At 52.8% G+C, this 57,671-nt stretch carries 47 protein-coding genes and 1 pseudogene (1 of these 48 running past the window's edge); 25 read left to right on the forward strand and 23 right to left on the reverse strand.

What is annotated here, in order from left to right:
- Positions 1-202: 202 nt before the first annotated feature.
- On the forward strand, positions 203-4,963 hold the full coding sequence (locus MLE19_RS04200) for a hypothetical protein (RefSeq protein WP_240716831.1): 4,761 nt from the start codon (positions 203-205) through the stop codon (positions 4,961-4,963).
- Positions 4,964-4,975: 12 nt separating this feature from the next.
- Here the strand turns inward: MLE19_RS04200 and MLE19_RS04205 are convergent, their stop codons facing one another.
- Both MLE19_RS04205 and MLE19_RS23000 read right to left on the reverse strand, forming a co-directional pair.
- Positions 4,976-5,857 (reverse strand): hypothetical protein, encoded by an 882-nt coding sequence (locus MLE19_RS04205; RefSeq protein WP_240716832.1) that lies wholly within the window; start codon positions 5,855-5,857, stop codon positions 4,976-4,978.
- Between the two features lie 1,316 nt (positions 5,858-7,173).
- Positions 7,174-7,296, reverse strand: a complete 123-nt coding sequence (locus MLE19_RS23000) for a hypothetical protein (RefSeq protein ID WP_276322328.1) — start codon at positions 7,294-7,296, stop codon at positions 7,174-7,176.
- A gap of 254 nt (positions 7,297-7,550) precedes the next feature.
- Between MLE19_RS23000 and MLE19_RS04210 the strand changes: the two genes are divergently transcribed.
- Positions 7,551-7,766, forward strand: coding sequence for an MbcA/ParS/Xre antitoxin family protein (locus tag MLE19_RS04210; protein ID WP_240716833.1), 216 nt, complete (start codon positions 7,551-7,553; stop codon positions 7,764-7,766).
- 74 nt (positions 7,767-7,840) lie between these two features.
- Positions 7,841-8,194, forward strand: coding sequence for a hypothetical protein (locus MLE19_RS04215; protein ID WP_240716834.1), 354 nt, complete (start codon positions 7,841-7,843; stop codon positions 8,192-8,194).
- A gap of 117 nt (positions 8,195-8,311) precedes the next feature.
- On the opposite strand, the gene iolB is transcribed toward MLE19_RS04215, so the two are convergent.
- The 5 genes from iolB to MLE19_RS04240 all read right to left on the reverse strand — a co-directional run bounded on the left by iolB (position 8,312) and on the right by MLE19_RS04240 (position 13,996).
- Positions 8,312-9,115 carry a 5-deoxy-glucuronate isomerase gene (gene iolB / locus MLE19_RS04220; RefSeq protein WP_240716835.1) on the reverse strand — a complete coding sequence of 268 codons (804 nt, stop codon included), beginning with the start codon at positions 9,113-9,115 and terminating at the stop codon, positions 8,312-8,314.
- Positions 9,116-9,173: 58 nt separating this feature from the next.
- Positions 9,174-10,202, reverse strand: coding sequence for an ABC transporter permease (locus tag MLE19_RS04225; protein ID WP_340163099.1), 1,029 nt, complete (start codon positions 10,200-10,202; stop codon positions 9,174-9,176).
- Positions 10,203-10,242: 40 nt separating this feature from the next.
- Positions 10,243-11,793, reverse strand: a complete 1,551-nt coding sequence (locus tag MLE19_RS04230) for a sugar ABC transporter ATP-binding protein (protein ID WP_240716836.1) — start codon at positions 11,791-11,793, stop codon at positions 10,243-10,245.
- A gap of 51 nt (positions 11,794-11,844) precedes the next feature.
- Positions 11,845-12,762, reverse strand: coding sequence for a sugar ABC transporter substrate-binding protein (locus MLE19_RS04235; protein ID WP_240716837.1), 918 nt, complete (start codon positions 12,760-12,762; stop codon positions 11,845-11,847).
- A 370-nt stretch (positions 12,763-13,132) separates the two neighbouring features.
- Positions 13,133-13,996, reverse strand: a complete 864-nt coding sequence (locus MLE19_RS04240) for a MurR/RpiR family transcriptional regulator (protein WP_240716838.1) — start codon at positions 13,994-13,996, stop codon at positions 13,133-13,135.
- Between the two features lie 396 nt (positions 13,997-14,392).
- Here MLE19_RS04240 and MLE19_RS04245 point away from each other — a divergent pair, with 396 nt between their 5' ends.
- The 7 genes from MLE19_RS04245 to MLE19_RS04275 all read left to right on the forward strand — a co-directional run bounded on the left by MLE19_RS04245 (position 14,393) and on the right by MLE19_RS04275 (position 23,791).
- On the forward strand, positions 14,393-15,217 hold the full coding sequence (locus tag MLE19_RS04245) for a TIM barrel protein (protein WP_240716839.1): 825 nt from the start codon (positions 14,393-14,395) through the stop codon (positions 15,215-15,217).
- Positions 15,218-15,270: 53 nt separating this feature from the next.
- Complete coding sequence (locus tag MLE19_RS04250; RefSeq protein ID WP_240716840.1) at positions 15,271-16,167, forward strand: sugar phosphate isomerase/epimerase family protein; 897 nt, start codon at positions 15,271-15,273, stop codon at positions 16,165-16,167.
- A 14-nt stretch (positions 16,168-16,181) separates the two neighbouring features.
- Positions 16,182-17,192, forward strand: a complete 1,011-nt coding sequence (locus MLE19_RS04255; RefSeq protein ID WP_240716841.1) for a Gfo/Idh/MocA family protein — start codon at positions 16,182-16,184, stop codon at positions 17,190-17,192.
- A 267-nt stretch (positions 17,193-17,459) separates the two neighbouring features.
- Entirely contained in the window at positions 17,460-19,379 is a 1,920-nt protein-coding gene (locus MLE19_RS04260) for a bifunctional 5-dehydro-2-deoxygluconokinase/5-dehydro-2-deoxyphosphogluconate aldolase (RefSeq protein ID WP_240716842.1), read from the forward strand.
- Between the two features lie 51 nt (positions 19,380-19,430).
- Positions 19,431-21,281: a 3D-(3,5/4)-trihydroxycyclohexane-1,2-dione acylhydrolase (decyclizing) gene (iolD, locus tag MLE19_RS04265; protein ID WP_240716843.1), complete on the forward strand. Its 1,851-nt coding sequence runs from the start codon at positions 19,431-19,433 to the stop codon at positions 21,279-21,281.
- Between the two features lie 82 nt (positions 21,282-21,363).
- Positions 21,364-22,263 (forward strand): myo-inosose-2 dehydratase, encoded by a 900-nt coding sequence (iolE, locus tag MLE19_RS04270; protein WP_240716844.1) that lies wholly within the window; start codon positions 21,364-21,366, stop codon positions 22,261-22,263.
- A gap of 25 nt (positions 22,264-22,288) precedes the next feature.
- Entirely contained in the window at positions 22,289-23,791 is a 1,503-nt protein-coding gene (locus MLE19_RS04275) for a CoA-acylating methylmalonate-semialdehyde dehydrogenase (protein ID WP_240716845.1), read from the forward strand.
- 67 nt (positions 23,792-23,858) lie between these two features.
- Here MLE19_RS04275 and MLE19_RS04280 read toward each other — a convergent pair whose 3' ends face one another.
- Positions 23,859-24,530 (reverse strand): FadR/GntR family transcriptional regulator, encoded by a 672-nt coding sequence (locus MLE19_RS04280; protein WP_240716846.1) that lies wholly within the window; start codon positions 24,528-24,530, stop codon positions 23,859-23,861.
- A 257-nt stretch (positions 24,531-24,787) separates the two neighbouring features.
- Between MLE19_RS04280 and MLE19_RS04285 the strand changes: the two genes are divergently transcribed.
- The 8 genes from MLE19_RS04285 to MLE19_RS04320 all read left to right on the forward strand — a co-directional run bounded on the left by MLE19_RS04285 (position 24,788) and on the right by MLE19_RS04320 (position 33,947).
- Entirely contained in the window at positions 24,788-25,657 is an 870-nt protein-coding gene (locus tag MLE19_RS04285) for a tripartite tricarboxylate transporter substrate binding protein (RefSeq protein ID WP_240716847.1), read from the forward strand.
- A 28-nt stretch (positions 25,658-25,685) separates the two neighbouring features.
- Positions 25,686-26,174 (forward strand): tripartite tricarboxylate transporter TctB family protein, encoded by a 489-nt coding sequence (locus MLE19_RS04290; RefSeq protein WP_240716848.1) that lies wholly within the window; start codon positions 25,686-25,688, stop codon positions 26,172-26,174.
- Between the two features lie 12 nt (positions 26,175-26,186).
- Positions 26,187-27,680: a tripartite tricarboxylate transporter permease gene (locus tag MLE19_RS04295; protein WP_240716849.1), complete on the forward strand. Its 1,494-nt coding sequence runs from the start codon at positions 26,187-26,189 to the stop codon at positions 27,678-27,680.
- 4 nt (positions 27,681-27,684) lie between these two features.
- Positions 27,685-28,449 (forward strand): HpcH/HpaI aldolase family protein, encoded by a 765-nt coding sequence (locus MLE19_RS04300; RefSeq protein WP_240716850.1) that lies wholly within the window; start codon positions 27,685-27,687, stop codon positions 28,447-28,449.
- 15 nt (positions 28,450-28,464) lie between these two features.
- Positions 28,465-30,195 (forward strand): L-arabinonate dehydratase, encoded by a 1,731-nt coding sequence (araD, locus tag MLE19_RS04305; RefSeq protein WP_240716851.1) that lies wholly within the window; start codon positions 28,465-28,467, stop codon positions 30,193-30,195.
- Positions 30,196-30,241: 46 nt separating this feature from the next.
- Complete coding sequence (locus MLE19_RS04310; RefSeq protein ID WP_240716852.1) at positions 30,242-31,444, forward strand: mandelate racemase/muconate lactonizing enzyme family protein; 1,203 nt, start codon at positions 30,242-30,244, stop codon at positions 31,442-31,444.
- A 39-nt stretch (positions 31,445-31,483) separates the two neighbouring features.
- The gene (locus MLE19_RS04315) at positions 31,484-32,986 is read left to right on the forward strand and encodes a CoA-acylating methylmalonate-semialdehyde dehydrogenase (RefSeq protein ID WP_240716853.1); all 1,503 of its coding nucleotides are present in this window, start codon (positions 31,484-31,486) and stop codon (positions 32,984-32,986) included.
- A gap of 781 nt (positions 32,987-33,767) precedes the next feature.
- Positions 33,768-33,947, forward strand: a complete 180-nt coding sequence (locus MLE19_RS04320) for a TIM barrel protein (RefSeq protein WP_240716854.1) — start codon at positions 33,768-33,770, stop codon at positions 33,945-33,947.
- A 653-nt stretch (positions 33,948-34,600) separates the two neighbouring features.
- Here MLE19_RS04320 and MLE19_RS04325 read toward each other — a convergent pair.
- The 12 genes from MLE19_RS04325 to MLE19_RS04380 form a co-directional block, all read right to left on the reverse strand.
- Positions 34,601-35,581, reverse strand: coding sequence for a transketolase family protein (locus MLE19_RS04325; RefSeq protein ID WP_240716855.1), 981 nt, complete (start codon positions 35,579-35,581; stop codon positions 34,601-34,603).
- Positions 35,578-36,444: a transketolase gene (locus MLE19_RS04330; protein ID WP_240716856.1), complete on the reverse strand. Its 867-nt coding sequence runs from the start codon at positions 36,442-36,444 to the stop codon at positions 35,578-35,580. Before MLE19_RS04330 ends, MLE19_RS04325 begins: the two co-directional genes overlap by 4 nt.
- 309 nt (positions 36,445-36,753) lie before the next feature.
- Positions 36,754-37,353, reverse strand: a complete 600-nt coding sequence (locus tag MLE19_RS04335; RefSeq protein ID WP_240716857.1) for a glutathione S-transferase family protein — start codon at positions 37,351-37,353, stop codon at positions 36,754-36,756.
- Positions 37,350-38,642 carry a TRAP transporter large permease gene (locus MLE19_RS04340; protein ID WP_240716858.1) on the reverse strand — a complete coding sequence of 431 codons (1,293 nt, stop codon included), beginning with the start codon at positions 38,640-38,642 and terminating at the stop codon, positions 37,350-37,352. Before MLE19_RS04340 ends, MLE19_RS04335 begins: the two co-directional genes overlap by 4 nt.
- 40 nt (positions 38,643-38,682) lie before the next feature.
- Positions 38,683-39,213, reverse strand: coding sequence for a TRAP transporter small permease (locus tag MLE19_RS04345; protein ID WP_240716859.1), 531 nt, complete (start codon positions 39,211-39,213; stop codon positions 38,683-38,685).
- A gap of 98 nt (positions 39,214-39,311) precedes the next feature.
- The gene (gene dctP, locus MLE19_RS04350; protein ID WP_240716860.1) at positions 39,312-40,310 is read right to left on the reverse strand and encodes a TRAP transporter substrate-binding protein DctP; all 999 of its coding nucleotides are present in this window, start codon (positions 40,308-40,310) and stop codon (positions 39,312-39,314) included.
- A gap of 139 nt (positions 40,311-40,449) precedes the next feature.
- Positions 40,450-41,130 (reverse strand): GntR family transcriptional regulator, encoded by a 681-nt coding sequence (locus MLE19_RS04355; RefSeq protein ID WP_240716861.1) that lies wholly within the window; start codon positions 41,128-41,130, stop codon positions 40,450-40,452.
- Between the two features lie 13 nt (positions 41,131-41,143).
- Positions 41,144-41,635 (reverse strand): VOC family protein, encoded by a 492-nt coding sequence (locus MLE19_RS04360; protein WP_240716862.1) that lies wholly within the window; start codon positions 41,633-41,635, stop codon positions 41,144-41,146.
- Positions 41,632-42,738, reverse strand: coding sequence for a mandelate racemase/muconate lactonizing enzyme family protein (locus tag MLE19_RS04365; protein ID WP_240716863.1), 1,107 nt, complete (start codon positions 42,736-42,738; stop codon positions 41,632-41,634). The genes MLE19_RS04360 and MLE19_RS04365 overlap by 4 nt, the downstream gene beginning before the upstream one ends.
- On the reverse strand, positions 42,738-43,544 hold the full coding sequence (locus MLE19_RS04370; RefSeq protein ID WP_240716864.1) for an SDR family NAD(P)-dependent oxidoreductase: 807 nt from the start codon (positions 43,542-43,544) through the stop codon (positions 42,738-42,740). Before MLE19_RS04370 ends, MLE19_RS04365 begins: the two co-directional genes overlap by 1 nt.
- A complete protein-coding gene (locus MLE19_RS04375; protein ID WP_276322330.1) occupies positions 43,545-44,615 on the reverse strand; it encodes a glycerol dehydrogenase in 1,071 nt (356 codons plus the stop codon).
- A 13-nt stretch (positions 44,616-44,628) separates the two neighbouring features.
- Positions 44,629-45,447, reverse strand: coding sequence for a shikimate dehydrogenase family protein (locus MLE19_RS04380; protein WP_240716866.1), 819 nt, complete (start codon positions 45,445-45,447; stop codon positions 44,629-44,631).
- A gap of 141 nt (positions 45,448-45,588) precedes the next feature.
- Between MLE19_RS04380 and MLE19_RS04385 the strand changes: the two genes are divergently transcribed.
- Together MLE19_RS04385 and MLE19_RS04390 are read left to right on the forward strand one after the other, a co-directional pair.
- Positions 45,589-46,563 (forward strand): L-idonate 5-dehydrogenase, encoded by a 975-nt coding sequence (locus MLE19_RS04385; RefSeq protein ID WP_240717193.1) that lies wholly within the window; start codon positions 45,589-45,591, stop codon positions 46,561-46,563.
- Between the two features lie 432 nt (positions 46,564-46,995).
- Positions 46,996-47,976, forward strand: a complete 981-nt coding sequence (locus MLE19_RS04390; RefSeq protein WP_240716867.1) for an IS30 family transposase — start codon at positions 46,996-46,998, stop codon at positions 47,974-47,976.
- A 753-nt stretch (positions 47,977-48,729) separates the two neighbouring features.
- On the opposite strand, the gene MLE19_RS04395 is transcribed toward MLE19_RS04390, so the two are convergent.
- Positions 48,730-49,779, reverse strand: coding sequence for a LacI family DNA-binding transcriptional regulator (locus MLE19_RS04395; protein WP_240716868.1), 1,050 nt, complete (start codon positions 49,777-49,779; stop codon positions 48,730-48,732).
- 76 nt (positions 49,780-49,855) lie between these two features.
- On the opposite strand from MLE19_RS04395, the gene iolE (MLE19_RS04400) reads away from it, so the two are divergent.
- The 5 genes from iolE (MLE19_RS04400) (at position 49,856) to MLE19_RS04420 (ending at position 56,025) form a co-directional block, all read left to right on the forward strand.
- Entirely contained in the window at positions 49,856-50,776 is a 921-nt protein-coding gene (gene iolE / locus MLE19_RS04400) for a myo-inosose-2 dehydratase (protein ID WP_240716869.1), read from the forward strand.
- Positions 50,777-50,808: 32 nt separating this feature from the next.
- On the forward strand, positions 50,809-51,972 hold the full coding sequence (locus MLE19_RS04405) for a Gfo/Idh/MocA family protein (RefSeq protein WP_240716870.1): 1,164 nt from the start codon (positions 50,809-50,811) through the stop codon (positions 51,970-51,972).
- 25 nt (positions 51,973-51,997) lie between these two features.
- Positions 51,998-53,155, forward strand: coding sequence for a Gfo/Idh/MocA family protein (locus tag MLE19_RS04410; protein WP_240716871.1), 1,158 nt, complete (start codon positions 51,998-52,000; stop codon positions 53,153-53,155).
- 26 nt (positions 53,156-53,181) lie between these two features.
- The gene (locus MLE19_RS04415) at positions 53,182-54,174 is read left to right on the forward strand and encodes a Gfo/Idh/MocA family protein (protein WP_240716872.1); all 993 of its coding nucleotides are present in this window, start codon (positions 53,182-53,184) and stop codon (positions 54,172-54,174) included.
- 135 nt (positions 54,175-54,309) lie between these two features.
- Complete coding sequence (locus tag MLE19_RS04420; protein WP_240716873.1) at positions 54,310-56,025, forward strand: purine-cytosine permease family protein; 1,716 nt, start codon at positions 54,310-54,312, stop codon at positions 56,023-56,025.
- A 263-nt stretch (positions 56,026-56,288) separates the two neighbouring features.
- On the opposite strand, the pseudogene MLE19_RS04425 reads toward MLE19_RS04420, so the two are convergent.
- Together MLE19_RS04425 and MLE19_RS04430 are read right to left on the reverse strand one after the other, a co-directional pair.
- A pseudogene (locus MLE19_RS04425) lies at positions 56,289-56,597 on the reverse strand (integrase core domain-containing protein); the annotation flags it as partial.
- A 16-nt stretch (positions 56,598-56,613) separates the two neighbouring features.
- Positions 56,614-57,671, reverse strand: the 3' portion of a protein-coding gene (locus tag MLE19_RS04430; RefSeq protein WP_240716874.1) for an IS110 family transposase. It continues 22 nt past the right edge of the window; only the last 1,058 of its 1,080 coding nucleotides appear in the window; its start codon lies off the right edge, out of view — the gene reads right to left on this strand; it ends in the stop codon at positions 56,614-56,616.

A 57,671-nucleotide genomic window follows, 5' to 3' on the forward strand; every position in this document is an offset into this window, starting at 1 on the left:
GCCCGCCGCAGAAGAGCCGGCTGATAACATTTGGCGTCGCGCTTTACGTCTTTGGTTGATTGCACAGGCGGCTTACCGGGTTGGTTCAGATAACTGTTTAGCCGACCGTAACATCAGTACAGCTGCGCGGTTTTTGATTGCAGATCGGTATCAAGCGCAATGGCAACTCGTCGACGGAATATTACGTCGAGCTCAACGCTACATGACGCTCGAAACGCTGACGTTTGAGCGTTTTACCGATGCACTGTCTTGGGCAGCGGAACAGTATAAGCAAAGTATTCCACCCGGAAAGAGCGAGAAGGCATTTCTCAATGCCGTTATCGATATTGCCAACGGTGAAAGGAAACCATTTCCCACTAGGCGCGGTGCGTCAGAACAGCCCGTTACTTCTTTCATTTTACCTCCATCAACCACACCTGGATCGACGTGGGTAACGGTTGACGAAGTCTCAGATGACCTCGCCGAGATTTTTCCGAGCGCACCAAGCACGGTAGATGACGATGAGGATGATGCGATCTATTTGTTGCCTGTCGATGCAACGGATACGCAGGCTCAGCAAGTATTGACGGGGCGAAGTTTTTATCAACAACAAGCGGAAACATCCCATTATCTGCCTTGGAGCTATACTAAGCTGTTACCACCTGAGCGCTTGGTTATAGAACATTGGGTATTACAGCAGTTTAAAAGTCCTGTTCAGCTAGAGCGATTAGGCGGTGCGTTAGTTTGGCTTGCGATTCGATTTTCGCGCTCGCTCAATCAGGTTCTCGCAGTTGCTGTTGATGACGAGGTAGGTGGAGAGTGGTCTCTCACGCCAGATTTTCAACGCGCAGCCCGGTTAGCGCCGCGCCGACGTAATGCGTGGTATCCCGACCAAGCTGCTAGGCCGTATGTGGCGGATTTTCATGAGACCCAATGCGTCGAGCTTATTCCAGAGGTGGTGCTGGTCCTAACGGGTATTACTCAGCAAATACCAACCCCTGAGTCGCTGGCAGATGTATGGCAATGCGTATCGCCAGGGCAAAAAATTGAGGCGTGGTTTAACGCACAGATGAGTACCGAGTGCCCACGCGTCACCAGCGCTAAATTGGCGGAAATGTGGGGCCAATCTGTTTTTGACGATTCGGGTAATCATCATTTCGCAAGGATGCTAACAGCCCATCCCAATAGCGCGTTACCCGGTGCTTGTAGCTACGCCAGTTGGGATATTTCTGCCATTGAGCAGGGGCTCGCGCTACCTTACAAACCTCAGGGTATTGAGAAGGTTGCAGTGACGAACCAGGGTAGCTTATTGGTACCCCTTGAGGCTCAACTTAATAGTGCTATTGAGAATGCGACCCGACAGCTTAAAGAGGCTTTTGATGGCAACGACCTGACACGCCTTCATAATCAGTGGACGAGCTACTGCGTGATGGCGCTATATGCTGCGACGGGTAGTCGTTATCTTAAAGATCCCTTTGAGAGCACTCGTTTTTTTAATCACGGCCTTCCTGCTGTCTTCATAAATGATAAGGCCGAAGGAAGCGGGGTGCGCAATGGTCGTATGGTGCCATTACCAGACAAGGCCATCGCGTTTGTCGACGCACACTTGGTTCACCTGCAACATCTGGCCGAGAGAGTGGCGAATACACACCCTGCGTTGTCGACACGAATTCACACATTATTAGAGCGTTCTGCGAATCCAAAGCAGCCCTTTTTCTTTTTACTGGATGAGTCTTTCAACTGGCACTCCATGTCAGCGTCGGATCTCCCGGGTGTGCCTCTATTTGATTGGCCTTTGCCATCTAACCTTTTTCGTCACCGTTTGGCTCAGCAGTTGCCCCTACTAGGCGTCGATAACGAAGTGGTGGATGGGTGGTTAGGGCATGCCGAAAAGAGTGTTGCAACCTATGGCGATACCTCGCCGCGAAGCTGGCTAGAGGATTGGAAGACATATCGCAAGGAGGTAAATGCGCTATTTGACCGATTATCGTTCGACGTGTTGATTCCACCAGCGTTATTGCCAAAAACCACGGTGCTAGCGTCGCAAGATACAACAATACGGCCACGGGAGTTTGGGCACCGCTTACGCGAAAAAAATCGTCGCATGGCAAAAAGGAGCGCCATAAGAGGGGCGATAAACGACATTGAACTCTATTTAAAAGGGCGCAAGATGTCAGCCCTTACGGCTGAAGAAATCAATCAGCTAGGCCGGAAAATGCTGTTACAACAAGGGAAAGTGCCTTATCCGTCAGCGGCATTGCGTTTTGGTGTGCTGGCACGCTTGCTCGAACGACACGAATCGCCGCATCGTCATGCGTTCCAACGCCGTTACATTCCTATGTTGCCGGAAAAAACGCTGATCCACGAAGGGGTGTCAGCGTCAGTTTCTTTAATGGCACAGCTAGAAAACTGGGCTAAGAGTATTCGCCCTTACGCTAACCGAATCCACTGTTCAAAACGCCAAGCGCTGGCTCTCGGTGCGCTGCTTTTATGTATTGAAAAGCGAATTAGCTATGTTCGCATGCTGAATGATGTGTGTTTGGGAGACAACTATCGGCTCTTATATCATCGTAAAACTTATTACCTTGAGTATAGCGAGCAGTTGGATGCCACAAACTGGCAAACTCCCGTACAGCGCCATGCAGTGTCCTATCATGTTGCGTCGCTATTAGCATTTGGACAAAGTCTAAAAACCAAAAGAGCGCTGGACGACTTTTGGGCGACTCCCCCAAAGGCACCACCACTACCAACTGCCTTTACGCGCTGCTTGAATAGCCAGGAGCCAATGACGCTCCAATGTGTCATTAATCATGCAGCCGACGTCGTCAACCAAGCCAATTTGCTGGCGCTGCCCGGTGTGGTTGCCAGTGCGCTAGCAGGTCGAATAGTGGCCACAAGCCTCCCAATGCAAGCTCATATTCGTATGGTGCAAGGTAAATCGCTGGTTTTTCCTGAGCCACAAGAGGTTACCGAAGCTGGGGCGGTTTCCTCCGTGATGCCGACACTGTTACGGACCAGTGGTGATAAACATGAACTGCAGCAACAAGCCTCGCTTATCTTTAAGGAAGTGAAACAAATTTTAGAAGGCTATACCAAGCCACAAGCGAAAATCACGGCCAAATCGCTTGAACGACTGATAATACAGCGCAATGGTGAGGTGAGCAGTGCTCTTATGTTGCTGGTCGTCTGGATTTCGACGGTTATACGGTTAGGCAAAGGCAAGGTAGGAAGACGCTTTAATCCTTTTGAGGGCAGTAGTATTCACCGCTATTGGGGGGCGCTCCGTAAGCTGTTTGAAGAGCTTGCGTATGATGTCGATCTGATGGCGCTAAGCCGGGAAGAGGTCACCGCTTTTTACGCAGGACTCATCGATTATCAAGAAACGCAATTAACTGATATGGGCTATTTTGGTCACCGTCTTCGTTCTTTTCATCGAGTAGCCGCAGCCCTGGGGGTTGAAGAACCGGATTGGGACGAGTTGCCGATTGCAGAGCAAGGGCGACACGTGCGGGCTGAAATATTGTCAGAACGAGAATACGGTGATGCGCTTAAGCGAATTGCGTCGTCACAGCGAGATCCCGATACCGCACTTTTACTCCAATTTGTGCTGTTATGTGCTTATCGTTTTGGTTTACGGCTGAATGAAGCCAGCGGATTACTACGACGGGACTGGTGTGAGGCGCATGGCTACTGTTGGGTACTGCTTCGAAATAACCGTTACCGAACGTTGAAAAGTGATGCGTCTCGCCGAGCAGTACCGCTTTTGTTTTCACTGGAAGCCGCGGAAAAACGAATTATCAAAGCAGTGCATGACCGCCACGACGCAATCTTTAAAGGCGATCCTTCAGCACCGCTTCTCGGTGAAAACCGCCATGGGAAAAAGGTGTTGTTTCTTAGTACATCCGCAACCAGCGCTACGGAGATAGATGTTTTACGCTATGTCAGTGGCAGTCAAACGCTTTCACTTCATCACGCACGGCATGCGTTTTATAATATAACCGCTGCAGCGTTATTGCAGCTAAACACGCCGGTGGCCACGGCATTAACGCAGCGTATAGATAGCGAGAAAATTCGTCCGATCGTACTGGGACAGCGCAATAACTGTTCGCGTCGGATTACGATGGCATTAGCTCGATTGTTGGGGCATCGTCAGCCCGTAACCGGGTTGCTGAACTACAATCACTTAGTCCTGGAATGGGCAGATACGCTGACTCCAGTCAAAGGGGTAAACGGCAGCATCCTGCAAGAAGCAATTAAAATTGAGGATTTTAAACGCTACACGCCTACATCATCTCAGCCTCAAAACAACGTTTTGTATAGTGAGCCAACGCCACATTTATTGATGAAAGCCCTGCGGTTAGGTGCGTTGCGACAAAATGTGCGACGCGCGAGCGAAGCGTTAGGACTATCACCAGAGCATGCCACTATTCTTGCTGACATCATTGACGTGGCGGAAAACAATATGCGCTTTAAAATTCGAGGTAAGGAGTTATGGGTGACGTCACGTGAGTACCCATTGGGCCTGTTGCGCAGTATCAGCGATACAGCATGGGATCGACTTATTGAGCAAGCAAAAGAAATTGATATCCAAAAGCTCTCTGCTACAACCGCATTAGATGTCGGGGAGATAGCCTGTCAGGTAGGGCGAAACCGCCACCTTTTGATGAGTAAACCAAGACATGTAGAAACTGTAGCACTCACCATCAAGGTATTTAATGTTGCATCCTCTAATTACATTGTTGTTGGTAAAAAAAGCGATAATGAATTAGAGCAATTATTGGTAAAATATGGGCTAAGAGAGCCAGGTGAAAGTGATATCCAATTAGATATGTTCGAAGTCGTGCAAGATAGCAGAGAAATGAAATACCAGCAGTATGCTGGGTTGCTGTTAACTAAAAATGAGAATGGAGTTGTAAGGAATCGTTATGAATTGGCAGTCGCTTATATAGTGACTGCCGTCTATATGTATATAATGCAAGTTTAGTAATGCTGGGTTTTAAGTAGCTTGTAGGTGAAAATTTTCGTATGAGTCATCGTCGCTCAGTATTATAAGCGTTGATAGAGAATATTCTTTTTGTTTTTTGGCTCCTTTGGATTTCTCCGAGCTCTTACCCGTGTAATATAATGTTTTACCATCCGCTTTTGCACGGGCTAACGTCATCAGGTGTTCTGTATGGTTAGATATTAGCGTAAAAGGTGTGCTCGATATTTTATTGTTTGTCTCTATGCTGTAAAGAGACACTGTGTTGTCGTGTTCATTATATCCTGCAGGAAGGGCGTGCCCCTCTATAAGCATAGTTTCAGGGGTTTTAATAGTTGGTGCGCAAAACTGGCCATTAACAAGGAGGCTTATATTAGATTGTTTTTTCTGATCTATTTCAGGTAAGACTGTAAAAGCATGCTTAATTGATTGGCCATTCTTTTTGTTGATAAAGTTTTCGGATTGTTTTTGTATAAACTCCTTGTCTTCTGGGGGCGTGTATTTAGTATAAGATGTGCTTAAAATATCTTTTTGGTTAATGACAGCGTGTGTGATTTCATAAGCAATGGCCGCAAGCTTACTTGTCAGGGCTTCATGTTCTTTATTGTCTTCAAGAAAAAGCATTCCAATATATTTATTAGGGTTATCTCCACTGGTATCAATAAAGAATTTTTTCTCAATGCAAATGTCAATAGGTGCCTTTATGTTTTCAAGATGTTTAGTTAAAATGTCTGCCAAGTGATAGGTGAAATCCTTAATTTCTGTGTTAGCCAAGTTCTCTGGAGTGCACTCGATACCGTTACTATATTGTAGCTTTATGGCATCTTCAATAGAAACCATTTTTATGATCAGGTTTTTGGGGTATTGAAAGTGGGCTTTCTTTTGTTCTTGCGACATACTATCTCTCACTAATAGAAATGGCGGTTTTCAAAAATTGCACATTACGGTTAATACCCATATTTCGCATAAGCTGTATACATCTACATGTAAAATTAACATCTAGTCAGTCCGTTAAAATGATAATAAAACACTGTTTTTGATCGCTTTTCTTTCTATAGTGGAGTTTCTATTTGTGAATAGGTTGGCCGTTTTGCCTTTAGGTTTCGGCGACTAAATTTTTGAGCGAGCTCGTGGTAAGCATCGAGCTACTTTAAATCAACAGTAGGCTTGTGCTTTTGTATAGGCTCAGGGGTTGTTAAGTACCTATGCAAAATAAATCAGGCATAAATACCGGTAAGCGATTGATTTTTATAACCTGCAATGCACGCAAAGTTATGCATAGACACTTAGTAGCGCCTTTATTGCGGCATAAAATTCATTTAGGCGTCGACAATTGAATAGTAAATCGTGCTAGGCGTAGCCACCTTGACGAATGTGATCTAGGTAGACCATTACATCGTGAGTTCTTCCCTGAGCAACCAATTGCTCAGCTGCCTGCCCGCCTAGGGCCGCTATAGGATATGTTTGATACCACGCCCAGGCGGCGGCTCGTGAGCCTGCCCACGGTTCGATCTGATCCAAGATAGCTTGATCATGTCGCTCGTGCTGTAGGCATATTTGCGTTTGTCGATCACGAAAGCGAGCCCAGACAAGACCAGCTCCGAACAAAAGTAAAGCAGCGAACAAAATGCTGAGCGGAAGGATAATAGCCATAGTATTAGGTGAGAAAGTTGGCATATGTAGGCTCATTTAGGATGGTTAGGTTACGCCTCATTATTTGTTTCTCTCAGGCGTGAAAACTGTGGTAGGCACCATCACACAGCTCAACAACCAACCGGTTGTGTCTCCGATTGCTTCAATTTAGCAGCTTAATCTGAGATTTTAGCCAACCTACTCCAAGCTGGCCATAGAGGGCTGCTTTGATACCATTGCCTCGGCCATTTGAGTCTGGGCCATATTCACCCATAGGAGAAGCTCTGGTAAATACCCCTCAAGCAGTATCTCGTCGGTTTTGATTAGAGCTATAGCGATTAGCTCTGATTTTTCGATGCCTGCTAGGACTTTTAGTTAGCAACCGATAAGCATCGACCTTCGGCAGAGGCTCCTTTGCGCCACTCATGAACGGTTGCTAACGAGATGCCTTCCTGTCTCGCAATATGATGGAACGTCGGGTTGAATGACCTCCGGGACACGCTCTATGAAGCTGATTTTCTCTAAAGAAATTTCTGAAGGCTTTTTATATACGTAAAAAGAGGTTTCGATGTGCGTGACAGCTACCAGTTGCCGTATTTTTTCGTGAGCCGTTCGATGAGCCTCTTTTCTTCCTCGCTCAGGTGCTCTTGGTACACATAGCGCCAGTTGCCCTTATAGAGCATCCAGGCGTCCTCATCTGACATAGGCCACTCGGGTGCCAACAGATCAAGCGTAGCTCGGGGTAATCGTCAGGAATAATGCAGTCGCTAATGATCTCTCCTCCTGAATTAGACTTTGTGTGTAGCCGATTTGCTCGCTTACAAATTGCGCAGCAAATTGATCTTACGCCTAGGTTAGCACCAGCTGTTCAATCAGGTTTTTCATATTATGCTGCTTTTTGCAATACTCAACGAGCGACAAAAAATTGAGTGGGCTGTATGCACAAGAGGAGAATGGGATGATGCAATGCACTGATGAACCAGCAAAGGACACCGCCTTCATCGTCTGGCGTGCAGCGATTGACTTGTTTGGGGGTGACCGAAGCGCAGCGGATGACTGGTTACATAAAGAGGCAATGGCGCTTGGTTGGAAACGCCCCATTGATGTTATGAAAGAGGATGCTCAACAGGTGCTGGACCTTATCACCCGGATCGAGTGGGGAGTTTATACATGACATTTATGTTTACTGAAAGAAACGCACTATAGTAAGCGTTGTAATGACGGTTCCTGCTGGAAGAGAGTATGCAAATGCCTGACAATTTGATGTGTAACATTTTTGCCTATCGGGCGTTTGACCTACGTGACCGCTTCCCACAGCCATTAGAGACCTTCCGTGATGCGTTGGAATATCTTCAAAGTGATGTTGCCTTTTTGCCTAGCATCACGGGTGAAATCGTAGCGTATCTGCGGGGCGGTAAAGCACTAACGATTCCTGATGATTTTTTTCTTCGCCGTATGGACAGTGATGTATCCCTGGTTCATCCAGAAGATAACGATGACGTCTGTGACGCAGTGGAAAAATGGCTCCAGGAAACCTTGAGTCAGCCACAAGCGTATACCGCTTCATCGGCTTATCCGAAACGGTTTGAGTTGATGAGCTGACGAGAGCTAGGTGTCTTTCCAGAAAATGCATAGTGAGTATCGTTTAAAACAGCCCCGCAGCGGCGGGGCAGAAGCGCATAGCATTAGTTAAACACTAGCGGGCGAATAGCCTTTCTACTAAGCATGCATCAGCCATTCATGGTCGGGATCGTTGTGGAATTTCCACACTCTATTAGGGCCTGCCATCACATTTAAGTAGTAGAGCGAGTAACCATGAGAGGCCCCTACAGGGTGGTAGCCCTTGGGAACCAACACACAGCAGCCGTTCTCCACCGCCATGGTTTCATCAAGGGTTCGGTCGTCGGTATAGACGCGCTGAAAGGCAAACCCCTGTTCAGGGTTGATGCGGTGGTAGTAGGTCTCTTCAAGGAGTGACTCGTTAGGTAAGTTATCCTCATCATGTTTGTGGGGCGGGTAGCTCGACCAGTTACCCGCAGGGGTAAACACTTCCACGACCAGCAGACTATCGGCGGGCTCAGTTTCAGGCAAAATATCATGAACATGGCGAACATTAGTGCCTTGGCCACGAGTGCTCTGTTTGACGTTGTCTGGAGCGATCAGTCTTGGGGAGTGATTACCATGCCCAGGGGCGGCGCACACCGCTAGCTCTAAGTCCGTTGTCGCTTCCACCGAGTAACTAACATGGTCAGGCAAGTAAACCGCATAGGGGGGAATCTGCTCAAAGATATCCATGCGCTTGCCGATGTCTTCAAAACGGTGCTCGCCGCAGTTCACATTGGCGCGACCAGTGAGCAGCACCAGGCAGACTTCCTGACCATCGCTGCTGGCCTCCAGGCGCTGGCCCTTGGCGAGTTTATGCACCCGAAAGCCAACGTGCGTCCAGCCAGCCGATTCAGGGGTAATGTCAATGACAGTGCCTTGGGCATCTGGGTCGGTAGGGCGTACCAGTAGAGATGTCATAGCTTCTCCAATTTCAAATAAATGCAATTTCAAATAAAGACTAGATAGCTACCCAGCTTTAGGCAGCTTTTAAACGACGGCGCTGACGATACTGATCCACGACTACCGCAGCGACGATAATGGCGCCTTTCACGATGTCCTGGTAGTAAGCGTCGACACCTAAAAAGGTGAAGCCACTAAGCATCACACCTAAAATGAGTGCGCCGATAACGGTGCCAGCAATACGCCCGACACCACCCGCTAGGCTGGTGCCGCCGATAACGGCTGCGGCAATGGCATCAAGCTCGTACATCAAGCCCATACCTGCTTGGCCTGTACCCGCACGAGCCGACGCCACTACACCGGCCAGACCCGCTAGCAGACCTGCAATGGCATAGACCATGATGAGGTGGCGACGCACATTGATACCGGAGACACGAGCAGCCTGGGGGTTGGCGCCAATGGCATAGGTATATTTGCCGTAGCGGGTGTACTTCAGTGCGATGTGGAAGAGCACGGCTACCGCCAGGAAGATAATCACCGGGTTGGCGCCGGATCCGATCCACGTGAATTGATCAGTTAACATACTGACTGGCTGACCATCGGTATAAGCGCGTGCCACGCCACGAGCACTGACCATCATGCCCAGTGTGGCAATAAACGGGGGAATGACGGCGAAAGCGATCAGGGCACCATTGATTAACCCCGCCAGGGCACCTACGATCAACCCAGCGGCCAGAGGAATGACCCAAGGCATGTTAGTCAGGGCTGGGTAAACGGCCCGTGCGTACTCGGATTGTTGCGCCAAACTTGCAGTGACCATTGCCGTAAGAGCAAGTACCGACCCCGATGACAGATCGATACCCCCGGTGATAATAACCTGGGTCACGCCGATGGCGATGATGCCAATGATCGACATCTGCAAAATCATGATCAACAAACGCTGGGGATTCATCAGGAAGGAGTCGCCGCGCACGATCCAGCCAAGGATCTCGAAAAGTATCGCGATGCCGACCAAAACGAGGAAAATGCTTACCTCGGTAGGAATCTTCTTCTTACGCTTCTTGACCACCTCCAGGTGGTCAGTAGGTTCCATTGTCTTGTTCATTGTTATTTACCTCATTGATACTCGTGGCTCGTGGACTTGATCAGTCTTCAATAACGGTCGGTTTCACCGGTGAGGATGCTAGTTGCATGATGTTGACTTGGTTGGCTTCGCTGCGGTCAAGAAAACCGGTGACTTTGCCTTCATGCATCACCATGATGCGGTCGCTCATGCCCAACACTTCGGGCAATTCAGAAGAGATCATGATCACGGCGACGCCTCGTTTGACGAGTTTGGTAATCAGTTTATGAATTTCGGCCTTGGCGCCTACGTCGATGCCGCGGGTAGGTTCATCTAGGATCAGAATGCGCGGATTGGTCATCAGCCAACGACCAATCAACACCTTCTGCTGGTTGCCACCCGAGAGGTTACCAATGCGCTCTTCCATGGAAGGGGTCTTGACGTTCAATTGCTCTTTCATCGAATCACACTCTTGATCAAGGCGATTCTGTTCAACGAACGTGGCGCGGGTGTAGCCATCACGTAGCACCGCCAGCTCCATGTTTTCGATGACCGAGAGGCCGAGGAATAAACCGGTTTCCTTGCGATCCTCAGTAAGCAGCGCTAGTCCGCGAAGCATGGCCTGATGGGGCGAGCTGATGATTTCTTTTTTGCCATCAATGGAAATGCTGCCCGAGGTGGGAGGTGTTACCCCAAACAGCGTTTCGGCTATATTGGTACGACCCGAGCCCACCAGGCCTGCGAAGCCGAGAATTTCGCCAGCACGCACCTCAAAGCTAATATTCTCGAATACACTGTCCAAGCAAAGGTTTTCCACCGATAGCACTACATCGCCGATCGGCACCTCTTCTTTGGGAAACATTTGAGTGACTTCACGACCGACCATCAGCTTAATAATTTCACTAGATGTTATGTCGCTGGCCGCGGCGGAGTGGATAAACTGGCCATCACGAAAAATCGAAATATCATCGGCTATCTCAAACACCTCATCCATCTTGTGTGTGATGTAGATGATTCCTTTGCCCTGGGCGCGCAGGTCGTTAATAATCCGGAACAGATGTTCCACCTCCCTGTCGGCCAGTGATGAAGTGGGCTCGTCCATGATCAACACCTCGGAGTCAAAGGAGACAGCTTTAGCAATCTCAATCATCTGACGACCGGCTACTGTGAGCTTTCGAACCTCCATTTCAGGATCCATGTCGATACCCAGCCGTTCGAATAGCGCCTCGGTCATCTTGAACATTCGTCCATGATCGACCATGCCAAAGACATTGAGCGGTTCACGACGGATCCAGATATTCTCGGCGATACTCATGAAGGGCATCAGGTTGAGCTCCTGATGGATCATCGCGATACCAGCTTGAAGGGCATCCAGCGGGCCATGTAACTCCAGCGGCAAGCCATTAAGACGAACCTCTCCCTGGTCAGGGATATAGACGCCAGCGATGATCTTCATCAGCGTGGATTTTCCAGCACCGTTCTCGCCCATCAAGGCATGAACCGTGCCGGGTCTGACCCGCAGTTGAACGTTATCGAGAGCCACCACACCGGGGAAGGCTTTGCGAACATCGGCGACTTCGAGAATAAACTCGGCAGTGTTAGGGGCTAGGGCTCCAGCAGTCATTGTTGCCATGCTATATCCTCCTGAGACGCTAAGACGGGCCCGCCACTGGCGGGCCTTATCTCATTGATTGGCAAGAAACTCTTCAAGAGTCTCGGGAGTAATCAACTGAAAAGGTACTAAAGTGATATTCTCGACTTCCCTGCCTTCTGCCAGATCAATCGCCGCCTTCACGGCTCCGCCGCCTTGACCAACAGGATCTTGGAAGACCGTCACGGCCATTTCGCCGTTTTGCATGGATTCAATAGCATCGCGTGTGGCATCAATGCCGCCGACAAAAATGTCGTCGGGGGAAATTCCCAGCTGGCGCATGGCATTGAGAGCGCCGATAGCCATCTCATCGTTGTTAGCGGCGATGGCATTGATCTCTTGACCCCCCACCACCCAGTTGGTCATCAGGTCAATGGCCTTAGTACGCTGGTAGTCGGCGGGTTGTTCCGCGACGATCTCGATGCCGGGATACTCGGCAGCGATTTCCTTGACCCCTTCGGTGCGTTGGTGTGTCGCTCCTGAGGAAAGCTCGCCCAGCATGATGGCAACGTTACCTTCACCACCGAGTTTCTCGGCCAGCGCCCGCATTTGCATCTCACCAGAGACCTTCTGGTCAGAACCGACAAAAACCACGCCGTCCTTATTTAAGTCGTTACCTTCAGGTTCGCGATTTACATAGACTAAAGGGATTTCCTGCAATACAGCCTCTCCTGTCATGCGTGATGTTGCTGCTGTATCCACGGGGTTAATTATGATGGCATCCACTCCTTGGGCAGCAAGGCTTTGTACTTGGCTAAGCTGTCGGCCAATATCACCTTGAGCATCTAAAAACTGGATATCGTAACCCTGGGTTTGTGCCTCTGCCTCCATAGCTTGGCGCATGGAGGTTAGAAAATTGTCGTCAAACCAGGCAACGGAGACGCCGATAGACTGTGCCATGGCAGATGTACAGGTGGCGGCTAGAGCGGCGCCGAGTAGAAGGCGTTTCATAGGTATTCTCCTGAGTAATTGTTGTGGTTGTTATCACCATCTCGGATACGGCTATGAGTGTGCATATATCCTATGTATGGAATTTAGATTCTATTCACGGCAAAAGCAAAATTTTAATTCCATACTTTGGTATAAATGGAATATTTGTTTCCTTTTTTGGCATCTTTTGATTAGTAGTTACTTAAAAAAATCTTATGTTTTTGCTAAGGAGAGTGACTGGGTTCTAAAGCGCTTCATGTTTCGCTGCGTAGTCGTAGTGAAAAATGCCAAGGAGGGGAGAGTTGCGAGTGACTGATAGGCCGGCGGCATCTTAAATCAGACACTCTTAAAACGGGAGAAAGGTGGCGCTCGGTATTCACAACGCCAGCGATTAAGGCTGGTCAGGCTGGCTGAGGCTTTTTTTCAAATCCAGCGCTTTGTCCTGACGAACGCCGAGCGAAATAGCAAGTGTCTGAGTAAGGCAGAGCGAAGCAGTTAGTCCTCGAAAACTCTTTACTTCTGCTTCGTGCACTATCAGAGCTACGTCAGACAAGCGTACTAATGGGCTGAGGCTTGAGTCTGTCAAAACCACCAAGGGGATGCCTCTTCGGTGAGCCTCTTCAGCGACATCACGGGATTCCTGAGCGTAAGGGGCGAAGCTGATAATTAGTAGAGCATCATGAGTACCCACTGCCTTTACCTGCTCGCTGTACATACCGCCAAGACCATTCATAAGAAAGGCGGGTTTCTCTATATGGTGAAGGGCATAGGTCATATAGCTAGCTACCACAAAGCTGCGGCGTGCGCCCATTACATGGACGGCATTAGCCTTTTCAAAAATATCCAACGCACTCTCCAAGTGATCTGGAATAATCCGATCAGGAAGCTGTTGAAGAGCTTCTTGGTTGGCACTGGCAAATTCCCATAGTAGTTGAGTGCTGTCCGGTGTTTCACCGGTTGCAGTGCGTACTGCACGGATGCGTTCGTTGTAATTGGGTAATTCATCAAACAGGCGGGCGCGGAAAAGCTGCTGCATCTCCGAGAACCCTGAAAATCCAAAGCTATTAGAAAATCGAATTAGCGTTGATGGCGTAACGCCAGCTTGTTGGGCTAGCTGAGCGACGGTCGCGAAAGCAACTTCTTGAGGATGATCCAAAAGAAACCGTGCTGTCTGCTGCAAGCGGCGGCTCAGAGAGGGGTAATTAGCGGTGATCCGCTCTTCTAGTGTTGTAAAACTCTGTGGCACTTGGCTCATATGGGTTGCCCTGCTGGTCACATTTAATGTTGTCATCGTATATGTGATCCATAGCGTAGTTAAATGGGAATATAAATTCTATATATGCTTTTCGTTAGCACCAAGTAAATCATCACAAGTACATGTGTGAGAATTTTTTGAGCTTAGCGGTACTGCTTTGGTCGAAGGTGCGACCTAAGATTAGCGTAATGAAAACAATAAATTATTGATTTCATTACTAACGACTTGAGTTGATGCCAAACAACAAAAGAATCGAATATTCTGTACGTTGCTTGTATGGAATGTATATTCTATCCTCGTTTTAATGTTGGACATCATTGCTTGGCTAGCCCCAGCAGCTGAGCTCGTTTTTGTCCTATTTAAGAAAAACAACCAAGCCCACTATTGGAGACCTTCATGGCACAAAACTCTATTAAATTCGCGCTGAATCATATGGTTAACCCACGCTGGACACCTCAGCAGCTAATCGAAGCCGCCGCTGAAATGGGCGTAGGTGCAGTAGAACTGCGCAACGACGTGGGCGGCAACAGTATCGTTGATCTTGATTCTGCAAGCAGTGCTGGTCAGCGAGCACGAGAATTAGGCATTGAGGTTTTGAGCATTAATGCGCTTTACCCCTTCAACGTTTGGAACGAAGAGCGTGAGGATCAGGCAGAGACGCTAGCTCAGTGGGTTCATGCAGCGGGCGGACGAGGGTTAGTACTCTGCCCGCTAGTAGATGCCGAGAACATAGCCAGTGACGAAGAGCGCAAGGCTGGCTTGGAGCAAGCGCTAACGGCGTTGGATAAAGTATTGGGTCGTTATGACTTACAGGGGTTTGTTGAGCCCCTCGGATTCCCCATCTCCTCGTTGCGGACTAAAGGCGAAGCGATAGAGGCCATTGAGGCACTTAACCTGTCATCGCGTTTTTCACTAGTACACGACACTTTCCATCATCAAGGCGCCAGTGAGTCTGATGTTTTTGCTGATATGACTGGGTTGGTACATATCTCTGGACTTGAAGATCCCGATGTCACCTTTGAAGACATGTTAGATGAGCATCGCCTACTAGTAAGCACTCAAGATCGTCTCGATAACGTAGGGCAACTTAAGCGTTTGTTAAGTAGTGGCTACAACGGGTATGTCTCTTTTGAGCCTTTTGCCGCATCGGTACATCAACAGAAAGATCCAGTTGTAGCGCTCCGAGACAGTATGACATTTATTCAGCATCAGCTGGGCTAGCGCTGACCCTGTTATCGCGCTGCAAGCGCAATAATAAAGACAAGGAGAATTTGATGAAAATCGCTCTCGATCCGCATATGCATCGGCATCTTTCGCTGCCAGAAACGTGTCGGCTAACCAAAGAGCTCGGTTACGATTACATCGAGCTGTCGCCCCGCCCCGATTTCATGGTGTGGTGGACTCGGCCACGTGCTTATCCTGATGCTATCAGGTCATTTAAAAAAGCCATGAAAGAGCATGATGTTGGCCTTGCTACTATGCAGCCGATGTATCGATGGTCCAGCCCCTATCGCGACGAATGGGAAATGGCCATGGATAACTGGAAAAGGATTATCGAAGTGGCGGTAGAGCTTGATAATCCGCTGCTGATTTCCGAGTTTGGGCGCGGTGGTTCAGTGGAGCGTTCTCAGGCAGACCGAGCAGGAATCCATACGCCGGAAGCGTGTGAAAACGCCTTTTGGCGCTCAATGGATGTATTGGTACCCATTCTGGAGCGTGAAGGGCTAACGCTAAGTATCGAGCCGCACCCCGAGGATTGGGTTGAAACCATGGCGCCTGCGGCTGAGATCATCAAGACCATTAACTCGCCTGCCATTAAAAGCTCCTATATTGCCCCTCACAGCTTTTTCTACGGTGACGACCTAGCGACCACCATTCGCGCCACCAAAGGTGAGTTGGTTCATGCCCGCGTGGCCGATACGTTTAACCACAAAGCCTCTTCAGAACTGCGCTATATCGTTAATCCCCCCGGCTCCACTGCCCGTGTCCATCAGCACCTTGATATGGGGGAAGGGGAAATAGATTGGGACGTGTTCTTCAAGACGCTGCATGAAATAGGTTTTGATGGCGTGCTTTCCAGCTGTGTCTTTGGCTGGGAAGAGCGGGCGGAAGCCTCCAATCGGTTTATGCGCGGCGAGATTCAGCGCTACGTCGACAAGTACTGGAAATAACAAGGAAAACAACTATGTCCGTTAATATTGGAATCATCGGCACCGGAATGATCGGTGAGGAACACGCTCGTCGTATTACCGAGCAGCTGACAGGTGGTGTGATTGCGGCAGTCACTGACGTGAACCTCGATCAGGCCCGCGATGTGGTCAAGCGCTTGGGCATTGATGCGCAGGTGTTTGAGGACGGCCAATCACTGATTGCCGCTGATAATGTCGATGCGGTGATGGTGACGTCGTGGGGCCCGACCCATGAAGAATATGTGTTGGCGGCGATCAAGGCCGGCAAGCCCGTCTTTTGCGAAAAGCCCCTGGCGACCACGGCCGAAGGCTGCCGCCACATCATTGATGCCGAAATACAGGCTGGCAAGCGGCTCGTCCAGGTTGGCTTTATGCGTCGCTACGACAGTGGCTACCAGATGATGAAAGCGGCGATTGATGGCAATCGACTGGGAGAGCCGTTAATCGTACATGCGGCCCACCGCAACCCGGAAGTGCCTGAGCGCTACGTTACCCCCATGGCGATTCACGACACGCTGATCCATGAGCTGGACACGTTCCGCTGGCTGTTGGACGACGACTACAAAAGCGCGCAGGTACTGTTTCCACGCAAGACACGCCATGCCCACAGCAAAGTGGAAGACCCGCAGATCGTGCTGCTTGAGACAGTGAAAGGCGTGCGTATTGATGTTGAAGTGTTTGTGAACTGTCAGTACGGCTATGACATTCAGTGTGAGGTCGTCGGCGAGGAAGGCATCGCTCGCTTGCCAGAGCCTCAGTCGTTGCAATTCCGCCAATCCGGCCAGCGTTCCAACGAGATATTGATGGATTGGAAAAAACGTTTCGGTGAGGCATTCGATGTCGAGCTTCAAGCGTTTATCGATGGCGTGGCGGCTGGCAACCTTGGCGGTCCTTCATCCTGGGACGGCTATGCGGCGGCTATTACGGGCGATGTGTGTGTCAAGGCGCAGGAGAGCGGGGCTATTGAGCCTATCGAGATGCCCAAACGGCCGGCTTTTTACGGATAACCACCAAGTGGCTCCTTTAGACGGCTCCGGTGCTTGGCACGGAGCCGTTTTTGTATGCGTTGGCGTATTGGGTGTGATGTTCAACCAAAGCACTATGCAAAACGTATTGGATCAATAGTTTCATATCTTGATATTTTGGAATATAAATTCTATATTAAATAAAACGCCAACGAACAACAACGCCCATTCCTGAAAAGCCACAGCAACACGATTTCTCTTTGTGAGTAACGCTGGGTGAAGGACTGGCTACGTGTAGGAAGTGATGCGATGAAAGATAACAAAACACTTGACCTAATCTGCCTCGGGCGAGCGGCCGTTGACCTCTACGGCAAACAAGTGGGTAGCCGTTTGGAAGATATGAGCAGCTTTGCCAAGTACCTGGGGGGGTCGTCGGGCAATATCGCCTATGGCACCGCTCGCCTGGGACTTAAAACGGCGATGCTGACGCGCGTGGGGGACGAGCACATGGGCCGCTTCGTGCGCGAAGAGTTGGCCAGAGCCGGTGTCGACACCAGCCACGTCGTAACCGATAAAGAGCGGCTGACGGGGATGGTGGTACTGGGCATTAAAGACCGCGATACGTTTCCGCTGATCTTTTATCGGAATGACTGTGCCGACATGGCCGTTGATAGCGGTGATTTCGATCCTGCCTTTATTGCCTCCAGCAACGCGCTGCTGATTACCGGTACGCACTTCTCGACAGAGCAAACCTACAAGACCAGTAAAACAGCGATTGAATACGCCAAAGCTGCTGGCACCAAAGTCATTCTGGATATCGACTATCGCCCGGTACTGTGGGGTTTAACTACGCTGGGAGATGGTGAAACCCGGTTCGTTTCTGATGAAGGCGTTAGCCGCCATTTACAGACGATTCTGCCTGACCTTGATCTGGTTGTAGGCACTGAGGAAGAAGTGCATATCGCTGGCAACAGCACCGATACCCTTACCGCACTGAAGCGTATTCGCGAACTCACAGATGCCACCATCGTGCTCAAGCTGGGGGCTCAGGGCTGTACGGTGCTTGACGGTGATATCCCCGGTAGTGAAGAAGACTTCGTGGTGCATACCGGGGTGCGCGTCGATGTGCTGAATGTATTGGGGGCTGGCGATGCCTTTATGAGCGGCTTCTTGCGAGGCTGGCTGCGTAATGAAACTCATAAACGCAGCTGCGCTTATGCCAACGCTTGTGGTGCTCTTGTGGTCTCCCGTCACGGCTGCGCGCCAGCGATTCCCAGTGCTGAAGAGCTTGACGATTACCTCTCCAGAGCGGAGTCCATCGCCCGTCCAGACCTGGATGCCCGGCTTAATTACCTGCACCGCGTGACCACTCAGCGCAACCCACAGCAGTGGGATGATCTCTGCATCATGGCGTTTGATCACCGCAAACAGCTCTTTGATATGGCCCGTGAAGAAGGGGCTGATGTCGCCAGGATTCCCTACCTGAAGCAGCTGCTTGTAAAAGCGACAGAGCGTGGTAGTGAGCAATTGGGTAGTAGTCGCGTGGGGGTATTGATTGACGATACCTACGGCCAGGATGCGCTTAACGATGTCACCGGGCGAGGCTGGTGGATCGCCCGGCCGGTGGAACTGCCTAGCTCCCGGCCCATCGAACTGGAAGGCGGGCGCAGTATCGGCTCACGCCTTCAGCAATGGCCGAAGGAACATATCGTCAAGTGCCTTGTTTTCTACCACCCGGAAGATCAAGTGACCCTGCGGCAAGCCCAGGAAAGGCAAGTGATGGAGCTTTATCACGCCTGTGCCGAGTCGGGCAATGAATTATTGCTGGAAATTATCCCGCCGCGTGACCTGGCTGCCGATGACGATATGTTCATCAATGCGATGCAGCGTTTTTACAATCTGGGCGTGCAGCCCGATTGGTGGAAACTTCCGCCGCAGTCGCCAGACGGCTGGCAGCGTATTGGCAGGTTACTCCAAGCCCGTGCGCCTCACTGCCGCGGTGTTGTGATGCTGGGCTTGGATGCGCCGTTGGATGAGCTTAAAAAAGGGTTAATGGATAGTGCCGGCGTCGATGTGTGTAAAGGCTTTGCCGTTGGTCGCACCATCTTTGGTGAGCCAAGCCGCCGCTGGCTACGTGGCGATTATGACGATGAGCAGCTCATTGAAGCGGTGCTGGCCAATTATATGACCCTGGTTGATGCCTGGCAGATGCGCCAGCGCGAAGCCTAGCGTCCATTTTATGACAAGTGCATTCCAGTTTATGACAAGAGTGACAAGGCTATGAACACGATTCGACTCACCATGGCGCAAGCGGTCGTGCGCTATATGCTGGCCCAGAAAGTAGACATTGATGGCGAGATTAAACCGCTCTTTCCGGGAGTTTGGGCCATTTTTGGTCACGGCAACGTCGCCGGGCTAGGCGAGGCGCTGTATCAGGCGCGTGAGCAACTGCCCACCTACCGCGCGCACAATGAGCAGGGCATGGCCCACGCCGCCATTGCTTATACCAAAACACTCAATCGTCAGCAGGTAATGGCCTGCACCGCCTCGGCGGGCCCAGGCGCGACGAACATGGTGACGGCTGCCGCAGTAGCGCATGTTAACCGCCTGCCGGTGCTATTCCTGCCTGGGGATACGTTTGCCACGCGCATGCCTGACCCTGTCCTTCAGCAGGTGGAAAACTTCCACGATCACACACTGACCTCTAATGATTGCTTCAAACCGGTCAGTCGGTTTTTTGACCGCATTACGCGTCCCGAGCAACTGCTCACCTCGCTGCCCCAGGCGGTGCGGGTGCTAACGGATCCGGTCGAGTGTGGGCCGGTCACGCTGGCGTTGCCACAAGATATCCAGACGTTCGCCTTTGATTATCCCGAACACTTCTTTGCCGAGAAGGTGCACCGGCAGCGTCGCCAGTCAGCAGATCGCCATGAGTTGGAAAGTGCGGTTCAGCTTATCCGTCAGGCCAAAAAGCCGCTGGTGGTGGCGGGCGGCGGCGTGCACTACTCAGGGGCTTTACCCGCCCTTGATGCGTGGGTTTCCCGCTACCAGCTACCTGTCGGCGAGACCCAGGCGGGCAAAGGGGCACTACCATGGGATCACACCCAGAACGTAGGCACGATTGGCGTCACCGGCGGCGCGGCTGCCAACGCCTTGGCGGCCGAGGCGGATCTGATTATTGCCGTTGGCACCCGGCTGGGGGATTTCGCCTCCGGTTCCCGCGCCATGATTAATCCAAATGCCAAATTGCTGAGCATCAACGTGGCTTCTTTTGATGCAGTGAAGCACAAGGGGCAGGCGCTGGTCGGTGATGCCAAGCTAACTCTTGAAGAACTAACCGACGCGCTTGATGGCTGGCAGCCGGACGGTGGGTGGATTGAGCAAGCTGAAGCACTGCGAGCTGACTGGAATGAGACCGTCGACAAGGTAACTGCTGACCGCGGTACCCATTTACCCTGTGATGCGGAAGTGGTAGGCGCCGTTAATCGAGCCGCTGGTGAGCGTGACATTGTGGTTTGCGCCGCGGGCGGCTTGCCGGGCGAGCTACAAAAACTCTGGCGTACCCGTTTTGATCGCGGCTATCACATGGAGTACGGCTACTCCTGCATGGGGTACGAGTTAGCCGGAGGTGTTGGCGTCAAGATGGCCAAGCCCGATTCCGAGGTGTTTGTCATGGTGGGGGATGGCTCCTACCTGATGCTCAACTCAGAAATTGCCACTTCGGTGATGCTGGGTCACAAGATTATCGCCGTGGTGCTCGACAATCGCGGTTACGGCTGTATTCACCGTTTGCAGCAGTTCTGCGGCGGCCCCGGCTTTAACAACATGCTGGATGACTGCTTAACCGTGGAGGAAGGTGCTCCCAAAACTGATTTTGCCGCTCATGCGGCGGCTCTGGGCGCACAAAGCGAGCAAGTCGGTAATATTCAGGCGTTAGAGCAAGCACTCAAACGCGCCAAGGCCGCAGACCGAAGCTACGTGATTGCGATTGATACCGACGGACTGACCGATACCCAAGATGGTGGTGCCTGGTGGGATGTCGCCGTACCTGAAGTTTCCGAGCGTTCTGAAGTGCGAACGGCCCGCGAACGTTATGAGGCCTACAAAGCCCGGCAATTCCAGAATCTTTAAGGCTTAAGCTTTTAATTATTGTGAATAACGTCTCACTTTTAATAACGACTCAATTGAAATAACAACAGTAACGGAGACCGCCATGAGCGTAAGACTCGGTATTAACCCGCTTACCTGGACCAACGACGATATGCCAGCGCTGGGCGGTGATACGCCGCTGGAAACCTGCCTATCCGAGGGTAAACAGGCGGGCTTCGCAGGCTTCGAGATAGGCAACAAGTTCCCCCGAGATCCCGACGTGCTAGGGCCGATTTTGGACAAACAGGGACTCTCGCTGGTGTCGGGGTGGTACAGCAGTGAACTACTTACCCGCAGCGCCGAGGAAGAGATTGAGGCGCTCAAACCTCACCTCAATTTACTCAAATCCCTGGGCGCCACGGTCATGGTGTTCTGCGAAGTGACCCACTGCGTGCACGGCCAGCGGGAAACGCCGCTCTCGCACTCGCCGCGCATGAGTGAAGAGGGCTGGAAGACGTTTATGCCACGCCTCAATCAGGTCGCTGATTACTGTTTGGAGCAGGGGGTGCAAATTGCCTACCACTACCACCTCGGCACAGTGATTGAAACGCCTGACGAGATTGACCGACTGATGGCCGAAGCTGCCCCGTCGGTTGGGCTGCTGCTGGATACTGGGCATCTCGTGGCGGCGGGTGGCGACCCGGTGGGATTACAGAAAAAGTATGCAGATCGAATTGTCCATGTGCACTGCAAAGATATTCGCAAAGAAGTGCTGGCGGATGTGCGTAATCGGGATCTCAGCTTTCTCGACGGCGTGCTGAACGGCATGTTCACCGTACCGGGGGACGGTTATATCGATTACACCACCTTATTCGAAGGGCTTAGGAAGAGTGACTATTCAGGCTGGGTGGTGGTGGAAGCAGAACAAGACCCCGCAGTGGCGCACCCACTAACCTACGCCTGCTTAGGACATGACAATTTACGCCGCTTCTTAGCGGAAGCCCGTTTGCCCGTGGACGCGTAACCCGAATACCAAAAGGAAGGCATCTATGAGTATCTTAGGTAATTTTATCAATGGCCAAGCCGTTGCCAGCCAAAGCGGCCGTACCGCACCTGTCTATAACCCGGCAACCGGTGAGCAGAGCCTGCAAGTGGCGCTCTCTTCCGCCGATGAAACGCGGGAAGCCGTGCGCGTAGCGGATAAAGCCTTTGCCACCTGGTCAAAAGTATCGCCGCTGAAGCGTTCCCGCATTCTATTTAAGTTTAAGGCACTCGTGGAAGAGCACACCGATGAGCTGGCGCGGATCATTTCCAGCGAGCACGGTAAGGTGTTCTCCGATGCTAAAGGCGAAGTGACCCGCGGCTTAGAAGTGGTTGAGTTTGCCTGCGGTATTCCGCATCTGCAGAAGGGCGAACACTCCATGAACGTGGGGACCGGTGTCGATAGCTACTCCATGATGCAGTCGCTGGGGGTGTGCGCGGGTATTTCGCCGTTCAACTTCCCGGCCATGGTGCCCATGTGGATGTTCCCTATCGCGCTGGCCTGTGGCAACACTTTTGTCATGAAGCCGTCCGAGAAGGATCCTTCCACGCCAATGCGCCTAGCTGAGTTGCTGAAAGAAGCGGGTCTACCGGATGGCGTCTTCAACGTCGTCAATGGCGATAAAGAAGCGGTGGATGTACTGCTCACCGATGAACGCGTTCAGGCGGTAAGCTTTGTGGGCTCCACACCCATTGCTGAGTACATCTACGCCACCGCGTCAGCGCATGGCAAGCGTGTCCAGGCACTCGGTGGGGCCAAGAACCATATGGTCATTATGCCCGATGCGGATCTTGATCAGGCAGTGGGTGCGCTGATGGGGGCCGCGTACGGCTCGGCGGGCGAGCGCTGCATGGCGATTTCGGTTGCGGTGCCTGTGGGTGAAGAAACGGCTAATCGACTACGCGAGAAGCTTGAGGCGGAACTAGCGAACCTGCGGGTCGGCCCAGGTTTAGTGGATGGCCCTGATAATGATATGGGGCCGCTGATCACCCGCGAGCACCGTGAAAAAGTGGCAGGCTATATCCAAACAGGCGTGGATGAAGGTGCAGAGCTGGTGGTGGATGGCCGCAAAACGGCGGTGGACGGCGCCGGTGATGGTTTCTTTATTGGCGGCACGCTGTTTGATCACGTCACGCCCGGTATGCGCATTCACTCTGAAGAAATCTTCGGCCCGGTGCTGGCGATTACTCGCGCGGCAAGTTTCGACGAAGCAGTCAGTATGGTTAACGCGCATGAATACGGCAACGGCACGGCAATCTTTACCCGGGATGGGGACGCCGCTCGTCAATACTGTGAGCAGATCCAGGTCGGCATGGTCGGCGTTAACGTCCCGATCCCAGTGCCTATGGCGTTTCACAGCTTTGGCGGCTGGAAGCGCTCGCTGTTCGGCCCGCTGCACATGCACGGCCCGGATGGCGTACGTTTCTACACGCGCATGAAGACCATCACCCAGCGTTGGCCCAACGGCATCCGTGAAGAGACCAACCACTTCACCATGCCGACGCTTTAAGTTTCTCCTCGTCATCGAGCCGAGGTACCTGTCGGTACCTCGGCTCGATGGCAACCCTTCTCCGCCATCAATCTTCGTAACCCATGAAGCGCTCTCGACCGCGCTTCAAGTGGTTACGCATCAGTTTTTCGGCTCGGCTTGCATCCCCTTTATGTATTGCCTCGACGATCTCGATATGCTCGGAAACCACCTGGCTTGCCGTAGTATGGATGGGAATGTCACGGAGGAATCGTCCGATCTCGAAGCCGGTTTGGATCTGCGGTTTCAAGAGCTCAAGGGTCATCGGGAAGTAGGGGTTACGCGTCGCTTCCGCGATGGCCAGGTGAAAGGCGAACTCTCTTTCAAACGCTTCCTGTTCGTTGATCGAACTGGCCTTCATCGCTTGGGCGGCTTCGTCGATGCGTGCCATACGCTCCTCATCGTTTACACGGGCGGCTTCTGCCGCTGCTGCGCATTCAATGACTTCCCTGAAGCGGAAACAGTCGGAAACGCCCTTGATGCTGCGAGAGCTTCCGAAGATATTCGATGCTGTCTTGTCGAGCGGCTGAAAGTAGTGCCCGGAGCCCCTTTTGGAGGTGATCAGTCCTTCGTGTCGCAGCGTAGTCAGCGCCTGGCGAACGATCGGACGTGAAACACCGATCTCCTTGGCAAGCTGCAGTTCTGAAGGGAGCTTACCACCGCTACGCCACTGCGGTTCACTCAGAAAGCGTCTCAGTTGTTGGGTGGCGAAGTCCTTCATAGACGTAGTCATTATTCATTCCTGTAAAAATTAGTAATTATTAGATAGGTATATTTGTATATTTGTAGGTAAATCAAGCAGTAATATTATAGAACCAAAGTATATTATTACTATTTTTTACTAATTGCTATTATGTCAGTGTTGGTTGATACGATCCTTCCTCAAACAATAAAGGTACTGACGTGCGATACAACAACCTTAATCTAATAATGAGTGCTTCCGCTTTGTTCTTGTGCACCGTGGCCTCGAGTACCGCGATGGCGCAGAGTCTTTCCGATCGTACGATCAAGATTGTCGTACCCTATTCCGCCGGTGGTGGTAACGATAGCTTCGCCCGAGCACTGCAAAAGCCCCTCGAGGAGATTCTGGACACCAGCGTGACCATTCAGAATATCGCCGGTGGCGGTGGCGTAGTCGGTTATACCCAACTGCTGGCCGCGCGGCCCGATGGGTTTACTGTCACCATTCCTAATAACGCCATCTTCACGCTGCAGGGCATGGGCAATGCCACTTTCGAATACGATGACTTCGACTATATCGCCCGCGTTACGGCGGAGCCCTACGTGCTGACGTCCAACCCGAACCTGGGGTGGGAAGGGCTCGATGACGTCGCGGTCGCCGATGGTCCTGTCAAAATTGGTTTTCCTGGCGTTGGTTCCTCGGCGCACATCATGGCGGTCGCCATCGTTGAGAGTCTAGGGGTCGAGGCGCAGATGGTGCCTTATGGCGGCGACGCCGATGCGCTGGCTGCCGCGATGGGCGGACATATCGATGCGGTGGTCTCGGCGCCCATCGCCGTCGCCTCCGCCGTCGAGAGTGGCCAGCTGGCCGGGCTTGGCACTACCGGTGAGAGCGCTCTGCTTGATGGCGTGCGTACCTTCGCCGACCAGGGATTCGATGTCACCACCCTGCAGTGGCGGGGTGTCGCAGCACCTTCCGGGCTTGATGACGACATCCGCCAGCAGTGGGTCGATGCGCTGCAGGCAGCATTGGACGACCCGGATTTTCAGCAGGTGATGACCAATCTAGGTGCCGATGTAGCTCCGCTTTACGGCGATGAGCTTGACGCCTTCGTTGAGCGCACCGCCGCTGACATGGTGCCGCTGGCACAACGACTGCGTCAGTAATTATCGGCTACGCTCGCGAGAGGACGACATGACTCACCTGTTCAGACTGCTTTTCGATGCTTTGCTGGCGCTCTTTCTTGGCACCATGCTCTTTCAGGCTAACCAGCTGCCTGTCGGCGGCGGCGTGGGAATCTCACCCGCGTTCTTTCCACGCCTGGCGCTGGTGTTCGGGCTTGTGCTCACACTGATCGTGCTGATTCGCGACGTGATGCTCTTTCTGCGCCAGCGAAAGGCATCTACGCCACACATTAGTTACAAGGCTGTGGCGTACTTCATCCTGTTGATGGCGATGACGACGGGCTATGTCGTCTTCAGCGAGGCAATGGGCTTCATCGTCGTAACCACGCTGTTTCTGTTCGTCACTGTCGCTGGCTACAAGGCCATGCTGGTCGGCGAAGGTGAGAGTCGCTCGGTCTGGAGCGCTGGGAGCCTTCTCTCCTCGCTGCTCTTCGCTGGCGGCTTCTCCATTGTCGCCTACGTGGTGTTCAGCTACGTCTTCAAGGTCACTCTCCCTTAACGGATATAGATCATGTCAGATATCGTTGCGTCTCTGGGCATCTTGGTCGATATCAAGGTGCTCCTCGGTATTGCCTTTGGAACCTTTCTCGGCCTGGTCATGGGTGCCCTGCCGGGGCTGACTGCGACCATGGCGATTGCTCTATTGATTCCGCTAACTTTCGGCTTTCCACCGGAGGTTGGTATTGGCATGTTGCTGGGGGCTTTCTGTGGGGCGGTGGCGGGGGGCGCGGTGCCCGCCATTCTGCTCAACGTTCCCGGCACGCCCTCTTCGGTGGCCTCCACGCTTGATGGTTTTCCCATGACGCGACGGGGCGAGGCCGGGCGCGCGCTTGGCCTGGCCATCGCGTCTTCCTTCGTGGGAGGCATGTTGGGGGCACTGCTCTTGATTCTCTTCGCTCCGCCGATCGCGACCTTCGCGCTGCGCTTCGGGCCTGCGGAGTTCTTTTCTCTTGCCATTCTAGGGCTGGTGGTTATCGCGGCCGTCTCCACGAAGTCGATTCTAAAGGGATTGATCGCGGGAGGGCTCGGCATCTTCCTATCCACGGTGGGGTCGGATCCCATCACGGGCGTGCTGCGCTTCACGATGGGCGAGCCTTCGCTGATCACTGGAGTGAATTTGCTGCCGGCCTTGATCGGTCTGTTCGCCATCTCCCAAGTATTTCAAGACGTCTTCGAGCGCATTTACAAGAAGAAGGAACCGCTCAAGAAGCAAGCACTGACCTCGGCCAGGCCGCCTTGGGGAGCGCTCAGGCGTGCTTGGAAAGTGATCGCTTCGAGCACGCTGATCGGCACACTAGTGGGGGCCATTCCAGGGGCGGGTGGCAGCGTCGCATCGTTTCTCTCCTACGATCAGGCACGGCGGATGTCGAAGACGCCGGAGAAGTTCGGAACCGGCCACGACGAGGGGCTCATTGCCACCGAAAGTTCAAACAACGCAATGGCTAGCGGCGCACTGATTCCGATGCTGACGCTTGGCGTTCCAGGTGAAGTTGCTACTGCCGTACTAATGGGTGGGCTGACGATTCAGGGTATTCGGCCCGGCCCAATGCTCTTCGAGCAAAGTGGCGCGTTGATCTACTCGATCTTCATCGCATTCTTGCTCGCCAATATCTTCATGTTCTTGATCCAGCTGTTCGGCATCAAGCTTTTCGTTCAAATCCTTCGGGTGAAGGAAGCTTACCTGATGCCCTCAATCCTGGTGCTGTCGTTGCTGGGTGTTTACGCGGCGACCGGTAATACCTTCGATATGTACCTGGCGTTGGCCTTCGGAGCACTCGGTTTCCTGCTGAACGTCTTCGGCTTCGGCACCGCTCCGGTGATCCTCGGCCTAATCCTTGGCGGCATCGCCGAATCCAACCTGCGGCGGGGCATGACGGTGTTTAACGGCGACTGGACTCGTTTCTTTACCCAACCCATCAGCCTAGCCCTGCTCGCAGCAACAGTGCTTTTGCTGTTCTTCCTGTTTCGCAAGAAGAGTCCCCAGTCCTACGGTAGTGGAGAATAGAAAGATGCAAAATTCCTTCAAGCAAGGTCTGCGCACGCGTCGCTCTCAGTCCGGGCTCTGGATGAGCCTGGGCTCCGAGAGCTCGGTGGAAATCGCCTCGCTATGTGGCGCTGATTGGCTGCTCATCGATATGGAGCACTCTCCTAACGAGGTCATGACGGTAATGAGCCAGCTGCGCGCTGCCGTCGATGCGACCCGATGTGTCGTCCGTCCTCCCTGCAGCGACCCAGTGGTCACCAAGCGCCTGCTGGACATCGGCGCGCGCAACCTCATGTTCCCGATGATCGAGACAGCGGAGCAGGCTCGGGAAGTAGTGTCGTGGACGCGCTACCCGCCCCACGGCATACGCGGCATCTCCGGCGTCGTGCGGGCCAACGGCTATGGCACCAACGGTCGCTACCTCGACACTTATACTGACGAGCTCACTATCATAGTACAGGTCGAATCCCCCGAGGCTATCCGCAATATCCCCGAGATCGCTGCCGTCGAAGGAATCGACTCCATCTTCATTGGCCCTGGCGATCTGATGGCCTCGATCGGCAAGGCCGGCGTCAAGGAGGACGCCGAACACACCCGATTGATCAACGAAGGTTTGAAAAGCATTCACGAGGCCGGCATCGCGGCGGGCATTCTTGGTTATGGTCAGGCAAAGGCTAGCGAGTATTTTGCTGCGGGTTTCGACTACGTTGCGGTGGGCGCGGATACCTGGATGCTGGTCACAGGATTCAAGGCATTGCTGGGTGCAATCGAGCATTCCCGCGCGGAGTAGGATCAGGAGGAAGGCATGGCTATTTCCTATGACGAGCTGCGCTCGGCGCGCTGGTTTGCCCCCGATACGTTGAAGGGATTTGGGCACCGTTCACGGCTGCGACAGATGGGCTATGACCCCGAGGACTGGGAAGGTAAACCGGTCATTGCGATTCTAAATACATGGTCGGATATCAACCCCTGTCACGCCCATTTCAAAGACCGCGTGGCCTGGGTCAAGAAGGGCATTCTCCAGGCCGGAGGCTTTCCGATCGAGCTGCCAGCACTTTCGCTCTCGGAGAACTTTGTCAAACCCTCGACGATGCTTTACCGCAATCTGCTCGCCATGGAGACAGAAGAGCTTTTGCGCTCGCATCCAGTAGATGGAGCCGTACTTCTGGGGGGGTGTGACAAGACTACGCCGGGCCTCACCATGGGTGCGATCTCCATGGGGCTGCCCTTCGTTTACCTGCCCGCCGGACCGATGCTTCGCGGCAACTATCGCGGCGAGACCCTGGGCTCCGGCGCTGATGCCTGGAAGTACTGGGATGACCGGCGCGCGGGGCTGATCGGCATCCAGGAGTGGCAGGAGGTGGAGTCCGGCATCGCACGCTCCTACGGCCACTGCATGACGATGGGGACTGCTTCGACAATGACGGCCATCGCTGATGTGCTGGGGATGACGCTGCCCGGGGCTTCTTCGATCCCCGCTGCGGACGCCAACCATATCAGGATGGCCAGTGCTGTGGGTCGGCTCTCCGTCGAGATGGTCTGGGAGGGGCGCCGACCTGAGACGTTTTTGACCCGCGCTGCGTTCATGAATGCAGCCATCGCTTCCATGGCTCTTGGCTGCTCCACCAACGCGGTGATCCATCTGATTGCGATGGCCCGACGAGCGGGCGTGAATCTTGCTCTCGACGATCTTGATGCGTTGAGTCGCGAGGTGCCGGTACTGGCCAACATTCGTCCGGTAGGCGAGCGCTACCTGATGGAGGACTTCTACTACGCCGGTGGGCTGAAGGGATTGTTGAAGCAACTTGCCAGTCGGCTCGATCTGGCGGCGGGCAACGTAACGGGACATACGCTCGGTGAGGCCCTGGCAGATGCCGAGGTCTATCACGAGGATGTTATTCGGCCGCTTGATCGCCCGGTCTATCGCGAAGGGTCGCTGGCCGTACTCAAGGGTAACCTCGCGCCTAGTGGGGCGATCATCAAGCCAGCTTCCTGTGATGCGCGGTTTCTTCACCATACCGGCCCCGCGCTGGTGTTCGATGACTATCCGTCAATGCTCGAGGCGATCAATGACGAACAGCTAGATGTTACACCCGACCACGTACTGGTGCTGCGAAATGCCGGTCCCCAGGGCGGGCCGGGAATGCCTGAGTGGGGCATGCTGCCGGTGCCGAAGAAGCTCATCAATGAAGGCTGCCGAGATATCCTGCGCATCTCGGATGCTCGAATGTCGGGGACTTCCTACGGCGCCTGTGTGCTGCATGTCTCACCCGAAGCTCATGTTATGGGGCCACTGGCTCTGCTCAAGAGCAATGATCTGGTCAAGCTCGACCTGACCGCCCGACGCCTGGACATGCTCGTCGACGATGAAACGCTGGAAAGGCGCTGGGCTGCGCTTAAGCCCCCTGCGCCGAAATATGGCCGTGGTTATACCTGGATGTACCTGAAACACATCAAGCAGGCCCATGAGGGTTGTGACTTTGACTTTCTGGAAAGTGATTTCGGGGGCACCACGCCGGAGCCGGACATCTACTGATTCCACTCGACCACATTGACCAACAACAAGCTGAAGTGAGCGTTACATGGCCCTGATAAAAAGTGTGAAGACGATAAGAGTCAAGCAGTACCCGAACCTTATATGGGTACAGCTCGAGACTGATGACGGTCTGATAGGCCTGGGGGAGAGTTTCCGGGGTGCCTCCGCAATTGAGGCCACTATTCACGACGAGATGTCTAGCTCGTTGATCGGCAAGGACGCGCGCCATATTCAAGCGCTTTCGAATCATCTGTCCAAGCCCTACCTTGGGTTCAACGCCTCGGGAGTCGAAACCCGTGCGGCCAGCGCGATCGACATCGCCCTATGGGATCTGGCAGGCAAACGAAGCGGCGTGCCCGTCTTTGAAGCACTGGGTGGTGCCTCCCGGCTAGGTGTCGATGTCTACAACACCTGCGCGGGCTACAACTTCAACTCAAGCGCCGTGGGCAACAAACGCCGCGACATCGGTAAAGACGACGTAGCCAGCGGAGCTTACGATGATCAGATCGCTTTCATGCGAGACGCTGGAGAACTAGCCATAAGCCTGCTCGACGAAGGCTACAAGGCGATGAAAATCTGGCCTTTCGACGTCTTTGCCAATAAAAATCGTCACCGCATTTCTCGTGAGGATCTCAAGTCAGGTCTTGCGCCCTTCGAAAAAGTGAGAAAAGCGGTAGGCGACAAGATCGACATCATGTGCGAGCTGCACAGTCTCTGGGGTGGGCAGGCGGCGGAAAGCATCTGCCGCGGACTTGAGGATTTTGGCGTGGCCTGGGTGGAGGATCCACTACACAAGATGGACGATAACTATGAGCTTTCGATGCTGCGAAGCCGAGTTGACGTACCCATCTGCGGCAGCGAGACGCTTGCGGGTGTCTCCTCCTACAAGGATATGCTCAGTGCTGGAGCCGTCGACTTCGTGATGGTAGACGTCGCCTGGTGCGGCGGCCTGAGCGAAGCAAGAAAGATCGCGGCACTCGCCGAGGCATTCAACAAGCCGCTCGCTCCACATGACTGCACCGGCCCCGTTACGTTGGTGGCTGGAATGCACTTGGCGCTCCACGCGCCGACCGCTATCTATCAGGAGGTGGTCAGGGCCAGCATGGCGACATGGTACCGAGATTTGATCGACGGCCTGCCCGAGGTCAAGCAAGGCATGCTGCATGCCGGAAGCGAGCCGGGGCTCGGTATTACTCTGTCGGAAGGGCTCCTTCAGCGTGACGACCTCATCGTGCGTGAGAGCGTTTAACGTCTTTTCAAATTAGCTAACGTCACAAGGAGACAAATCGTGAACACATTGGGTAATTACATTAACGGCCAGACCGTTGCCAGCCAAAGTGGCCGTACGGCACCGGTTTACAACCCGGCCACTGGTGAGCAGTCGCTAAACGTTGCGCTCTCGTCGGCCGCCGAAACAACCGACGCGGTACGTATCGCCGACGAAGCTTTTCCTGCCTGGGCCAAAATGACCCCGCTGAAGCGCTCGCGCATTCTGTTCAAGTTTAAAGCACTGGTGGAAGAGCACACCGATGAGCTGGCGCGGATTATTTCCAGCGAGCACGGCAAGGTGTTCTCGGATGCCAAGGGCGAAGTCACCCGTGGGCTTGAAGTGGTCGAGTTTGCCTGCGGCATTCCGCACCTGCAAAAGGGCGAGCACTCCATGAACGTGGGCACCGGGGTGGACAGCTACTCCATGATGCAGCCGCTGGGCGTGTGCGCGGGTATCTCGCCGTTCAACTTCCCGGCGATGGTGCCGATGTGGATGTTCCCCATCGCGCTTGCCTGCGGCAACACCTTTGTCATGAAACCGTCGGAGAAGGATCCCTCCACGCCGATGCGCTTAGCCGAGTTGCTGAAAGAGGCGGGCTTACCGGATGGCGTCTTCAACGTCGTCAATGGCGATAAAGAGTCAGTGGATGTACTGCTGACCGATGAGCGTGTTCAAGCCGTCAGCTTTGTGGGCTCTACCCCGATCGCCGAGTACATCTATGCCACGGCATCAAAGCATGGCAAGCGTGTTCAGGCGCTAGGCGGTGCCAAGAATCACATGGTGATCATGCCGGATGCCGATCTTGATCAAGCCGTTAGTGCTCTGATGGGCGCCGCTTACGGCTCCGCCGGCGAGCGCTGCATGGCCATTTCGGTGGCGGTGCCCGTAGGTGAGGAGACCGCCCAGAAGCTGCGCGAGAAGCTTGAGACTGAACTCGCGAACTTGCGCGTCGGGCCTGGCCTGGTCGATGGCCTCGATAACGATATGGGCCCGCTGATCACTCGTGATCACCTGGAAAAGGTAAAAGGTTATATCCAAACCGGTGTCGATGAAGGCGCTGAGCTAGTGGTGGATGGTCGCCAAGCAGCGATTGAGGGCGCAGGTGACGGCTTCTTTATTGGCGGTACGCTGTTTGACCACGTTAGCCCCGGAATGCGTATTCATGCTGAAGAGATCTTTGGCCCTGTGCTGGCTATCAGCCGCGCGGCGAGCTTCGACGAAGCGGTCAGCATGGTTAATGCTCACGAGTACGGCAACGGCACGGCGATCTTTACCCGTGATGGCGATGCTGCCCGTCAGTACTGCGAGCAGATTCAGGTAGGCATGGTAGGTGTCAATGTCCCCATCCCGGTACCCATGGCGTTTCATAGCTTCGGCGGCTGGAAGCGCTCGCTGTTTGGCCCGCTGCACATGCACGGCCCGGACGGCGTACGCTTCAATACGCGCATGAAGACGATCACCCAGCGCTGGCCTAACGGCATCCGTGAAGAGACCAATCACTTCACCATGCCGACACTTTAAATCTTAACGACTGCTGGTTCACGCCGTGCCCCTAGGGGCACGGCGTTTTTTTTGGCTGGTCGTTGAGCATGGAGTTCATGCATGGCCAAGGTGCAGTAAAAACAGGGGGTGGCTTCTGGGTTATACGCAAGGAACTCAGACGACATGATTTAAAATCGCAAGAATATGTATAAATTATGATTAATTACCAATATTTCTATTCTGAGTAGTTGTTTTAAAATTTAATAAAGTATCTATCATAAAATTGAAAAATAGCAAGAAAGCGACAATGGGCTGTTTTAATAATTGCTTTAATAACCGTTGAGTCAGAACCGTTAGGTATAAAAATAATCCTGTAGGAGGCACTAAATGAGCATGCAAATCGCTAGCGCGCCGTTTTGTTGGGGGGCGACGATGTGAATAACCCCAATTTGCCACCCTGGCAGAAAGTGCTGGATGAGGCCGCACAGGCGGGTTATCAGGGGGGAACTCGGGCCTTACGGCAACTTGCCGTTAGCGCAAGGACGTCTTAGCGAAAAGCTTCAATAGTGTGGCTTGAAGGTCGTCGCGGGTACCATTTTTGATGACCTGATTGACCCCGCTAACCGGGAGAATCTTATTCGTCAGGCCCATGAAATCTGTCGTTTCTTAAAACAGTTGCCCGACCCCCCCAGTCAACCAGGCCAAAATTACCCTACACCCTACCTGGTATTGATTGACCATGTTCACGATGAGCGCAGCCTATACGCGGGGCACTATGAAAAAGCGCCGCGTCTGAGCGATGTGCAGTGGGGGCACCCTTATGGAGCATATTCGTACCATTGCTGAGCTAGCTAGCCGCGAATATGGGATCCGCGCCGTCATTCATCCCCATGCGGGAGGGTATATCGAGTTTGAGGACGAGATATTGCAATTGATGGCAGACATCTCTTATGACACCGCTGGACTGTGCCTGGATACTGGCCATCTTTACTACTACTAATCGGGCATGGACACCGTCAGCTGGATTCGCGACCATGCAGCGACTGCTGCTCAACAATGGACACTGGCCGAAGCTGAAAACAACCCTGCTTCAACAAAAATTTTACTTCAAGCCTTATCTACGAATGGCGTCAGAAGGCATTCTTTATCAAGTATGCCTGACTATGTGGCTCGGCCTTTGTCAGCGGGAACGGTCTATATGCTCCTCAATGCTTGGTCGGCAGCAGGCAAGTTAACGGCTACCTTTGAAGCTTTGGAGGGACGAGCCCTATGACGAATGACTCTGCATTGTTAGCATCTGTATCAAAGCACATCAGCACAAGATAGGCGCGGCCAGTGACGACACTGAGGCCGACGGTAAAAGCCGCACGGGTAATCAATACCAGCACAATTTATTTACGGACTCTTTATTGGCTTCAGACTAATGCGAAGCGAGGTGAATGCTGTCCGAGTTATCTTCCAGCTAAGCTCTAGTAATGATAAAGGCTATGACAGCGGCATTACTCACCAGCCACCTCCTGCGGCAGCACGAATAGCCCGTATCGATGTTGAATCAATCATCCGGGGCCGACAGCTATTTATCAGCCTCGTGGAAGAGAAAGGGCAGCTATATTTTATTCTATGCTGCCCATGCACTTTACATTTACTTTCTGCCTACAGTAATGCCTCAGCAATCTCACGCACACCAAGACCGTCCAGCTTATAATGCTGGTAAAGCCGTTGTGGAGGTGAGATCAGAGCGTATTCGTCCATAATTCCATGCCGCTTTAACCTTGCCTTACCGGGATTCTCTGCCATTATCTCGGCCACGGCGGAACCTAGTCCTCCAAGAATGTTGTGTTCTTCTACCGTAAGAATAATACGCGAATGATTTACAGCTTCTAGCACCGCTGCCTCATCCAGAGGCTTTATCGTATGCATGTCTATCAAGCCAGCTGAATAGCCTATTTTATTCAGCTCTGCGACCGCCTCCTTGGCACCGTGAACAGCCATGCCACAGGCGATAATCGTAATGTCGCTACCCATGCCATGGACTTTTGCTTTTCCCAGTTGGAACTGCTCGTTTTCACTATAAACAGCCGGTTCGTGTCCTCGCCCGATTCGGAAATATATCGGTTCGGGATAGTTAGCCGATTCGAGAAGGAGTTGGCGGAACTGAGCCCCGTCTGCGGGAGAAACCACCGTAAGGTCGGCAATAGCTCGCATAGTCGAAATATCTTCAGTTGCGTGATGCGATGTGCCATAAAATCCCATCGAGATACCTGTATGATGGCCAATCAGGCGTACAGGCTGCGCGCAATAAGCCACGTCCATGCGTATCTGTTCACAGGTAAGAAGCCCCAAGAAAGAAGCAAAAGTTGCGACATAAGGAATCATTCCAGTCGTCGCCATACCCGCAGCAGCCGAGACCATATTCTGTTCTGATATCCCGAACTGCACAAAACGATCAGGATAGGCGTTGGCAAATTTCACCAAACCGTTCGAATGCTGGAGATCAGCCGTGCCTGCCGCAATTGGATAGCCTTGATCTGCCAATTCGATCAATGTGTCTGCCATTACCGACAGGCTGGGGGTACGCTCATTCAGGTCACGGTACTGCCAGCTTTCTGGTGTCAGGTTTGTTTTGGTATTCACTGCGGATCTCCGCTAATACGTGTATTTAGGATGGTCTGGCGGGCCTTTTCGCTATCTTCGGGCGACAAATATCCAAGATGCCAACCCGGCTCTGTCTCCATGTAGTCAATACCTTTGCCTTTAACAGTCTTGGCAATAATACAACAGGGTTTTTCTCGCATCTTATCTGCCTTGACACGACGCAATATTGAGGTCAAAGCCACGATGTCGTGACCGTCTACCTCGTGCACTTCCCAGCCAAAGGCGCGCCATTTCTCGTCTAGAGGTTCAATCGCCATGATGTCATCAACCTTTCCATCTAATTGATACCCATTGCGATCCACGATCGCGATGACATTGGAGAGTTTGTGATTAGCTGCAGAAATCGCCGCTTCCCAGACCTGACCTTCTTGCATCTCGCCATCACCCAACATAACGAAGACATCGAAATTCTGCTCCTGCATTCGCCCGCCCATAGCAATGCCGACTCCGTTGGACAGGGCATGCCCTATTGAGCCCGAGCTGAAATCCACACCCGGAACCTTTCGCATGTCTGGGTGATCCCCTAAAGGGCTGCCAAGGCGCGTATAGCTGTCCAGCCAATCCTTGGGGAAATATCCCAGATCAGCCAAAACTGGGAACAGCCCAACGGCCGCATGGCCCTTTCCCATTAGGAAGCGATCTCTCAACGGCCATTTCGGATCATCTGAAATGCTCATTACGTCATAGTACAGGGCCGAAAATATCTCGGCACAAGAGAAGACCGATGAATAGTGTCCCACTTTAGCGATCTCGATCAAACGGATGGTTTCCAGCCGAACAAACTGTGCTCGTTCTTCCAGGCTTTGGGCCTCTTGCAATGAAATATCTGTTATATCCGACACAACGTTCCTCTCCATTTTCAATTAATGACTCTCTACTGAACTGTGTTGCTATGAGACATGCTATTCAAAGGTTAATTACGCGTCAATAATAATGCATGATATATGATGCATTGTTTTTAGCGGTAGTTAACCTACCTAATATCAGCCAGGAAAGACTACACAATCTGTTCTATTGTCTTTATCACGCAGCGTCTCCACCTATACATTTTAGAAACAAGCATGGTAGCTAGGAAGATCGACAGCTCAAGGTGTATACGCTTGATGCAAGTAAATGACTTAATAAGAAATTAGGCCACCTACTTGTCTTATTTATTTAGGCTGGGTGTCCTGAAAGGCCGGTCGCTTATTCAGTGCCTCGGCAAAGGCAGCAAGGGCGGGGAAGTCGGTACGCCAAGTTAGCTGCGGATATCGAAAGTCTAAATAGGCGAGGGCACAGCCAGTAGCGATGTCTCCGATGTCAGGTTCTTCCGCATCCCCCACCTCATGAGACATTACTTCCAAGCAACGGGCGACTTTACCCATTTGGCTTTCAACCCAGTCAGACCAGCGCCGAGGTTCAGGCCGCAATGTCGTCTCGTAGCGCGCCAGCAAGGCCGCTTCAATTAAACCATCGGCCAACGCCTCACGGCGTAAGGCACGCCATAAAGCCAGTTCTGTTGGGTATAGCTCCGTCCCCTCGCCTAGGTAGCGGCAGATCACCGGACTATCGAACAACACCTCCCCCGTAGGAATGCGCAAGGCGGGAATCTTTGCCAAGGGGTTGACTCGAACAAGATCCTCGGGCGGAGCGATGGGGCTTGCAAAGACAGAAATTAAATCAAGCGACCAACCGACCTCACGAGCAACAATACGAGCCTTACGCACGAAAGGAGACATAGATGCATAGTAAAGCTTGCAGTTATTAGTCACAGAAGCACCTTTGGGAGAAGCAATGAAATGGCGGGAATTAGCGTCAACAAAAGAAGTGCAATGATCAGCGCCAAGAGAAATGGCCAAGCTTGGCGAACGTATTCCTCTATCCGGACTTTAGCGATCGAAATGGTGATGAACATCATGGTGCCAACTGGCGGGGTAAAGCCCGCTATAGTCAAGTTGACGGCCATAACAATGCCGAAGTGTGCCGGGTCAATACCCATCTCGTTGGCAACCGGTAGCAATAGTGGGGTCATAAGAATGATGGCCGAGCCACCTTCGAAGAACATGCCAATAAACAGTAATAAAAGATTGACGACGAGAAGGAAGATAATAGGGTTATGAATCGAATCCAGTAGCATATTTGAGAAGGCTGCTGGTATCCCTTCCCAAGTCAAGTAGGCTGCGAAAGCATTGGCTGCACAAATGATGAACATAACGCCAGCCGTCACAAGCACTGATTCTTTTATAATAGGTACTAGGTCTTTCCATCTCAGTTCACGATAAACAAATGTACCTACAAACACGGCATAGACTACTGCAATAGCGCCTGCCTCAGTTGGAGTAAAGACACCAAAACGTAGCCCCATAATGATACCGAGCGGCAGTAAAAGCGCTCCAATGCTACGTACAAGCTGCACGCCTATTTCCCGCAAACTAGCTCGGCTGTCGCGTGATGCGGCATAGCCCTTAAATCGAGATACAATCGACACAGTTAGCATTAGGATGACGGTCAGCATCAACCCCGGCAAAAGACCTGCCATGAACATGCGGGCAACTGACACATCAGCCACTAGTGCGTAAAGTATCAGAATGATGCCAGGTGGAATAATCGGTGTTATACAGGCCGAAGCAGCAGTCACCACGGTGGAAAACGCGCGATTATAACCGAGGCGCTCCATCTGGGGGACTATCATCTTGGTCTGCATAGCGGCATCGGCATTGGCCGAGCCGGATACCCCACCCATCATCGCTGACAGCAACACATTTACCTGCGCCATACCGCCCCGCATATGACCAATCAACAGCTCTGCCAACTTCATTAACCTGGTCGTAATGCCCGCATAGTTAAAAACGACGCCAGCACAGGTGAAGAATGGGATTGCCAGGTAGGGAAAACTTTCCATTGAGGCAATCATCGTCTGGATCATCATTTCTTGTGGCATGAAATTGTTGACGAAACCAAAATAGACAGCTGTCGAGATTAGTAGCGCCAAAGCAATTGGCACACGCAGTATAAACAATACGAATAGAAGGATGACCGGCGAATAGGACAGCAGGGTCATAGCAGATTCCTTAATTAATTATTATAAAGTCTGGGAAACATTAAACCGACGGGCCACTATAAAAACTAGCTTCATCTTGGCTGGTTTTAGCGCACCGACTACGCGAATCGCAGATAAGGTGATAGGCTGAATAAATAGCCATCAGTACGAAGGCGACTAGCGGTGCTAAATTAAGCCAGAAATAAGGTACCTCCAAAACCGGGGTGCGACGTATGAACCCGCCTTGCGCCAGTGTCCATGATAGCCAAGCAAGCCATAGGTTGGCCCCAACCAGTGACGCATCTACCAACAGTGCCAAAGCTCGTTGTAACCGAATAGGAAATAGTTCAAAAAGCACATCGACCGAAATCAGGGCGCGTGTACGGTATAGCCAAGCGATAGCCAAAAAAGTGGACCACGTGAAGCCTATATAGGCCAGTTCTTCTGTGAATAAAACGCTAGTCTGGAATAAATAGCGGAGAAACACATTTACAACAACGACACCCAGCATAATGACGAAAAAGCCTCCTGCGACGATTAGTTCTACATTGCAGGCTGCTTGACGGGCCTTAACTAATATAGCATTCCGCATAAAAATCTCCCCAGGACTACATCGCACCAATAAATACGTTTTGATCTCCCCCTGGATTCGACCAGGGGGATGCAGCCAAGTGTAGGTCGGCAACAGTGTTAGCCAATAATTGTGTGAATGCGATCATAAAGACTGGATGGCCACTCCGGGAAATGGCTTGGGGTCGCTGCAGCGGCATCCAGGAAACTGGATTGATCAACATCATTGAAAACCAAACCAGCCTCTTCTAACTTATTGCGATATTCCTGTTCTAATGCAATCATTTCAGGTTGACGGATACTGGTATAGCCTCGGCCGACTGTATCTAACGCATGCTGAGCAGGGGTAGGTAGGTTTTCATAAACCTGCTGTGACATCAGGATTGAAGTTGTCGCAACAAGATGATTAGTCAGCGAAATATAGGGCTTAGTTTCAAACCAGCGGGTCGAATGGATAACCGATAGCGGGCTTTCAGCACCGTCGGCCACGCCTTGGCTGAGAGCAGAATAAGCCTCCGAAAAGGCGGTATTGGTGATATTGCCACCTAGAACTCGCCCAACCTCATTCCACATCTTGGTAGGTGCATTGCGAATCTTCAGGCCCTGAGTATCGGCACGCGTCATGACTTGCCGATTGGACAGCAGGTGCCGTGTACCAAAATAAGTCATCGTCAGAACACGGAGACCTTGCGCCTGAACTTCTTCCTCCCAGCTTTTAACGAGCTCTGAGTTCCACAGCTTCCCAATATCTTCTGGTTTTTTAAGCAGATAGGGTGCCATCATGGAGGCGAAATCTGATTTGTAGTTGTATAAATGGGTTGGGTCACTATCCTGCAGAACGGGTGCGCCGCGTGACACAGCCTCGATCATGTCATTAGTCTTACCTAGAGTCTCAGATGGGTAGATCTCGATTCTAAGCGTTCCCTCCGAAGCTTGCTCGAGCCGCCGACCAAAGTCCTGCCACATGATGAAAGTGGGATCTTGATTGCCTACAACTAGATTCATTCGCAGTAACGTCGGCGACTGGGCATGTAAAATCGAGGGCGCGACCAAACCCGAGGCCACTGCGGCCCCGCCTAGAGCAGTAGATTTCATGAACTGTCTACGTGAGATAGTCATTGTTATTTCTCCTCAGACAAAATCTAATTTAGTTGCTATGTGACCGGTATTACGATACTCACTGATAAGCTACATAATAATGATGCATGATGCATGATTATTATAAGTAGTCAAAATTTTAAAGACAGCTTTTAGTCCTTTAACTCGCTGAGGAGTTTTTGGAAAGCTCTTCACCGACCTGAAGGATCAGATCATCTGCCCAGTAAATATCCTCTTGGATTGCTTTACGGCTACGCTCACGATCGCCTGCTGACAATGCGTCTAGTAGCTCGTGATGTTTGTGTTCATCGCTGGAGATCTCCCTGACCGGCATCCGAATATGAAATACACGTAGCACTGGACCGATCAGTGTCCACATGTTCTCGCACATACCTACAAGTAGAGGCATACGTGACATACTAAGCAGCGCGAAGTGAAAATCACGATTCAAGTTGCTGGCTTTGGCCGGATCCTTCGAAGCTGCTGCGATAAACTTTGCATGAATCTCGCGTAACTGATCCAATTCTTTTGGTGTTATGCGACCTGCAGCCTCGAATGCTGCACGCCCCTCCAGCTCTGCACGGATTGCCTGGATTTCCATTAGCTGGCCGGTGTCGAAATGAGGCACTTGGAAGGAAGTAGCAGCCCGCATTTGCAGTGCTCGCTCACTAACCAAGCGAAAGATTGCCTCTCGTACTGGAGTAATTGAGGTTCCATACTCCTCTGCCAAACCTGAGATCGTAAGCCGCTCGCCAGGCTCGAACTGACCGTTCATTAAGGCAAGTCGGAGGTTCGTGTAAAGTTGCTCTGATAGATTTTGTCGAGTGAGTTTTTTGGTCATGAATACACTCTCTTCAGCTTTGTGGCTTTTCGACAATTTCAATCAACACACCATGCGGATCCATCATATAGAGTCCACGGCGCCCCTTGGCGATGCCCTCGGTTATAAATACCATACGCCCCTGTTCGCTCCCCCCACCAGCCAGGATACGTGCACGCAACGAATCCACATCCGATGTCATCAGGCAGATATGTGCTACGTTGCCCTGCGAGGCTCGAGTGATCGCTACATCGTCGTACGGGGTATCGATCTGGATGAACTCAATATGTGAGCCATGTCCGAATAAGTGCACTAGGCGTACCTGGGCATCTTTAACTCCCATGAAACCGCCGATCCACTCTTGGCGACGCTCTCCGATTGGCTGAGCTTCGAACCCCAGAATGTCCTGCCAGAATTGAACGGAAGCATGGATATCCGGCGTGATGAAGCCTGTGTGGTCAAAACTAATATCTGGCAACGGTGGTAGGGTTGCTAACGAATCGTTTGTATCCTGGTTTGTTGTCATCTCGTCAGTACCTCTTGATGAGTGGTGAAGCGTTCGAGCGAGTGCCAGTCAAGTGTCACGCCCGCCCCCGGGTTAATGGGAGCGACCAGCATGCCATCCTCTATCTGCATAGGATGCATTAAGAAGGCATCAATGGGGTCCGCCCCTAGTTCAGGAAGGATTGCCTCGATTCGCTCAACCGTGTCATTGGCGAAGCCAAGATGCTGGTGTAGCGTGGCAAAGACATGGGGAATAACTGAGCGGCCTTGCCCCCGAGCAAGAGCAAGCCCCTCCAGTGCGTAACCGATTCCGCCAGAAGCAGCAGCATCGAGCCGTAGTATGTCACAGCCCTCAATCATGTCGCGTAGCGAGGCTACGTCAAGTGCATCCTCGCCAAGGCACAACGGCACACTAGTGCGGCTACGTAATTCTGCCGCGACACGCCAACCTGTAGGGGCAACTGGGTCTTCCAAGAAAAGTGCATTCGTCTCTTCGGCTAGCCTACACCAAGGCAGTGCCTCTGCGGCGCGACACCATGACCAATGAGCATCTAGCCCAAAGCGTACGTTACTCGGTAGCGCATCTGCTAGGGCGTGAACAACGGCAGTGTCAAAGGACAAGTCTCTCCCGTCGATCATTAGCTTGATTGTGCGAAAGCCTTTGGCCGCGAGCGCTTCACCTTCTCGGGCAGCGACATCAGGGGTCATGCCATATCCGATTACCGGCATAAGCTCGACCCGATCACGCAAAGTACCCAGCAAAGCGTGCAAGGGCAGGCCCTCGACTTTTGATTGAGCATCCCACAAAGCGATATCGCAAAGCGACACACCACGCACCATTGTCGCGCGTGGGGCTGGTGTAGGCCCAAGGGCTGTAAGAGCTAGTTTTTTCTTATCTCGAAGAGTGTTACCCAAATATCGTCGGGCAGCCTCAGACACGATCTCGAACAAGGGCAACCCACGGTCGTAGCCATAAGCATAGCCAGTTGTACCGTCCGTTAGTGTGAGTCTGAGTGCGACATAGGTACGCTCGGTGATTCTCGCGGAGCCAAGATGCACCGGTGCCTGCAGTGGGATCACAAGGCGACGGACTTCGGCCCGGCTGATGGCGTTATCCAGAATCATCAGCTTGATGCTCCAAGACTCTGAGGTTCTACCAGCAGCGAATTACTGGTCATGCCACCATCAACCATCAGCAGTTGACCGGTCACGAAGCTAGCAGCATCAGACGCAAGGAATACAGCCGTTCCTCCCAATTCACTTGGTTTCGCCCAGCGGGACATTGGAGTGCGATCGGTTACAGTCTTCTCAAAGGGGGTGCCGAGGACGTGTTGGTTCATTTCAGTCAAGATATAGCCTGGCCCAATCGAGTTGACAGTAATATTGTGCGGCCCAAGCTCCGCAGCTAGACCTCTCGTCAGCCCCAGCACACCATGCTTTGCAGCCACATACGAAATGACTCCAGGGCGAGAAGAAATTGACATAACAGAGCCGGTATTAATGATGCGCCCTCTGCCCTGTGCTTTCATTGGACGTGCACAGGCCCGCGCAACCGCATAGACCGCATTCAGGTTGATGTCAATCACGCGCATGAAGTCCGGCATAGTATGATCTTCGATGGGTGAACGAATCAGGATGCCAGCATTGTTTATCAAGATGTCCAGGCGCCCTAAACTGGATACAATCTCCTCGATTGATGCATCTAAACCGTCAAAATCGGTTACGTTAAAAACTGCCGGCGTGGCCTTCCCGCCCTCCCTTTCAATGGAATGGCAGGCTTCCTCAGCAATATCTGAATGCAAGTCGTTAATGACTACATGTGCACCGGCCTTGGCCAGTGCCTTCGCAAAGGCTAAGCCAATGCCGCGACCAGCCCCGGTCACTAGAGCAACCCGTCCTTCCAATGAGAACTGTTCTAAATTGACTGTCATCTACGCTGCCTCAATACGTGCGATGGCCTCGGCAATATCGCGTGCGCAGATTTCACGATTGAATTTCTTCATATGTGAGGCTTCAGCGGAGACTGTCGCGATAGTCTGAATTATCGACTCAGTGATCTGATCTGCTCCCAGATGCGATAATTTTAGCGGAAGCTTCGCATCGCGATAAAAGGCACGTATATCGTCCATAAAGGCTGCATCACGCTCTTCCAGTTCTAGCTGTACCAGCAGGCCATAGGCTACCTGGTGTCCATGTAAAGCACTGGCCACGCCTGGAATGGCCGATAGGCCGCGCGTCATGCCGTGGCTAACCGAAAGTCCGCCACTCTCGAAAGCTAAACCGCTCATCAGAACGCAAGCTTCAACTAATGCCTCGAAAGACTCGTTGGTTTCCCCAGTAGCATGAGCACGATAGGCTACGATCATGTGCTCTCGCACAGTATCGTAGCAGGCACGAGCCAAGGCCAGTGCGGTCAGAGGAGAGGTTGCCCCAAAGACATTTTTGCCACCTGCACTGATGCATTGCTCAACTTCAAAAGCCTTGACCAGCGCATCGCCGACACCGGCGGACAGTAACTCTATCGGGGCTTTAATAATGATATCGGTATCGACCAGTACAAGTTCTGGATTGCCATTATTCTCCTCAACTCCAACCAGCTTGTGATCTTTGTCATAGATCACCGCGATATGGCTAGTGGGGGAGTCATTCGAGGCAACGGTTGGCACTGAGACAAAGGCGGCGCCGGTATCGCGAGCAACTATTTTGCCAGTATCAATCGTCTTTCCACCGCCCGCACTAATGATGATTTCTGGTTTGCTATTGCCGATTTCATCCACGATACGCGCAATTTCTTCATAGGTGATTTCGCCAGCAAAGGGAATGACTGTGAGATCAACACCTTCCGCTGAAGCGCTTTGCTGAATCACATCGCCGCAAATCTCCTGCACTCGTCGGTCAGCTATCAAGACAGCTGAGTGGCCTATCCGAGCAAGTTCCTTGCCAATGTGGGACATTACCCCAGCCCCTTGGACATATCGACGCGGTGCTCCGAATATGATCATATTTACCTCTAATTTAAGCAGTATGTCGCTTGGTTGCGTCGCCAAGCACGAAATCGATGAACGGGTCAATTTGACCGGCAATCATCGCCTCCCCTGGGACGACTATCGCCCCATGGTCAGTGGCCGCCTGTAGTAGAGGCGTGACCCTAGGAACCATTACTACCTCCGCTACGATCATGTCAGGTTTAATCAGATCAATCGGAATGGGAAGCGGATCGCCATCCCGCATTCCAAGAGAGGTAGCATTAATAGCGATATCGAAGCCTGTTGGATCTGCCGTTCCAACCTCAATAGAGACAGCATGCGCCGTCGATAAGAGCTTTAGTCGAGCAACCATTGCCTCTGCACGTTGAGTGGTGCGGTTCGCAATCCGCAGGCGAATCACGCCGGCCTTGATCAATGCGGCAGCAATGGCGAGAGCCACCCCGCCAGCTCCTACAATGAGTGCAGAACGCTGTTGCAGATTAATGCCTTGTTTGCGCATACCTCCCACAAATCCTTCGCCATCTAAAATGCGTCCTGTCAGTGTTCCATCTGCTTCACGCCGAATGACGTTGGCGACCTGTAGCGTTTCGGCCACGCCCTCTAGCCGGTCGCAAAGGCGGGCACAGGCTTCCTTGTGCGGAATAGTCACAATAGCTCCCGCCAGACTTTCAGCGCAACGTAGAACGGCCATAGTGTCAGCAAGTCTTTTTGGTGAGACTTGCCATGGCACTAAAGCAGCATTGATTCCCAGTTCGGTACAGCGCGGATTGAACAACTGCGGTGTTTGCAGGTGTTCAGCAGGGTAAGCTAGATGTACCAGAACCGATGTTTTTCCATTAATTTGCATACCCCCTCCTATATGCTGTTTTAATGCATCATATATGATATTTTATTAGTGTCAAGGAACTCAATTGCACCAAGGAGGTAGCTAATGTCAGAAACATTGGTACTGGAACGCCCAGGAAAACTTTTCATCACTTCACGGCCTATGCCACATCCCGGTCCAGGCGAGGTGTGTGTCCGTGTCAGCTATGCTGGGATATGTGGTTCGGATTTGCATTACTTCTTACATGGAGGGTTCGGGAAGATTCGTATGCAAGAACCTATGGTGTTGGGTCACGAAGGCTGCGGCATTATCCAGGCCGTGGGAAGTGGTGTCGATTCCGATCGCATCGGTCAGTGGGTGGCAGTCAACCCTTCACTATCCTGCAGGGTTTGCGATGAATGCAGGGCTGGGCGTGTCCGCTTCTGCACCTCTATGTGCTTTATGGGTAGTGCTACACGAAATCCCCCTGTAGAAGGAGTGTTCCGTCAGCACGTGGTCTGCACGGCGGCTCAGGCACTCCCCTATACAGGTGAGACGCTGGAGGAAGCTGCATTGGCTGAGCCTCTTGCCGTTTGCCTGCATGCAATTTCTCAGGTAAACGGCCTGAACGACAAGCGTGTGCTAATTACGGGCTTTGGCCCCATTGGCGCTCTATGCCTACTGGTAGCGCGTCATGCAGGGGCAGCGCATATTTCCGTCACAGATGTTTCCGCAAGTGCGCTGGATCTGGCACGCCAGCTGGGAGCTAATGCAGCTTATGATAGCTCAGTTCCGGGCGCGCTAGATGCACTTACCGAGGAGGGAGGATGTGTAGATGTCTCTCTGGAGTGCTCAGCCCATCCGTCTGCCATTGCGGATGCCATTACAGCAACGCGGCCTTGTGGAACGGTGGTGCAGATTGGCATGTTAGGCCTAGAGACAACGGCTCCACTGACCCATATCGTCACAAAGGAGCTGAACTTTCGCGGCTCTTTCCGCTTCGATGTTGAATTCGAGGAGGCTGTAAAGCTAATTGCATCCCGTAAAATCGACGTACGCCCATTGATCACACAACGATTGTCACTAGCGGAAGCGGATAAGGCCTTTTCTCTAGCCCAAGATCGCAATCAATCAATGAAGGTTCTGTTCAAGTTTTAGGAGCTAATGGCTTTCTAATTCAGAAGTTTCGGCAGGTTAGGGGTAAGACAAAATGTCGATAGCGGTATCATTTCTTGTCCAAACTGACATTTCCCTTTTTAGAATTAAGCTTGCGAGGAGTTACGGCCTTCATGCTCTTTGCTTCAACCTGCTCAAAAGTACACTCGCTGTTATGGTCTTTGTCAGCAATCAACGCATCACCTGGGGGGGCAAGTCGCTAATTATTGCCTAGGCTTCTGTGTTGTCGTACCTCTCCGCACTTTGCAGCGGGCAATCCGTACGTGCCAACGGCTTGATAAGTCTTGCTGGAGTTTCCTGGATTGCTTTTATCCTGGATTCATAGAATAAGCGCAGCACTTTGGACCACAAGGTAGAGGCAGGAGGGCCAGCGCCGGTACCCTCTCTGCCTTACCTACCAAAGTGAAGCAGAGCATGGGATACCGACAACTGACCCAAGTCCAACGATACCAAATTTTTGCCTATCTTGAGACCGGCATCAGCCAGCGACAGATCGCCAAGGCTATTGGTGTCCACAGCAGCACCATTAGCCGCGAGATAAAGCGTAACGGTCTGATCAGTGGCTATGCGCCTGAACAGGCCCAATTGGCAAGTGATCAGCGCCGACGTAGCGCCTGGAAAGTGCCAAGCCTGATTCGCTGGGTCACTGGCCAATTAATGGACGAATGGAGCCCTCAACAAATCAGCGGTTTTATGGCCAATGCCAAAGGGGTTTGCGTGAGCCATCAGTGGATCTACGCATTAATCTGGGACGACAAGCAGCACGGCGGAACATTATGGAAACGGCTCCGACTGCCACGCCAACGGCGCTATCAGCGCCAATTGGCTAAGCGGGCGGGGTTAGGCAAGTTCCCGCATCGGGTCGGTATTGAGCAGCGCCCTGCCGAGGTGGGAGGACGGCGCCATATCGGGCATTGGGAAGGCGATACGGTACTCAAGGGTCACAAAGAATCCGGATTGGTGACGCTGGTCGAAAGGCGCAGTGGCTATCTTTTGGCAGCGCGGCTACCAATGATCACCGCCACCAGAACGGCTCAGGCGATGACGCGGTTATTGGCACCACGCCGAGGGGCCGTGCGCACCATCACTTTGGATAATGGGGCGGAATTCGCCGAGCACAGGAAAGTAGCCAAGGCCGTCTCGGCAAAGACCTATTTTTGCGACCCGTACTGCTCATGCCAGCGTGGTACCAATGAAAACACCAATGGCCTGATTAGGCAGTATTTTCCTAAAGGTACTGACTTCCGAAAAGTGACCGATGCCGAGCTACGAAGAGTCGTCAATAAGCTAAACGATAGACCAAGAAAGCGGCTGGAATACCGAACCCCAGCCCAGGTGTTCTTAGGTAAATACTCAGGAGCACTAGAAACCGCAGGTGCTGCACTTATTAGTTGAATTCAGGATCAAAGGCTTGAATTTTGTATGAGATGGCTCCTGTACTGACGTGATTTGCTTTGACGTAAGAGCCATCAATGAATAACTATTTGACATCAGGGTCATTCACCCACGTGCTGCAAACTCACACCGCCGACTAGCCGTTGAAGCGTTTATAGACCGTATTCCAAGGTTCAAATGCTTCGCTCGGAGCCCGCCGCTAAAAGCTCGTGCGCATCTGTTGAAAGAGTGCCTTTCGCAGCAGATCGCAGATTGGCCTTATTCTCGACATGGTTTTAAAGCAGTATAGGTTTTAGCTTCGACCAGTGCTCATTCCTAAGTATTTGTCGAGATATGACAAGCTCGGCGGTTGGTGTTGGAGCCTCTCTGTATTTACGACCTTTTTTTTATCCTGCCAAGTCTGCTTAGCACTAGCACACCCTGGTCAACAGAGTAAAACCTGTGACCATCACAATAGAATCAACGTGTGTGTAATGGGTTCCTGTTTATGGGCTTCTTGAAGAGCGCGGTTTGAAGCGCTTTTGGTCAATGCTCCTACAGCGAAGAATGTGCCAGTATGTAAGCCAGCTTCTAATGATGCTCAGTGGTTATTTTATGAATTGTTTTTGGTTTCACACTGTTTAAACAATAACGTTAGCGCTCGCGAAAGCGGCTTTCTAAGCTGACGATTGCAGGTTATTACAGCATAGGTAGCTTGGATGCCTGTCCTTTCGCGTGTGCTGAGCCTATTGTCCAGCGCTCAGCAGAATTGCGCTATACGCTCTCTGGCGTGTAGATGTCAATGGGCAAAATAAATTGCCGTGTTCCTTCCGGCCTGTGCTCTTCAGCGAGCCAGTCGACCATGGCGGCGATGGTGCGCTCAGCCATTTCGCGGCGTGGGAGCGAGAGCAACATGTCTATCGTACCGTCTATCAGCGCGGCCCGCGTCGTCGCGGTCAAGTCGTGGCCTAGCACGAAAAGATCCTGCCGATTGTTTTGACGCAGTGTCGTCACAACGCCCTCAATGCCGCCCCCGGCCACATACAGTCCTTTCAAATCAGGCTCGGCGTGCAGCAATGCCTGGGTAGCCTGGGCCGCCACGGCGGGATCTTCAAGACTAAACATGGGCTCTACCACGCTAAAGTCGGAGGCCTTCTCGCGAAAGTAGCTGCGAAACCCAATTTCGTAAAGCTCCTGGCAAACATAGCGATGGCTTCCCGTAATAATGCCCACCGGGCCTGGCTGATTCATGCGGCTAATGGCCCAGGCCGCCGTGCGGCCCATTCTGCGCGCATCCTGGCCGATAAATCCGGCGCTTTGGCCGCCTGCTGGCAGTTCCGAAAGCAGGGCAAATACCGGGATGCCCCGTTGGCGTAACCGGGCAATGGTGTGCGACACCTCCGGGTGATCGGTGGCCACTACGCCGATTGCCTCTACTTGCTGGCCGAGGCGCGAGAGGGCAGCAGAGACCTGGCCTGGGTCCAGCGTGTCGCAATACTCAATAACGGGCGAAAGCGTGGCTGATTGATAGTTTTTTGATGAGTCTATCAAGGTGTCGGCAATAATGCGATAAACCGGAGAGCGCCGCTTTTGAAGCAGGAAGCCAAGCTTGATGGGCTGCGCGGGAGAAAGCTTACGATCATGTTCGATATCCTCTGGTTTTTTTATATAACCTAATGACTTTGCAGCGATTAAGACCTTCTCGGCAGTTTTCTTTCGGACACTTGCTCGGCCACTGAAAACACGGTCAACTGTCGCCACTCCTACCCCGGCAACCTTTGCGATATCGACCATTGTAGGGGTCGACGATGGCTTTCTGGTCATGGATTATCGCTCTTAATGATTTTTATATCATAAATCTATCATAGATCTATCAAATGGCAACGGTGAAGAGATCAACATGACCCAAAAGATAGCCGACCTGTTAATACCCCATCAGCTACAACTGGGTATTAACCCGTTGAGCTGGACCAATGATGTTATCGAAGAGTTTGGTAATGAAACGCCAGTTGAGACCTTCCTTCGCGAAGCCGCCGAGTGTGGCTATCAGGGGGTGGAAATGGGCCGAAAGTTTCCAAGGGAGTCAGCACGGCTAACCTCTTTGTTAAACGAGTATAACCTCTCGCTCGCCAGCGGCTGGTACTCCGGCTTTCTGGCCGAGCGCGATGTAGAAATCGAACTTGAAGAAGTCGCGGCCCATGCCGAGTTGCTCGCTGCCTGCGGCGCCCGGGTAATGGTGTATGGCGAGTGTGGGCTGATGCCGGGCGACGACCCGTTGAATGCTCCGTTATCCCAGACGCCCGTTGTCTCTCAGGCGGGCTGGCAGGCTTATGGTGAACGCATGACGCGCTTTGCGGAAACCCTCAAGGCCCGCCACGGTATCGCGCTTGCTTACCATGCTCACCTGATGATGGTAGTGGAAAGTGAAGAGGAGATCGATTCACTCATGGCCAATACCGGTGACGCTGTTGGCCTTTTGTTCGACGCTGGCCATGTGGTGGCGGGGGGCGGTGACTTGGAAAGGCTGTTGGCGCGTCACGGCAAGCGTATCAACCATCTCCACTTTAAAGACATTCGGCGTGACGTGATGGCGAAGGTACGCCAAGACGATATTAGCTTCAACCAAGGGGTGCGTGACGGCATGTTCACTGTACCGGGGGATGGCTACTTGGACTTCTCGCCACTGATCGATTTTGCCACTAACAGTGATTATCAAGGCTGGCTAATCGTAGAGGCTGAGCAAGACCCTTCCAAAGCACCGCCCAAAGAGATGGCCACGCTTGCCTACCGCCACCTCCACCAGCTGCTGGCGCGGCGCTGAATAGCACACCACATTGCAACGGAGAGAAACCGATGACCTCGACATTGAATATTGGATTGATTGGTAGCGGCTTTATGGGGCAGGCGCACGCCGATGCCTACCACCGTGCTCGGATGCTCTACCGCGATCTGCCGCTAACCCCACACCCCTACGCGATTGCTGACCAGGGGCAAGAGGCTGCAGAGGCCGCCCGCAGCCGCCTGGGGTTTGAGAAAGGCTATGGTGACTGGCGTGATCTGATTGCCGACCCTGACGTGGACGTGGTGGATATTACTTCGCCTAACGCGCTTCATCACGAGATGGCCCTGGCCGCCATTGCCGCTGGTAAACATGTTTATTGTGAAAAGCCGCTGGCCATGAATGATGACCAGGCCCGCGAAATGCACGAAGCGGCCGAACGTGCCGGTGTGAAAACCATGGTGGCCTTCAACAACATCAAGACCCCGGCAGCGCTGCTTGCCAAGCAGTTGATTGACGCGGGGGAGATTGGCCGTCCTATTCGCTTCCGCGGCACCTTTGATCAAGGGTTCTTCAATGCACTCGATCTTCCTTGGTCATGGCGCTGTTCTCGTGAAGGCGCAGGCACTGGGGCGCTGGGTGATCTTGGCGCTCACATCATCAGCGTGGCGCAGTTTCTAATGGGGGACTTTCAGGAAGTCAACTGCCAGGCCCAGACTCAAATTACCGAACGCCCCATGCCTTCCAGCGATGCGGGATACGCCAGCAAGGTGGAGGAGAACGCAGAAAGGCGCACTGTAGAGAACGATGACCAGACCCAGTCGCTGGTTAAGTTTACCTCTGGCGCGGCGGGTGTGATTGAAAGCTCTCGCGTCGCCGCAGGTCGCGTCTTCGGCGTCTATTGGGAAATATCGGGTACCGAAGGCACGCTGTACATGGACGGTGAGCGCTTCAATGAGTTGCAGGTGTTCCGTTTCAATGATGACAAACGTGACCGCGGTTTCAAGACACTACTGGCGGGCTCTCAGGTACCCCAGTACAGCGCCTTCTTCGGGTTTGACTTTGGCGGCGGTGGTTTGGGCTTTTTCGATATCAAAGTCATGGAAATTCATGACCTGATCCATGGCATCGCCGGGCAGGGCGACTGCTACCCCAACTTTGCTTTTGGCCGCGCCAACCAGCGCATTATTACCGCTATGGATGAATCAGCTCATAGTGGTCAGTGGGTGCGTATCTAAGCCGGGCAGCAAGAAGGAAAGCGCAATGACGACACACAAGATTCGTGTAGGCATGGTGGGCGGCGGGCCGGGGGCGGGGATCGCCAAAGCACATCGTATGGGCATGCGCCTAGATGATCGCTATGAACTGGTGGCAGGTGTTTTCTCACGCTCGCTAGAGAAATCGCAGCAGGCCGCAGTCGAGCTGGGGGTTGACCCAGACCGTGTTTACGAAAGCTATGAGCAGATGGCTCTACAGGAGAGCGCTCGGGAGCGTGGTATCGAGGCGGTGGTGATTGTCACCCCTAACGATAGCCACTTCCCGGTAGCGTGCGCTTTCCTGGAGGCCGGCATTCACGTGATTTGCGATAAGCCGATGACCGGCGACCTCGACGAGGCGGAGCGCCTGCATGACATTGCTGAATCGAGGGGACTCGTGTTTGCCCTAACCCACAATTACAGCGCCTATGCCATGGTACGTGAGGCAGCCCACCTTGTGCGCGCAGGTGCGCTGGGCGAGTTACGCATCGCCATGGTGGAGCACGCCTCCGGCTGGGCTTGGACAAGCGTAGAGGACGATCTCAATAACAAGCAGGCCGCCTGGCGTCTAGATCCCGCACAGTCTGGCACCACCAGCCTGATTTCCGACTTGGGCACCCATGCTCATCAACTGCTGCGTTTCGTGAGCGGCCAGGAAGTCACTGAAGTGTCGGCGGAATTAAACACCTGCGTGCCAGGCCGACGAGTATTTGATGATGCGCAACTGCAGGTACGCTTGGCTAACGGGGCGCGCGGATCTCTTTGGGTCAGCATGGCGGCAACAGGTCACGAGCACGGCTTACGCTTTCGCCTATTTGGCGATAAGGCGTCCCTTGAGTGGTGCCAGATGGATCCTCACTACCTCACCCTAAACTATCCAGATGGTCGGCGTGAAACACGCGTGCAGGGGCATGATAGCCAGAGCGATGACCAAGCCCGATTGACGCGGATAGGGTTGGGTCACCCTGAGGGGTTTATCGAGTCTTTTGCCAATCTTTATAGCGACATTGCCGATGTGATCGAGCGCTATCGCGATACCGCCCAGTCTGCCTGCCAGGATCGACCGCTTCCAACCAGCCGCGATGGCCTCTTGGGCGTACGCTTTGTTAAGGCGGTGGATGAATCTCATAACGCCCAGGGGCGTTGGGTAAGCATTGCGCTTTAGTTTAGTTTCAATAAGGAGGTATCTCTATGCAGCGCTTTGCCTTGATAGGGGCGGGTTTTATCGGCTCATTGCATGCTCGTAACCTGTTTCGTCACTCCAACGTATCGTTGGACTTTATCGCTGACATCGATGTGGAAAAAGCGCAGGCGTTGGCCGCTGAGCATGGTGCTCTGGCTATTAGTATCGACGAGGTATTCACCACCGAGATCGATGCCGTCTTGATTGCCTCATCGACCCCGACTCACGCGGATTACGTTGAGCGGGCGGCCCATGCGGGAAAGGCGATCTACTGCGAGAAACCCATTGACCTGGACACTCGAAGAGCCGAGCAGGCAGTGACCGCCGTTCGCGAGGCGGGAGTGCCGCTGATGATAGGGTTTAACCGTCGTTTTGATGAAAGTCACGCCGCCCTCAAGGAAGTGGCGATGACAGGCGAGCTGGGAAAAATTGAGCTGGTGCAGATGACATGCCGCTCTCAGGAAACACCGCCCATGGCTTATATTAAAGCGTCCGGCGGGCAGATGCGTGATCAGGCGATTCACTTTTTTGATCTGCTCTGCTGGCTCACCGACGATGTACCGGTAGAAGTGCATGTGACCGGCGCAGCGCTGTCCGACCCGAGCATCGGGGAGGCGGGTGACGTGGATACCTCGATTGCTACGCTGCGCATGGCCTCTGGTGCCCTGGTGCAGATCGATTGTACACGGCGCACCGGCTATGGCTACGACGAGCGCGTAGAATTGTTTGGTGCTGAAGGGATGGCCGAATCGCAGCGTCAACCCCATCGCCATCTTTCGATTTACAAAGGGAGTGAACAGATCAGTGATGGACTGCATGCTGATTGGCTCAAGCGCATAGAACCTACGTTCTACGCCGCGCTGGACACCTTTGTGCGTGGGCTTGATGGCGAACAGGTTGATTACCCAAATGCCGGTGCGGCGCTACGTGCCCAGCGTATTGCGGATGCCGCCACGAAGTCGCTACAGACCCGTATGCCGGTCACATTGACGTGGGATTAGGCATTAAGGGTCGACCAAAGTATGGAATGAAATATTTGCTATTAAAAATTATAGAATATAAATTCCATGCAGTCTGATTGTTTACGCTTTAAAAACACTCAGTGCTTATAGCCCCAACAACAACAGGAGATGCGCATGAGCACCCCAACCCCCGCGCTGTCGACGGCGGCAAGTGAGAGCGCTCCCTCATCAACACCACAACCGACAGGAGAATTTGAGCATCAGCGCATTCCGCCCAGCCATCAATTAAGCGGCAAGTACTTCCTGGGTTCATATGCAGGTGAACACGTGGCGGGCACCGAGTTTGTCATCGGCGCCTCGTTAGTCGCGTTGGGCGTTAGTACCAGTGACCTGCTGTGGGGGCTGCTCATTGGCAACCTCTTTGCTGTTCTTTCATGGGCTTGGATATGTAGTCCGGTGGCCGTACGCTCGCGCATGACCATTTACTGGTATCTGGAGCGGCTGGCCGGTAAGCGCTTTTCGCTCATTTATAATCTTCTTAATGGTTTGATTTTTGCCGTGGTGTCGGGGGCGATGATTACGGTATCGGCGTCTGCCTTCCGGGTGGTAACGACCATACCGCCGCAAACCGCCTGGTACCCGCAGAGTATTAGTTTTGTTGCCCTGGTATTGTTTGTCGGCGCTATTACGGTATGGATGACCCTTAAAGGGTTCAAGCTGATCGCCAACTTTTCAACGGTCTGCTCACCTTGGATGGCCACCATGTTCCTGGCCAGTGGCGTAGTGACGGTGCCTATACTGCTGCACATGGGGGAATTAGACGGTTTAACGACGCTCACGGGTGTTGTTGACACCTTTGTCTGGACTGGCGAAACGCCTGAAGGGACTGCCGGTATTTCGGTGTGGGTGATTGCCGCCTGGGCCTGGGGCGCCAACCTGCCCATGCATTTAGGGATGAGCGATATGTCGATACTGCGTTTTGCGCGGAAGTCCTCGTATGGTTATTTCTCTGCGGCGGGGATGTACATTGGCCACTACATGGCGTGGGTTTGCGCTGGGTTGATGGGCGCTACCGCCGCACTGCTGGCAGGCTCTCAGCTAACCCAGATGGATCCAGGCGGTGTTTCCTTCCGGATTCTTGGCGCGATGGGGTTGATTGCGGTGGTCATCGCCGGTTGGACTACCTCGATTCCAAGTCTCTACCGTGCGGGACTTGCCTTCCAGGCGGTTTTCCCTGAGCAATCTCGCGCACGGGTAACCGCGATTACGGGGTTGGCCACGACACTGATTGCTTGCTTCCCCTTCGTATTTACCCAGTGGCTCAATGTGCTTTCTTATTTCATCATGCTGATTGCCCCGGTGGGCGCCATCATTGCGGCGGAGCACTTCTTACTGCCCCGAATGAAGATCCGCCCTCTCTGGCGTGAGCATCAAGGGATGGCTCACAACCGCCCTGCATTTATGGCCTGGGGAATCGGTGTACTGGTCGGGGTAGCACTCCTGTTTGAAGGCTCGCTACACCTCTTTACGCTTTTTATACCTGTGTGGCTGACAAGCTTTATGGCTTACCCACTGCTGTGCCATTTTCAGGGGGATATTGCCAAAGAGGAGATCGATTTCTATCAGGCCGCGTATGGGCCAATTAACCCACCTGAGCTTCAGGGTACCGATACGCCGGAACGCCTGCCGGTACAGCGGCGCAATCCCTGGTACTTTATAGCAGTGGCGTGTCTTGTGGTGATCCTGGGAGTAGCAGGTTGGTCTTGGATGCAAGGCGTGGATGCCACGGCGCATCTGGACACTTTCCAACTGCTTATTGTGGTGCCAACCGTGCTCTACTTTATTGCAGCTACCCTTTGGATGAAAAACCGTCGGGCCCCTCGGCATTGATAGATGAATGAAGTGGCTCGATGCCCCTTGGGCCTGGATGTCTAGGGAAGCCGGAAGTAGAGTGCCGCAAAGTATGTGGCGCTTTACTGCCACGGATCATTGTATAAACAGTGTAGCGAGCCCTAAGCAGTTTAGGCTGAGTGCGGTTATCGTCAATGCCGGTGTTGATGCGCTAGGACACACTATGTTTAACTGCATAGCCTCCATTTTTACTTGATAGAAAAAAGTGAACCGCGCCGGTTCCGGAGACCGGTTTGTTTGAGTCAGGCAGCTTCACCCAACTCCTCCAATTGACGATAATACGTCTTTTCTCGTTCTGCTGGTGGAACGTTTCCGGTGGGTTCAAGCAGTCGGCGATTGTTGAACCAGTCAACCCACTCCAGCGTGGCATACTCAACAGCATCAAGCCCTCTCCATGGGCCACGATGATGGACAACCTCCGTTTTGAACAAGCCGATGATGGTCTCGGCCAGCGCATTGTCGTAGGAGTCGCCGGTGGTGCCTACAGAGGCATTGATACCCTCGTCAGCCATACGCTCGGTGTAGCGGATCGACAGATATTGGCTTCCTCTGACGCCCTTCTAAGTGTCAAGTGGCGATTTGCGCCTGATTGATCTCCCGATGACGGCTGCGCAGCACATAATAAAGCTCCCGAGCAATATAGCGTTTCAGGCATCGGATGGCTTCCAACTTGGAGTGGCCCTCTGCCACCCGCCGAGTAATATATGCCTGAGTATCAGCATCCAGGCGCAGTCGCCCGATGGCGATGATATGCAGTGCACTATTGGCAGCGCGATCGCCACCCCGATTGAGTCGGTGGCGCTGCGTCTTACCTGATGAGGCAGGAATAGGACTAACACCACATAGCGCTGCAAAGCTGGCTTCTGAGCCAAGGCGGTTCGGATTGTCCCCCGCCGTGATCAGCAACTGAGCTGCCGATTCATAGCCGACCGCCGTTCTTGACACCAGCTCTGGTGCCAACTCATCGACGATAGCCTTGATCATGACATCAAGATCGGCCACCTCGTCATGCAGCTCCAGGTAACGGCGAGCAAGAGATTTCAATGCGATGCGGTAGGCCATTGTGACGTCCCGATATCCACTCATATCAGGGCGCCATGCAGCCAGCGTTCGAATCAACTTCATCCGCGACATGTTGCGCAGCTGATCGCGCAGCTCTTCTGGTGCCGAGATCACCTGGGTCTGGATCATCTGAAGCGCCACACGGCGAGCAGCCACGGCGGTCTTCCGGCAGACCTTCAGTACGCGCAAAGCCTCAATCATGCCATCACGGGTCTTTGGGGTTACGGTACGGACGCCCGCATATGCCGCGTGGGCGGCATTCTCCGCATCAATGGTATCGTTCTTGCCACGCTTTCGGCGGACGGTCTTATCGGGTGTCGTGACCTCCAGGACAGTGATGCCGGTGCGCTGCAAGTAACGCAGCAAACCAGCCCCATAGGTCCCGGTGCACTCGATGCCTACGCGGCTGAGCTCACCGAAGCTACGCATCCAGGCGAGCATGGTCTTGTAGCCATGCCGGGTGGTCGGAAAGCTGGCGGTACCAAGCACCCGGTCATGTGTATCCACGACAGCGGCCACATGTAGATCTTTGTGGGTATCGACGCCCCCGACAATGTCATGGT

The sequence above is a fragment of the Vreelandella neptunia genome (assembly GCF_022489065.1).
GTDB lineage: Bacteria > Pseudomonadota > Gammaproteobacteria > Pseudomonadales > Halomonadaceae > Vreelandella > Vreelandella neptunia_A.

Excerpts from the sequence above, each read along its gene's own strand:
- MLE19_RS04340 (WP_240716858.1), bottom strand. The coding sequence starts at position 38,642 with ATGACCCTGCTGTCCTATTCGCCGGTCATCCTTCTATTCGTATTGTTT.
- MLE19_RS04200 (WP_240716831.1), top strand. The coding sequence starts at position 203 with ATGACGCTCGAAACGCTGACGTTTGAGCGTTTTACCGATGCACTGTCT.
- MLE19_RS04260 (WP_240716842.1), top strand. The coding sequence starts at position 17,460 with ATGAAAGATAACAAAACACTTGACCTAATCTGCCTCGGGCGAGCGGCC.
- MLE19_RS04395 (WP_240716868.1), bottom strand. The coding sequence starts at position 49,779 with ATGACCAGAAAGCCATCGTCGACCCCTACAATGGTCGATATCGCAAAG.
- MLE19_RS04210 (WP_240716833.1), top strand. The coding sequence starts at position 7,551 with ATGATGCAATGCACTGATGAACCAGCAAAGGACACCGCCTTCATCGTC.
- MLE19_RS04320 (WP_240716854.1), top strand. The coding sequence starts at position 33,768 with ATGGAGCATATTCGTACCATTGCTGAGCTAGCTAGCCGCGAATATGGG.
- MLE19_RS04285 (WP_240716847.1), top strand. The coding sequence starts at position 24,788 with ATGGCGCAGAGTCTTTCCGATCGTACGATCAAGATTGTCGTACCCTAT.
- iolE (WP_240716844.1), top strand. The coding sequence starts at position 21,364 with ATGAGCGTAAGACTCGGTATTAACCCGCTTACCTGGACCAACGACGAT.
- MLE19_RS04245 (WP_240716839.1), top strand. The coding sequence starts at position 14,393 with ATGGCACAAAACTCTATTAAATTCGCGCTGAATCATATGGTTAACCCA.
- MLE19_RS04390 (WP_240716867.1), top strand. The coding sequence starts at position 46,996 with ATGGGATACCGACAACTGACCCAAGTCCAACGATACCAAATTTTTGCC.
- MLE19_RS04380 (WP_240716866.1), bottom strand. The coding sequence starts at position 45,447 with ATGCAAATTAATGGAAAAACATCGGTTCTGGTACATCTAGCTTACCCT.
- MLE19_RS04405 (WP_240716870.1), top strand. The coding sequence starts at position 50,809 with ATGACCTCGACATTGAATATTGGATTGATTGGTAGCGGCTTTATGGGG.
- MLE19_RS04385 (WP_240717193.1), top strand. The coding sequence starts at position 45,589 with ATGCCACATCCCGGTCCAGGCGAGGTGTGTGTCCGTGTCAGCTATGCT.
- MLE19_RS04240 (WP_240716838.1), bottom strand. The coding sequence starts at position 13,996 with ATGAGCCAAGTGCCACAGAGTTTTACAACACTAGAAGAGCGGATCACC.
- MLE19_RS04375 (WP_276322330.1), bottom strand. The coding sequence starts at position 44,615 with ATGATCATATTCGGAGCACCGCGTCGATATGTCCAAGGGGCTGGGGTA.
- MLE19_RS04230 (WP_240716836.1), bottom strand. The coding sequence starts at position 11,793 with ATGGCAACAATGACTGCTGGAGCCCTAGCCCCTAACACTGCCGAGTTT.
- MLE19_RS04365 (WP_240716863.1), bottom strand. The coding sequence starts at position 42,738 with ATGATTCTGGATAACGCCATCAGCCGGGCCGAAGTCCGTCGCCTTGTG.
- MLE19_RS04360 (WP_240716862.1), bottom strand. The coding sequence starts at position 41,635 with ATGACAACAAACCAGGATACAAACGATTCGTTAGCAACCCTACCACCG.
- MLE19_RS04280 (WP_240716846.1), bottom strand. The coding sequence starts at position 24,530 with ATGAAGGACTTCGCCACCCAACAACTGAGACGCTTTCTGAGTGAACCG.
- MLE19_RS04275 (WP_240716845.1), top strand. The coding sequence starts at position 22,289 with ATGAGTATCTTAGGTAATTTTATCAATGGCCAAGCCGTTGCCAGCCAA.
- MLE19_RS04355 (WP_240716861.1), bottom strand. The coding sequence starts at position 41,130 with ATGACCAAAAAACTCACTCGACAAAATCTATCAGAGCAACTTTACACG.
- MLE19_RS04345 (WP_240716859.1), bottom strand. The coding sequence starts at position 39,213 with ATGCGGAATGCTATATTAGTTAAGGCCCGTCAAGCAGCCTGCAATGTA.
- MLE19_RS04410 (WP_240716871.1), top strand. The coding sequence starts at position 51,998 with ATGACGACACACAAGATTCGTGTAGGCATGGTGGGCGGCGGGCCGGGG.
- MLE19_RS04290 (WP_240716848.1), top strand. The coding sequence starts at position 25,686 with ATGACTCACCTGTTCAGACTGCTTTTCGATGCTTTGCTGGCGCTCTTT.
- MLE19_RS04205 (WP_240716832.1), bottom strand. The coding sequence starts at position 5,857 with ATGTCGCAAGAACAAAAGAAAGCCCACTTTCAATACCCCAAAAACCTG.
- MLE19_RS04250 (WP_240716840.1), top strand. The coding sequence starts at position 15,271 with ATGAAAATCGCTCTCGATCCGCATATGCATCGGCATCTTTCGCTGCCA.
- MLE19_RS04295 (WP_240716849.1), top strand. The coding sequence starts at position 26,187 with ATGTCAGATATCGTTGCGTCTCTGGGCATCTTGGTCGATATCAAGGTG.
- MLE19_RS04415 (WP_240716872.1), top strand. The coding sequence starts at position 53,182 with ATGCAGCGCTTTGCCTTGATAGGGGCGGGTTTTATCGGCTCATTGCAT.
- iolB (WP_240716835.1), bottom strand. The coding sequence starts at position 9,115 with ATGACATCTCTACTGGTACGCCCTACCGACCCAGATGCCCAAGGCACT.
- MLE19_RS04225 (WP_340163099.1), bottom strand. The coding sequence starts at position 10,202 with ATGAACAAGACAATGGAACCTACTGACCACCTGGAGGTGGTCAAGAAG.
- MLE19_RS04235 (WP_240716837.1), bottom strand. The coding sequence starts at position 12,762 with ATGAAACGCCTTCTACTCGGCGCCGCTCTAGCCGCCACCTGTACATCT.
- MLE19_RS04300 (WP_240716850.1), top strand. The coding sequence starts at position 27,685 with ATGCAAAATTCCTTCAAGCAAGGTCTGCGCACGCGTCGCTCTCAGTCC.
- MLE19_RS04310 (WP_240716852.1), top strand. The coding sequence starts at position 30,242 with ATGGCCCTGATAAAAAGTGTGAAGACGATAAGAGTCAAGCAGTACCCG.
- MLE19_RS04215 (WP_240716834.1), top strand. The coding sequence starts at position 7,841 with ATGCCTGACAATTTGATGTGTAACATTTTTGCCTATCGGGCGTTTGAC.
- iolD (WP_240716843.1), top strand. The coding sequence starts at position 19,431 with ATGAACACGATTCGACTCACCATGGCGCAAGCGGTCGTGCGCTATATG.
- MLE19_RS04370 (WP_240716864.1), bottom strand. The coding sequence starts at position 43,544 with ATGACAGTCAATTTAGAACAGTTCTCATTGGAAGGACGGGTTGCTCTA.
- MLE19_RS04255 (WP_240716841.1), top strand. The coding sequence starts at position 16,182 with ATGTCCGTTAATATTGGAATCATCGGCACCGGAATGATCGGTGAGGAA.
- iolE (WP_240716869.1), top strand. The coding sequence starts at position 49,856 with ATGACCCAAAAGATAGCCGACCTGTTAATACCCCATCAGCTACAACTG.
- MLE19_RS04420 (WP_240716873.1), top strand. The coding sequence starts at position 54,310 with ATGAGCACCCCAACCCCCGCGCTGTCGACGGCGGCAAGTGAGAGCGCT.
- araD (WP_240716851.1), top strand. The coding sequence starts at position 28,465 with ATGGCTATTTCCTATGACGAGCTGCGCTCGGCGCGCTGGTTTGCCCCC.
- dctP (WP_240716860.1), bottom strand. The coding sequence starts at position 40,310 with ATGACTATCTCACGTAGACAGTTCATGAAATCTACTGCTCTAGGCGGG.
- MLE19_RS23000 (WP_276322328.1), bottom strand. The coding sequence starts at position 7,296 with ATGTCAGATGAGGACGCCTGGATGCTCTATAAGGGCAACTGGCGCTAT.